The sequence below is a fragment of the Pseudomonas sp. N-137 genome (assembly GCF_034555295.1).
Classification (GTDB): Bacteria; Pseudomonadota; Gammaproteobacteria; order Pseudomonadales; family Pseudomonadaceae; genus Aquipseudomonas; species Aquipseudomonas rhizophila.
On sequence record NZ_JAXUDQ010000030.1, the window covers coordinates 1 to 55609 of the forward strand.

The window sequence follows — 55609 nt, forward strand, 5'->3', positions numbered from 1 at the left end:
TCGCGATGACGGCGGCACATTCAGCATCACCGGTTCAGACAGACCGCTATCGCGAGCAAGCTCGCTCCCACAGTTTTGATTGGTGGTGTTCACGGATTTTGTGTCCGGCATAAATCTCCTGTGGGAGCGAGCTTGCTCGCGATGACGGCGGCCCATCCAACATCACCGTTTCAGACAGACCGCTATCGCGAGCAAGCTCGCTCCCACAGTTTTTTGGTGGTGTTCACGGATTTTGTGTCCGCCATACATCCCCTGTGGGAGCGAGCCTGCTCGCGATGACGGCGGCCCATCCAACATCACCGGCCCAGACAGACCATGAAACTCAGGGCTCCAGCGCGGGCCCCTTCAGCTCAATCTGATTGCCATCCGGATCGAAGCAATAGATCGACCAACCTTTCCCCTCCGCGCCATAGCGCATCTGCGCTTTCTCAACGCTCAGGCCGGCTGAGGCCAAATGAGCGATGAGGGCTTGTTCATCAAACGGTTCGATGCGCAGGCAGAGGTGGTCGACGTTGTGCCCTTGCTTGCCAGCCGCCGGCCCACCCGCGCGACCCAACGGCCCGTCGACAGCAACCAGATCAATCATCGAAACACCGGTGCTGAGGTGAATCATTCCAAGATCGTCCCGGCGCTTCTTCAGCTCGCAACCAAGCACCGACGTATAGAAAGCGAGGCTGCGCTCGATGTCTTTTACGCGCAGGACGATGTGGTCGATGTGTTGGATCGTGAAGTTCCTCATACGGGCCTCCTGTTCAGTGCTAGCCGCTAACGGGTTACTTCACCTTAGCTACCCATGCAGGAATGTCGTCGTAAAAGTCAGCTCTGCTGTGCCTGATTAACATCCTCTTGCGCACCGGATGATGCCTGGGGCCCATGACTTAAAAAAATTTTGTTTGCCCTTTGGGACCAACTCAGGAAAACCTCCTCGATACGATTGCACTCCGGCTCATCCAGATACATATGAAAAATCCCATGGGCCAGATACTCGGTGACGCCAATGAGTTTTTCAGTTTCTGTGTAGGTGGCGTTTTTTACGCAAGGAGGGTACTTGATCGTCGATTTTGCGCCGGAGCCGGGCGCCGTTCGTTGACTTTCGATATTCCAGCCTGTCTTCAAATCAGCCAATAACACTTTGATCGAGGCGCAGAATTCGGATGTCAGCAGGGCGAGAACTGCATCCCTATGCTCAAAGGGGGAAATTTTTTCCAGTTGCTCTACAAATGCTTCCAGTTGCCGAAGCTGTACGCGAATGTCGGCAGCCTTGAAACCCAGTGACCGCCATTGTTTGCCGCCTGTTATTTTCAGGTCGGGCTCGCCCTTGCGCGGGCCGATATCCTTGGCTGACAGACTCTTGTCATAGGCATTCTCACGCACGTAGCTGAAGCTCATGAACGCGCGAAGCACGATCTGGTAGATCGCCCTGGTGGTTTCTATCTTCTCTTGGTTGACTCTTTGGGCTTCACGTCTGTGATCTTCTGCTCGTTCCCGTCTGCTTCTTTCCTGGGCATTTCGGCCTTCATGCCGGGATACGAGTATTGCCACGATGATTGCGTAGATGCTGCCGATGCCTTGAAGCCACGCGGGAAGATCCTTGCTGCCCCAAATCAGTACCGCAGACATGACTATGATGAAGGACGTGGCAATGGTGCCGTACATGAACAACTGAGAGTCTTGATTCGATTTTTGATGGGCTTTGCTCAAGGTCTTCGTGATGCCCAGGACAAGCAAGCAGGATAAAACGATGATGAAAAACGTAGCACGTTGCCCGATGGCGTCGGCGGTGAGGAGGGTCATGAGCTGATCTTCGTTGTGACGCTCAGAGGGGCGGGCGTTCCAGGCATTTTCGGGCTTCCTTGAGGATTGATGGCTCAATGCTATCCTCTGGGTCTTCATTCGGACAAGGCTCGCGAAGACGCCAACCCATCCACCACGAATATCCGGACACACCGCCTCATGATGAAATGGTTCAAGACCCTCACCCGCACAGATGGAATTGCGACGCTCGCCTTACTCGTCTCCATTGCATCCGCTTTCTTCAGTTACCAGCAATATCAGGACAGTGTCGCCAGCCGCAGGACTCCGATCATCATCCGGGTCGGCGCCGAACACAGCAAGGTGTCGTTCTACAAGGCCTATAAAGATGATCAGGACGTACTCTTCAAACAGCGCTACAAAATCATCCTCACCAACAACAGCTTCAACCCGGAAAGCGTCATCGATTGGCGAATATGGGAGCGCAGGGAAGAAGGCGGTGGGGAATACGCTGGTATGAAATACAAGCTGCTGGATTCGACGGGCACACCCATGACCTTGCCTTTCCTGATCGCCGCGAAAGAAAGCAAGGTGGTCTTCCTGGATGTCGGCCAGAAGGTCACGCCAGAGGCATGGGCAATGGTGGAGCAACGTGTGAGCCTTGATAAGGAGATGGACTGGTTCGAAGCTGACAGGATTTTTGCCGACGCGGGCTATCCGCTGTTCGGGCAACTCACGCCCGGGGAAAGCTCCAGGTATCAAGGTCTGCAAGTTAACCGTTGGCTGGCCGGTCCTGCTTATCAGGAGTTTCAGTTGAACTTCAGCAAGGCTGATGGTTATGAGGTGGCTGCGAAGTTGTCGTTGAATGTCAGTGATATTTATCCACAGGGGGAGGCGGAGCGTTAGGTTGGGGCATCGAACGTTAAATCCCAGTTTGGGATGTGCACAAATCGAAGGAGCATCTACTTTCAATCACCAGAGGCGTGTCGTGCTCTGACTTAGATGTTCGTCTCCAACCGTTCGAGCCTTTGGTGACAATAAGTTCGGGATGACGCTCGAGGACATGCCCTACGTCGTAACAACTTTCTCGCACGCTATCAATACATCTGATAGCGTGCAAAAAACATGATTCAAGTGAGGCGGAAGGCTTCTTCAATCGTCTTGATCAAACGGTGGCCATCTACACCTTTGTAGGCTTGGGGATTTGACGCCAGCTCAGCAGGCACTTGGTCAAGAAAGCTCTTCAAATCGCGCGCCAGCCGTTCCGGTAGCTGGGCCATTCCTTCGGTGAGACCGACGGTCAGTACGATCACATCCCTAAAGTGTTTTTTGATATCGCGACTGTCTACTGGAATACCTTGCTCAAGCTGCGCCTTCTTGTTAAGCCACGCATGGGCTTTGAGGGGAACGAGCCGGTCGGCACCAATGTGGCTGATATCCTGGGTGTGATCGACGCCGTCCAGAAGAAAGGCGTAGTACTCGTCATCAAGAATGATCGCAGATAGGCTGGCGGCTTGCTCCTCCACGGGGACTTTGGTCATTCTGGCCGCTTCTTCGTGCTCGAGGCCATCCGGGAGACGGGAAAACAGCTCGACCTGAACGGGAAAGGATTTGTCCTCCGGATTTTGAAAACGATAAAAAACCGGGGAGTCTCCATCGCTGTCGCCATTCTGGCGAATGGCATAGCCGCCGTCCTTGATGAACTTCCAGAACTGCCCGACGAACGCACGATCAAGCGCCTCGACGACCAGGACGATATCCAGATCCTTGGTCAGTCGAAATTCCTCACCCAGTTCCTCCATGGCAATCGAAGCAGCCACCCCGCCAATCAGAACGTAGCTGCCCTGGAAATCCCTGAAATACTCTCGAAACCGGTCGACACCCACTACCATTTCACGTTCTCCATCATTTCATCCAGACACATTTGCACGCGTTCATCATGGTCATCCTTGAGGCTCAGATAGAGAGAAAAGGGGTCCACCGTTCCAGTGGCGATGTTGCTGCGCGGCGGCTCATAACTCCAAAACTGAATGCAACACGCGGCATGGTTTTGCGGCACTTCAAGGTAGGGCGCCGTGGTCTCGAGTTTCGACTTGGCCGTTTTCGAAGTTGAGCCCCAAGCGCCGAATTCCTCCCCGTAGGCCGCATTCTTTTCAGTTTGAGCATGCTCCCGAATATGCTCGAACTGCGCTGCCGTCATCGCATAGCAAGGGACTTTTGGGCCGGCGAGAAGACTCATTTCAGCCAGGGCCGTTTCTCCGGCCAGCAACATTGGGGTGTCGTCAAAAACCTGGGGAATTGCATTGAGCCAAAGTGCTTTTTTGACCGGCGTACGCATGGACTCCTTGGCCATCTCCCAAGTCTCCCTGGGGGACAAGTGAAACAGGATCGCGGCCTCACCCATTTCCTTTCCAGGCTTAACAATGTCCAAGTCGGTCAGTTCCTTGATCGCTCTGCTGACGGTCATTTTCGCGTAGGTAAAGGACTTCTCGAAGGTTGCGCGAGTGGTCAGGAGCTGGTGGTGCCATCCCTTGATCAGAAATTGAATCAGCATGGCTTGGGTGGCGGGGCTCAGGACCTGAGGTTTTTCCAGGCGCTGGCGGTAATACTCACGCAAATCCATACCAAAGGCCGGAAGAAAAAGCTGATTGCCCGGCACGATGAACTGGACGCCTTTCTCCACCAGTCGCTTGCGGTCATAGCTCGGAAGCGTGTCGGTGACGAAAATCATCAGGTCGCCGGTATCGGGCAACTTGTTGGATGCCTGCAAGTTGTGGATGGCCTGGATATGCTTGGCGACATCCGCAACGCTGGCTTCACGCTGTGGACGTTCCTTGAGAATGAGGCAGCCGGCCCCGAAGATTTCTGTGACAAAAAATTCGTAGCGGTCACGCAATGCATACGGAAGGATCTTGACGTGCTCCCACGGTTTCAAGCGCAGCTTCAGGCCTAGCACGTTCTCTACGTAGACTTTGAGCTCGATCAGATCACGCCTTTCGGAGAGCTCATGGTCTTGGCGGATAGCAGTCATGGTCATTCTTCCGTATCACGATTCCAGCACGGTATCAGAGGTTGTGATAGCGTGCAAAATTCTTGATATTTTATGGTGGATATTGACGCGTAGGGTGATGGAGAGGACGTTCCAATCCATTCTGCCGAACCCCAACCTTGTGGCGAGGGAGTTGCTCTCACCAGGCGGCAATGGCCTTTTCCATCAACCGCAAACGCAGCTCCGGCTTGTCTTGCCTGGCCCCGATATCAATCCAACCATGGTGCCTGTAAAACCGTGCCGCCCTGTGGTTCGTGTCGCTCACAGACAATCTCATCCGCTCGCACCCCAACCCTGCAAGAAAGTCGGTCGCGTAGGCCAGCAGCAACTTCCCTGCACCACGTGATCGCCACTCAGGGGTTAGGTAGAAAAAATGGATGTAGCCCACTGCGGGCTCAGCCTTCAGCCGCGACATTTCTATCTGGCCCACGATCTGCGTTTCATCCCAGGCATGGACAATGCTGCCAGGAAGCTCGGCTGCTTTTTCTTGGAGAGATTGAAGGTAACGCTGTGTGCCATCCGGGTCGTGCAGTTTTTGTGTGGAACCAAACGCGCAGAGCAGCATGTCTTCAAAGAAACGTACGCAAACGCCGCTGTCCTGGTCGAGGTTGACTGGACGCAAGTGCAGGAGAAAAACGGGTTGAGCGTCGCTGCGCATCATGGTTCGTGACCTCATGCTTCAATGGGTTGCTACGCTGGTACTGCCAGAATTTGGAACCGACCAGCAACGGACCCAAAACCATGAAAAGACAAGACCTTCTCCAGACCCTGAAAACCCGCTTCGACCAGAACCCACATCGCCACCCGGACATCCTCTGGGCCGACGTCCAGGCCAAGCTGGAAAGCAACCCTAACGCCCTGAAGTCGCTCCAGGCAATGGAGGCCACCGGCGGCGAACCCGACGTGATCGGCCACGACCAGCAAGCCGGCCTCGTCACCTTTTGCGATTGCGCCAAAGAAAGCCCAACCGGTCGCCGAAGCCTCTGCTACGACCGCGCCGCCCTGGACGCACGCAAGGAAAACAAACCCAAAGGCAGTGCCATGGAAATGGCCGAAGAAATGGGCATCGCCTTGCTGACTGAAGACCAGTACCGAGCCTTGCAGCAGCTTGGCGAGTTTGATGCCAAAACGTCCAGTTGGCTGGCAACACCCCCTGAACTTCGCGCCCTCGGCGGTGCGCTATTCGGTGACTATCGTTATGAACGGGTGTTCGTTTATCACAATGGTGTGCAGTCGTATTACGCGGCGCGAGGGTTTCGGGGCTGGCTTTGTGTTTGAGCAGGGTAAGCCCCTATGCCTCACCAAGCCGAGAAGCCACACCGATGATGTATGTCACCCGGCGACAAAGTACTTGGGCGACAGGCATTCAGCGCGCAATTCAATCGTAAGGTCTTTCTGCCTGAGGTCTCGAATGGTACGCCCTCAGGAAGTTGTAGTACTCGCGGTAGTACTCATCTGGGATGCCCGCATTTATGGAATCGTCGATAACGGCGCGTAGGCTTGGCCGGTACACCGTCTTGATCTCTCTCATCCTCGACACTCGAATTTGATCGAAGACATCAGGACCGTCATAGGAGCTATAGAGGTATCGCTCGCCAACTGAAAAACCCCGTTTTGCAAGCATCGCGTCGACGATGGATTCCGCCTGTTCAGGATGGATTCGGAACCATTCTGACGAGCGTCCGGTGGCGAGGTGCCCGATCGGTGTACCGAACACAGCTCGGCGATGAATGTAGCGTTCGATATCAGCCAGCTCTTTGGCTGACGTACCCCAAGTACACCGCGCGAGATCGTAGGTGGTGAACAGCACGAGAAAGGGGTTGTAGGTTCTTCCTTCTGCGATCCGCATCTCGGGAGTTCGCTTGGTCGTTAACCCGATTTTGGCGATTCCCATATCCCTGACATCCACTGCAATGTAAAGCCACGCATGGGGAGAAGGCGGACAAGCCGCGTAGTACTCACTCCTTTCTGCCGGCTCATCATCGGAATCGAACCCCATACCACTCCCTCTGTTTTTTCAGTCGAAACTCAGAACATCACTACCTTTGGTTTCAAGTATCTCAGCAAACCCCGGCAACCGCGCCACAAACTCCGCCTCAAACGCCAGATACCGATCCTGCGCCGCCAGGTAACGAATCTCCGGCTTGACCCGCGCAATATCCTTGGACGACAGCTTCATCACCTCACTGCTGCACTGATTCCAAAACCACGCCAAGGTCTGCGTGCCAAACGTATTCGTCCGGTAATTCCACACCCACCAATCCCCATGCCCCCGGGCAACATGCAGTTGCCCATGAAACGTGCGCAACGTGATGACCTGCTTGGGCTGTGTAACAAGCAGGCGGGTGTCCTGGCGCAGCTCACTACCAAAGCCATCCAACAGCGCTTTCGTCGTAGCGCCGGTCACGAAGTTGAAGCGCCACGCCAGCAGCACCGTCTCCTGATAGCCCGAGTGCTCAAGGTTCTGCCGCTCGCCCTCGCTGAACAGCAGGACCTCGTCACCGCCCAGGTACGCGGTCGCCGCCCGCAGTTTATAGGCGTCAGCCGGCATCGGCTTGGCGGCAGTGGCCGGGTGCGGCGGGTCTTGATTCCAGACCCAACACCGCGGGCCGTTGTGCTGCATGAACAGCAAACGGCGCGGGCCGATGGGCAGGATCGTCAGTTCATCCGCGTACTCGAAAATGACCTCGCTGGAGTCAGCCGTGATCCGCCAGATTCGCGTCAAATGCTCGGGTTCGTAAATACGCTGACGTTCGAATATCTCTGAATCGACCACGACACATGGATCTTCAAACTCCGACCATTGCATCCCGGCAGGTCCGAAACTTTGGATGTCATCGCCCTGGCGAATCTCATATTGGTAGCGGTCATCCGAGCTGTAAGCGCCGCTTTTCACCCGGCGCTTCCACAGGCTGCGTTGGGCATTGGCATCGATGAGCTGCAAGTCTGCGCCGTCCACCCCATCGGTGCGGTGTTCGAGCATGTCCTGCTCAGCGGGCGGCCATGGGTTGTAATCGATCAGAAAACACAGCCACTGGTCTTCGTCCTGCTCGGTGATGGCGGCCCAGCCGTTGCGGTAGTTGTAGTCATGCACGTAAGTGGGGCCGGGATAGTCGTGGACGTCCTGTAGCCAGTTCAGCTTGCTGCGCTTGGGCTTGCTGGATTTACGGTCGGGGGCGGCAGGCTTTTGCGGTTCGATCAGCCTTGGCGTGAACCTCGGTTCTGCGCTTTGGCCTTGCCAGTGTTGTGCAAAGGCCCCGCGTTGATCGGCCGGGACAATCACCGGTCGGTAATCATCACCGCCGGCGTCCAGGTTCCACAGGTCAAAGCCGTGACGCGCCAGCACAGGTGCCAACGCCTCGAAACAGACCTCGGCCATTTCGTTGGAAAGCTCATCCAACAGCGTCTCGAATTCCGGCCCGGAAAACACACCGATGTCGGGATAGTAATGCTGCAGCAGCCCAAGCAACTCAGCGCCGGGTGTTTTCCAATCGATATGAACCAAGGGATCAAAACGGGATTGCATCACGCCAGCCTTCCTTGTGAACTCGCCTGCGCGCCATCTTAGCCGTACACCGCCTGAAAAGAATAACTACCACCGTGGCGAGGGAGCTTGCTCCCGCTGGGCTGCGCAGCGGCCCCAAAACCATCCTGCCGCCCATCAGAACTCCCCACCCAAATAACAAACCGGCGAACTCCCCTCCGCCCGCTTCTCCACCTCATCCTCCAACCATTCAGCCAACACCACGGCATTGTTCTCGACCGTGGACTTGGCGGCATATACCAGAGTGAGATTGCCGCCCCGCGCAACATCCACCAACCGCCACCAACCCTCCGGCCGCGCAGCCAACTCCTTGCGATAGGCCAACTTGAACTGCTCGAACGAAACCGCCCCCGCTTTGAACGCCTTGCGCAGCTCATGAGAAGGCGCCACCTCCGGCAACCACTGCGCGATGGGGAGTTCGTCCTTGCGACAATTACGCGGCCATAGACGGTCCACCAGAACCCGTACGCCGTCCTCGGTGCTGGCTGCTTCGTAGGCTCGTTTGCAGTGGATCATGGGGCCTGCCTGTGGGAGAGGGGACAGCGTCAGAATAGGCCGAGGTCAGTGATCGGGTTGAGTCTCCCCTCGCAACCTGCTGAGATAATCCTAATATCAATGCTCGACTGGGGTCCTGGGAAGTGCTGATCCACAGCATGGCGGCCGCAAAGGTGTGGGGCTTGACAGGTCTGGGATACTGAAAGCAGTACCGCGGTTACGCGATGCGTCTATCACGACACAAGGTGCCCTATGCGCAGTGAAGACCTCAAGATATTGTTCGACCAGCAAGCTGTCAGCTACGACAAGCAATGGGAAAGGATGGCGCCGATTCGCGCCGCCCTCTATTTGCTGCTCGAATCTCAGTTCGCCGGCCTGCCGGAAAATGCCCGGATACTCTGCGTCGGCGTTGGCACGGGGGCGGAACTTGCCCATCTGGCGGAGCGCTTCCCCGGCTGGCATTTCACTGCTGTCGACCCTTCGGGCCCTATGCTCGATGTCTGTCGTCAGAGGGCCGTTCAGCATGGCTTTCTATCGCGCTGCCATTTTCACGAAGGCTACCTGGATACGCTCGTCGCCGAGGCCAGCTACGACGCGGCTACCTGCTTGCTGGTCTCCCAATTCTTGTTGGAAGAAGATGCCCGCACCAGGTTCTTTCGCGAAATAGCCCAGCGCCTTAAACCCCACGGAATATTGGTGAACGCCGACCTCGCCTCTGATACCGAATCGCCTGCCTATGAGGTGCTGTTACGCAGTTGGATGACATTGATGTCCTCCCATGGTCTTCAGCCAGAAGTGCTGGAGCGAGCGCGTATTGCTTACGCCAGAGATGTTGCGATCCTGCCTGCGCAACAGGTCGCGAGCCTTATCAAGGCCGCCGGGTTTGACGCTCCTGTGCAGTTCTTTCAGGCGGGATTGATGCACGGATGGGTCTGTACGCGGCAGGCAGATGTGGAGTGAGTTAGAAGTGTTGGGCGAAGCCGCCAGAGTACTCCTTGGCTTTATTCAAGACAGACGATTTGAATGATGCGGTTGTCGCCATGAATTGTTGTGTGAGTCCACTCTTCTATGGTTTTTATCTGCTGTGGCGACAGGTCGTAGACGAAGCAAAAATCTTCAGGTTTTGTCCAGTCCATAAGCGCGGCCAACTGGTCCATATATGCGCTTGGGACTTCTACGGTCTGAATTAACTCTTCAGTGGTCATGTCGAAAATTTCAACCATGGGCTTCATTTTTCTACTTTCCTTGTCGGATCGGCAGGTTTGGTTTGTTCGCCGGTTATCGGATCGAATTCGCCAAGGTGTTGACCTTGTTTTGTGTACAGCTCTACAGCGCCATGCTGTGAGTCCCATTCATAAATTTTGCCTTTACGATCCTTCCATCTTCGACGCTTTACGCCGCCGCCACGTACAAACGTTTTGGATGGAGCAATCGTAGCTTCTGGAAACGCTGGAAGCAGCGACGGGGGCTTGTAGTACTTATGATCCCCCGGAACACTCAAAACCACATAAACCGGCCGAACCCCCGAATCAGCCGGAAATACCAGAATGAAATCCCTGTACTCCGGCGGATAAATCGGGTCGACGATGACGCCGTCGGCCATCGGCGTCGGCGGGTAGATCCAAATAGGTGGCGCCTGAGGCGCAGCTTCCAGAGCGGGAATGCCAAGGGTGTCAGCCGGATTGGTAGCCGGCGTCCAGATCAGTTCGATGCCATTCCCCAGGTCGGCGATGAACTGATCGGCTCGCGGGGTGAACTGAACAACGTCGACCATTTCCCAATCGCGGTTCTGGCCGGTGTAAAAGCCGTAGCCCTTGAGGCTGCCATCGGCCTGCTGCTCGATGCTCAAGCGCACGCGGCTGCGGGCCTGTTTGAGGTTGCGTAACTGGTCTTCGCTGTAGAGCGCGCTGTCACCCAGATTGGACGGCCAGAGCAGGGCGACGATGCCGGTCAGCAGGGCTGCGCCGACGGTGCCGCTGGCAGCCGCAGCCGTGGAAGTTGCCGAACCGCCCAGCGCGAGCCTGCCCAAGGTAACGGGCACCGTGCCTGCGCCGATCCGCTTGAGGGGGATGGTGCCGGATGGGTCGGCGCTCCGGCCGCCGAGCCACATGAGATCGCCGTACTGCTTGACCAGATCTGCCGGCACGTAGCCGCTGGGGTTGCTGTAATCGATGATGCCGTTGGGGAGCTTGCAGCTCTTGGCAAACACGCATCCGGTAGCGGTGGACAACGGCTTGTTATCCACCGCGGCCCAGCGCGCTTGTTCATAGCCTGCTTGCCGGGCAAGCATGGCTTCGTAAGCCTGCTGCCGGGTTTCGCGCTCGGCCAGTTCGCTGGCGGTCATGTCCCGATAAGTGACGTGATGCCCATCGCCGCTGGGCGGGTTTCGGACCTGGGGGATGTCGTTTTTGCGTGCCGCCACGTAGTGAGTCTCGTCCGGAAAAAATGCAGGACAGACGCTAACGCGGGAAGAGAGGGAAGTGATGTAGGAGGTTTCTTGAAGTCGTTGTTCTGGTTTCCTTAATACAGGTAGGGCCGGCCATTTGAGGTTCGGAACAATCTGCAGCGTCAGATCGGGCTGTCAGACATTGGGCGCCCGCAACCCGCCAACCGACCTCGCCTTGCGCCTTTGCCTACAACTACGCCAGAATCCGCCGGCTTGTTCGCCTTGGGTTGCGTCGGTAGTTTGGGACCTGTCACTGCTCATCAGTGATCGGGTTTAGCAGCTCGCGGTGAAACAGGTTGTGCAAGGCGTCATCCAGTCAGGAACCTCCATCCTGCACTTGATGGTGGCTGTGCGCAGGGCGTCCTCGGACGCGCCGGTTTCTTGTTTCCCCGGTCTGCTAACCTGCGTACAGCTGCCTCCCATCGTTTAGCAGCGAGCGGGTGATGGCTCCAACTACAGGAAGCAAGACGATGGCAAAAGTTACACCGAATCCCCCAGCGGCAGATGAACCCACCTCCCGCGCCCAGTCCGCCCGCAACAAGAAAATCGACGACGCTGCCACGCGAGCGTTGGATTTTTATCTGAAGCCCAAGCCCGAGAAAGAAACGTCTGACAAGTCCGACTCCATTTTACGGATTGATCCGGGGGTGGATTCTGAGTGTTTGCTTGCGAATCTGAGTGAGAACCTGGCTTCGGCGAATGCCATGATCAGTGATTTGGCGTTTGATCTGGATGGGTCGCGGCGGCGGGTTGCGTTGGGGATTTTGCAGGTGATTGAGGTGAGTGAATTGTTGGCGAATCGGGCTTTGGATATTGTTGAGGTGAGGTAGTGGCGGCGCTACGTGCTGCCTGGATTGGAAAAAGGTCTTGCTTAGCAAGACCTTTTTTGTGCCGAGGGAGACTCGAGCAGTCCATGAAATACATGGTCTGTAGCCTGCTTTTGGACCTTGGGATACAAGCAGGGATACAAGGTAAAGGTTGCTGGTTTCTACAATGCCACATTTCGTAGGCTCTGAGAGCGACTGATCAAGGTGTTTCTCCCCTAGCCAATCTTGGGGTAGGTGGAGTCACAGGACTATGGCCAGCGTTTCTTGCGCAATACATATGGGCGATTCACCCAGATGAAGTTAAAAAAATCTGCTAGGTCTGGGACACGGTCCCCTGAAGGAGCCTTTGAGGCTGCGATGGTGTCTACCGCGTGCCCTGACTCCACAACAGCGTCCCGTAGCGGGCCGAGTAGCGTTACTACCTCCCAAACGAGATATTTAGATGCTACATCTAGCAATGATGGCTCTGAGTGAGCTGAGCTCAGCGTAAGTGGCTTGCCCGAGAGATTGCTCGCGAACACGATCGCATCGTCCTTCAAAAGCGCGGCTATGGAATTGGACATCGCAGATATGCGGCGGTGTGCCGATCTTCCAATTTTGGTAGCTATGACTTCTTGCAGAATGTCGTTCCATTCGCTGAGCGGATCTCGCTGAGGCCTACCGGTAGATAAGGCGTCGAGATTCGCGTACCGCATTCCCTCTGCGAACTCTGACAGAAATGCGATCACTCTCGCGCATAAGGGCCCGGTCGGGAATGGGGATAGCGACGGATTACCAGATGCCGATGCGCTGGCGGACACCTTTGTCACGAGAGTTTGCAAATCATGCCCGTACCCTTTCACGGTCGACTTGCCCGGAGCTCGAAGATTGTTACGGGCCATGTGATCAAGTATTAGAGCCAGCTTTGCGAGACGTTCAATACCAATGGCAAGTTGAAAGAAGGCAGAGTAATAGCGCCCTTTTTCATTGAGGTTTGCGTTGCGGAGCTCTGTCAGACCAGTAGCTAAGCATGAGCGGATTACGAAAGATTCCTGTTCGAGCGTTTTGTATAAATCACCGTACATATGGGGCTCCGTCTGATCGTCAGCTCGACCGCTTGCCCTCTGCTGATAGCGAAATGAGGGCCATATTGATGAAGCCTGCATTATTATCTAGAGTGGCAAGCGCTCCCATAACGCTTTCTGATACGTCGGTAGAGCCGCGTTCACCTACCCATTTTGAGAGCTCTTCCACGGCCGCGCCTAACGCGATTTGGTTCTCATTGATCCGGGTCAACAACGATGCAAGCAACTTTAGATCTTCCATGATGTTCTCCTAAGTGATCTAACTAGCGTAGCTGGGAATGGAAGGTGAGCACCTTATCCCATCCCGGAAAACTGGCGGGGACCCTGGCAGATCCTCGTAGGTACGGGGTAGGAAACCCGCGGGATCTTGGTAGCGACAGAGGTTGCACCTTACTGAAATTCCAACGTTGAAATTGAAAGGATCCTGACGAAAAGAGGGCATCGTTACCGCAACGGTAAAGGTGAGCCATTGTGTTGCTGATAGCGAACGGTTGAACCCGGTCAACCTTGGGGGGGTTGTCAACCACGTCAACCTGTCAACCGACGTAGAAAACTCAGTCGCTAACAAGATGCTGCGGGTTCTTTGCCCCGTACCCATTCGGAATGCCCAGGGTCCCCGGCGAGCTACCAAGCGATAGGGCAAATGCACAGGTGAATCACCAGTTCACCAGGTTCACCTGTTCACTAAGCTGGGTACTTTTTCGCTAACACGATCACGCGGGTTTCCGACCCTGTGTCTCCTCAATATCGTCAGGGACCCTAGCAATTTCTGTCTTGTTCAGATGCGATGATCAATCACCTACTCCAAAGAGTTACGAAGATGTTCGCTCGCTGACGGCATTCCCATGCTAGGGGGGTGGGGGAACCGTTAAAGCAGTGTTACAGAGGTTACAAATGTAACGAATTTCCATAACTATATGATTTTATGCAGATTTTTATCCGTTACATCACGCTGATTGCGAATCTGTTTCGAGTGTTACGCAAATTTTATGTGTTACGCCTTAATAGACATGTTTCGATTGCTAGCTGTCGGCCAGAAGCGGTCCTGCGTGGACTACGAGGGGCGTTTGAAAGCTCATTTGCTCCACTCAAAATAATCCACGGAATCCCGACAGACCGAGATCCGTGATCGGCTTGTTTGCGCTCAATTAATAGTGGAGGGTATGGTCAATTTCCTTGGTGTTGAAATCTTCCAAAACACCTCTGACCAAATCCATGGCGTCAACGCCAAAATTTATGATTTTGCTCGAGTGCACATACTGAACATGAAGGCTAAGGATTTTGAGTCGTTGCCCTGACGGCAGAATGATGTAGGTGTTGGGGGGGGTCAATGTGATGGTTAATGGCCTGTCAATTTGCGATTCATCGAAGGGCACGTTCCGATCCAACCATGTGACTGTACCTACCGGAGAATCAGTGCCGTCTTGAACCTGAGCTTCTAGAAGGTTTACGGATATATGACGATCAGCACCCAAGGTGCGGATCGATTCATCATCCTTCCCATCGATCTTGAATGAGAAATCAAGGTAGTCAGTCTTGTGAAATCTGCCTTCGATTTCGACCTTCTGAATGAATCCATCCCAGTCTGAGCCTTGTGGATTGCGCAGTCGCTTCAGACTTATCCCGTAGAAATTGCATAGATTCACTACGCCTTTCTGAAAGCCCACTGTGGTGAGCAATACGCCTTGGCTATTGGGAATGTCAGTAAGCAGTCCAAGGAGGTTGCGAGCGTGGATGAGGTCGATTGTCGAGCGGTAGTATTTACACTCCACCAGAACCTGATGCTCTGTGCCGTCTTTGAGGTAACGCCAGTAAACGTCGATCTGGTGCGCTACGCCTGAACGCCCGGTGATCTGGACATTGTGAAGCACTTCAATCGTCTGAACGTCATCTGTAGCAAGGATTGCTTCGTAGACCTGCTGAGCAACCTTCTCGTATTCGGTACTGTTCTTTACGTCGAGCATCAAAATATCCCGTGTTGGAATGCGCGTCTTTCCGGAGGGGCTGACCGGCTGTATTGGGTTGATAAAAGCCACTCGCCCTTGACTGCAATTGGCCGGTCTCTGCCTATCACCAAGGGCCTCAACCGGTTGAACCCTCGGTCGAACGCGGCCTTCACCATCAGCAGTTGGCATTACCAGATGATGCGGCCGTCGGACTCAACCCCCTGAGCATTTCGGAGCACGTCAAAATCGTACATTCCAAACTTGTATTTTTTGATGATTTTGATGACGAAGCTCGCCGATATCTGCAAAGTTCTCTCAGCCGCCATCGGCTTGATCGCATAGTTCCTTGATGCTTCAGAGGCGACACCGCTGTAGGCAATTGCATCAATGCCAGGATTACGCTCGAAGAGAAGGCTGGCAAGCGTTCTTGAGTGAAGATACTGCGTGTGCCGGGCTGATCTGTCCTTGAGGATTGAGGAAAGAAATGCGTCAGTGAACACGAAGCTCTTTCCGAAATCATGGGGCATCTGATTCAGCTGCTTGTTAATCAATTGCCCAACCATCTCTGAGGTCAGGCCTGAGCCCCAGCGATGAACATGGGTGATTTCGCCGATCATTGCACATCTCAGCAATTCGTTAGGCAGTTGCTCAAACGCTGCCACATGCAAGAAGTCACCCTGCGAAGCACCTATTTCTTCAAAGGTAGACATCAGGTTGGCTGACAAATAGAGGACGGGGGCATTTGCCTCATTCAACCGGCCAGCGACAGTGTGTTTCGAAGGCGGATGGTTCAGTTCACCGACGCGCTCAAAGCCTGTGTCGTTCGGGCATCTTCGTGCCCGCCAAAATGCCCGGTCATATTTCATCTCGTAATTGATGACCTGGTAATAATCGAGTAGAAAACTCAACTTCTCTCTTACAAATGTGATGTTCGTGCTCGCCAAGATGACCGTGGAAAGCTCGTCGAGATAGGACAGCGGAAGCGCTTTGAATTCCACGACTAGTCTCCTGGTGGACCGTACAGCATGTTGAGCCTAGCGACCGCTTAGTCGATCCTGCCTGTCGCGACAGGCTCCAATCGACCCGGTGCGGACATTTGGAAGCCCAATCTCGACTGCGGAAAGCGGTCGTTTAATCGTAGTGAGAAATAGCATGAGCCGACTCGCGGGAGCATTCAAAGCTTATTCAGGGCGATGACGCTCGTCGTCCTCAGGCACTAGAGTCTTGCGAGGCTTGGGCCGAAGAATGGATCACATCTTTCCCATTTGGGGCTTCATCTTTGCGTTTGCCATTCGAGCGCAATATTCATCGGCCAAGTCCTCTTGGGTCATCTCCTTCAATCGTTCAATGTCAGGCGCATGGCCCATGAACTCGATCAGTTGCTCTTTTGTGCTGTTCGAGTATGTTTCCCAGAAGAAGTCGAACCAGTCCAAGCCAGTCTTCGGACATGAGCGGCCTGCATTCCGATCAATAACGCCGAAGAAGGTTTTAGGGTGCTGGGCGTGGGCCTTTAGTTCATCATCCGACAACGGAATCTTGACTATGAAGCGTTGTTGATCGTCGCTGCAAACGACACACACTGCCTCCCCCCACTTGTGCATGACAACGCAATTCTCTAGCGTTGCCTCGATCTGCGCTCCGTCAGGTCCTGGCACTTCCATCCGCAGACCAACCTGTAGCCGTGCCTTGGGAGTTCCACCTGAGAACGCCTCAGCCTCTCCATCGAACGTGGTGGGAATGCGCCGGTGCTTCTGCATGGAGTCCAGTAGCGCAAAAATTGGCGCATGCCGGCGCCTAATTTTGACCTGTTGAAGCAGGTTTTTCGGCCTTGGGTGAAAATCTTCTAGGTGGAAGCCCCATAGCAGCACTCCGGAAGGCAGGTCAGTGGCATCAAGGTGATGCTCCTCTGGATCGTAGGTGACTATGACATATGCCTGCGGAAGCTTTTGTCCAGTTGGATCTCGCTCATATAGCTTTAAGAGGTTTTCAGCCTCCACAAGCGCTACAGGTTTAGTCTGGTCCCTGCCCAGTTCCAGGCGTCCGTCATTTGTATCAATGAAAACAACGCGAGGATGATCCGAATTTTTGCTCAAAGCGCGATTCATTTGCCTGTTGATTTTCATCCGCGTGCCTTCTCGTCGCTTGGCCTCAACGGCGTAGATCGCACCGGACTTAGTGTCTGTAGCGATGAACTCAACGTGTGTAGTACGTCTATCAGTTTCATCTTGGTGCTGCAGGCTGAAGCCTGCCCGAAGCAGGGCGGCGGCGACCCGCACCTCATACAACGCGCCGGGGAAGTTCTCTGGGCACTTTATTCGGTCGATAAGCAGCTTCTGGACCTCGATAGCATGCTTCAAGCTGTAAAGGTCATATGCGAAGTGCATATAGGCACCAATGGCCCCCGTCATCGGCTGAGCAACACCTGGCCCCATCTGTTCCAAATGAGCCTTCGAGTGCTCATGGCTGCGGACCGCCCAAGTGAGAATACGATGTCGATCTTTTGGAGGCTTGCTTCCCTCTGACGTCCACCATTCTCTGCCCAAGACGATCTTCGGGTAGTCGTTCAGGAAGTCGTGAAATGTTTTCCACTTCTGTGAGAAATGCATCGTCTGACCGACGGCTATGACTCTGTGATCATGGAACTCCGTGGAAATGATCGGCCTACCGAGGCCCTGTTGCTCACGCCTCTGAAACTCTTGGGCTTCATGATGAGCGAGTGTCATCTGCATCTCTTGGTGCATGCGCGGTCCATTCAGCTTTCGCACTATGTCGAGACTGTCGATGGACCCATGACATTTTTTGAACTTGCGGCCGCTACCGCAAGGGCAAGGATCATTTCGGCCAAGCTTGTTGCATATCCGCATAAGCTTCCTGGAGGGTGAAATTGAGCGCCACGAAATGGCAGCTTGCAGCGAGTTGTCATCAGCAGGTGTCGAAGCTTGCACCTCTCGCCAGGACGACTGGGGCCATGTATGTACTGTTCCACAACGCCGGATAAAGACATCATAGCTGGTACTGAGGCGCCCCAAGGCAGTCGTTCAGGATTAACGCTCCTGGCCGAACGCGCCCAAAGCAGACGGTCAGCGCATATCTGTTTTCAGCCACAAGCAATCAGTCGAGTGCGGTTGGGACCTCAGAGGTTAATCACGGGGCGGGGCCGGTCTGAATTGAGGCCGTCTCACACTAGACCTTCAGCATTCGAAGGACTAATCTTGCACCAATAGAAATTTAAGACCTCGCTTGCTGCTGAATATCTCTAAAAATGCAGCCGTTTTCTTAAGAGCCAACCCAAGGAAATCATCTGTGATTAATCAGTTGCCTAGTAATTTTGATGACAGTGATCAAGTAGAAGGTCTTGACGAAGAGGTCACTGAGGGTGAAGTTCTTACGGTTAGGCCATGGGATCCTAAACATATAAGGATTACCACCAAGAACTTCACTGTGCGAGAGATTTTTACTCAGATAGTAGAGGGCGATTTAGATCTTGCCCCTGACTTTCAAAGGAGTTTTGTTTGGAAGATTAGGCAGCAGATTAGGTTAATTGAGTCAATTTTGCTCGGAATTCCTTTGCCCGCATTTTACTTTAATCAAGATGATGTTGGTGCGCATCAGGTAATTGATGGTGTGCAGAGGCTGACAACCATTCGACTTTTTATGTCAGATGAACTCAAGCTTGAAGAGGAACATATGGAGTATCTAAAGCCGTTGCAAGGGCTTTGTTACTCGACATTGGATCCAGCTACACGTAGACGTTTTTCAGGTACTCAAATTGTCGCTCACGTGATTGAGCCACAAACACCTGATGAAGTTAAGTATGATATTTTCAACCGTGTAAATACTGGCGGGACGCCTCTTAGTCCGCAAGAAATTCGTCACTGCATGAGCAAGGATCGATCGAGATCGTTACTGGCTATTCTAGTCGAAAATACTAATTTTGATGCTGCTACTGGTTATGCATTCTGGGCCCAGGGTCAAGATGGTTCGATACATCGGGATAGTCGCCGTATGTCTGATCGCGAGATGGCGCTTCGTTTTTGTGCGTTTCGTAATTTTTCTATCGAGAACTATGGCCAGGCAGCAAGTCTGGATTCTTATTTGTTAGAGTTTACTAGGCGGCTAGATAGTCATGCTGTAGCAGACGCGGAGTATGATGACTTGGTTAGTGATTTTGATCAGGCGATGATCAACTCTCATGAGATACTAGGCTCGCTTGCTTTTCGACGTTATCAGTACAATAGCTCAAGGCGAGGCCCAATAAATCGTGCGATATTCGAATCCCAGGCCCTTGCGCTGGCGGATTATTCTCTTGAGCAGCTAATGCCTTTTCGAGATCAAATCCTAATGAGTTTCTTAGAGTTATTTGATGATCCGGTTTATGATAATGCTGTTAAATCTGGTACTGGTGACGTATTGAAGATCCATCGCCGACTTGAAATGCCTCGGAAAGTCCTTGAAGGAATAGTTCGATGATTACCGATGTCCGTATCAAAGGCTTTAAACGATTTTCTGATCATGTTTTTGATATGCGTAGTCTTACAATATTGGCGGGTATCAATGGAGCAGGCAAAACATCTGTAATTCACTCACTCTTGCTTACAGCAGAGGCTTGGCGTCGAGATGACGGCGTTGTAGAGTTGAATGGCCCTTATGGATTAGAGCTTGGAGAGTTTAGTGACGTTTTGAATCATGAAACTACCAGCGATTTTAGTATTGTAATCGGTAGCGATCATGATGGTGGCCGGCTAGAAGATGCCTGGGTCTTTGGCGAGGGAGATACAGGGCTTTATGCAAAGGTTGATCTGCCGAGACCTCAGTCGGTGTTTAATGGGCAGCCTCGTTCATTTCAGTATTTACAAGCAGAGAGGCTGGGACCCCGCGTGACACAAGGCTCTGCTGCCCTTCCATCTACAATGCTCGAAGTTGGTTGTTCTGGGCAATTTACTGCTCAGGTTTTAGATACGCTGGGTGGAAAATTAAGTGTTGAGGAAGAAAGAAGATTCATTACTGACGATTCGATTCCTCCTCTACTTAAATCTCAGACAGAAGCATGGCTTTCGCTGATCACTAGGCCGGTCCAGATTGACACTGAGACATTTCCAGGAACGTCAGTTACAGCTATAAAATTTCGAACTTCTGATATTTGGTTAAAGCCTACAAATATGGGGTTTGGCGTCACCTATGCTCTACCTATTATATTGGCGGGGCTTACTGCGGTGAAAGGCGGAGTTTTAGTCGTCGAGAATCCAGAGGCTCACTTACATCCTGCTGGGCAGTCACATATGGGCGTTTTCCTGGCCATAATTGCTGCTTCAGGTGTGCAGGTTGTTGTGGAGACCCATTCCGATCATATTCTGAATGGAATTAGGCTTGCGATAGGAGCGCATAAGATTTTGAAACATACCCAGTCAATTGTTCATTATTTCGATGGGGATGAAAGTGCTCCTGATAGCTTAGAGTTTACCGAAGTTGGAGGGGTTTCCTCTTGGCCTGCAGGATTTTTTGACCAGTATCATTTGGACATTGCGGCTCTCACGCGGATTAGGCGGCCTAGATAAATGCGATATGTCATGGATGAAACTTGCCTGGACTTTAATGGGTGCACCAATGATGACTATATATCTGCGCTAGAATCTGTGCTTGATAGAATGGATGACGCAATTCTAGCTGGGTACGATTGTTTCTACTCTGATGAGCTTTTTTTTCGTCCGGTATACAACGGGTGCACAATCTGGGAGTTATTTAATCCGCAAGCTCCTATATCTATCTCTCCTGAAGTTCGTGTCAGATTGGCGGTCGTATTTTCAAAGTTGAGCACTATCCAGGAAGTCGATCTTGGAGATATGACGGTTTCTCCAGTTAAATTTGAAAAAGATGGGGTGGATTGTTCCTTTTCAATAGCTTGGGCATATTTGATTATGCTGGCTGGGATTGATGCTGTTGTTGCATGTATAACAAGCTCGCTTGCGACTGGTGACGCTTTTTTAAATATTACGAGCGATGGGGGCACTGTCGGCGTTTGGTTTGTGGCCAGTCAGAGAGGTGATGAAAACTTATTTCGGTGGGTTATTTGCGAGCTTACCTCGTCGCCTGCCGAGATGGAGATGTATGCATCTTCAGCGTTTAAAGAACTTGACTTCGTTGAAGGGGCATTTAATGGAATAAAGGGCATGAGTAAGCCCTACAATAATTTGGTCGGCCCATTAGTTACGCATCTATCAGCACTGTCTGATGAGGGTAGAAGGATTTTCTCTGGGCCCAGAGAAAATGTCGAGGCCGAATTTGGACCTTATGGAGTAGATCTTTCCGATGAAAACGGCGCCACTAAGCGAAACTCTCGAGCTAAGGCTGAAAGAACGGTTTCTTGGAAGAAGCAAGATAGAGTATTTTGGTGGCATACGAAGTTAGAGAGAAATCAAGATCGGATTCATTTTTGCCCGGCTGATTTGGTAAGTGGGGGGAATATTCTTGTCGGTATTTTCTGCTATCACCTAACTTAAATCGCACATACCTGATGATGGTTTACTATCAATCTCTGCAGTGTTTACGCGACCGTTAACATTGCCTATGAGTGAGGGCTTTTGGCCGAAAGCTGCCCTTTCAAGTCAATGCGAGGGTGGACCTGAACAGTTAAACCTGTCGGCCCCGCCAACTACCTATAGAGCAGGCAGCGGAAGCCGGCTAGGTCCTCCACCGCACCCTAACTTCGGTGCTTCAATTGCTGATCGATGAGCCTCAGTTCCGCTTTGATCGCATTGGCGGTGAGGCTTTGTATTGCTGTGTTTTTCCCCCAGCGAGAGCCCATGAGCTTGAGCAGGCCGCTCAGATGGGTTTTCCTCGCCTTCAGCGTTTCGGTACGACTGGGGCTGTTCTGCATGGCAGTGTTCATAGTGCTGATCCTTGGGCAGTGTTTAAACAGCCCACACACGTGGGCTGTTTCAGGTGAGAGGGTTCCTTACAAGGCAAGTACGTCCTGTACGGCGTACCGCGCTGAGCGCTCCGAAAGGTCACTCCAGGCCCAACTGCTAAAATTCTCGCCTTGCTCTGGAACGTTGAGCTTGAGCAGCGCAACAGGATCCCGGTCGATCATCCGACGCGCCGCGCAAAGTTGTCCGCCCACATCAAGCAAAGCCTGAGCCGCCTCATTCCACTTCTCTTCAAGCACCGCGTTTGCGAGGTGCAGCGCCTTGTTCTCAATTTTTTGATGTTCTTGCTGCGCCTCAGAGATGTGCTGGTCGATGGTAGCCAGCTCTTGCTCCAGAGCGCTGATGATCAACTGCTGACGACGGTTGTGCTCGGCTACCGTCGCGAGGTTTTTCGCGGCTTTTTGGGCGTCAGCATTAGCCGTCTTCTCGCCTTCGGTGTCGCCCCATGCAACAGCCTGAGCGTAGGCAGTGGCCGCTTCGGTCTCAGCCTGACGTGCCTTCGCCATTTCGTCTGCGGCTTGCTGACGGATTTCATTCAGGCGGGTGCTGACACTCTGCCGCTTTTCATTGAGCTCGTGCTCGTCGGCTTTCCAGGTCGCCATGGCATCGCGGTAGCCCGCCATCAGGGTTTCGTGATTGGCGATGTTTTCGCGTCGAAGAATTTTTTGACTCAACCGATCAATTTCAAAGTCCAGCGAATCACATTTTCTTTTCCGCTCAGCGTACTGATCCTGCACGTCCCGCTCCCGGCCTCGCTGGATAGACTCGGGGGCGGCTAGCGCGCTTTCATAGTGCAAGAGTTCGGCTCGCAGGCGTTCCACTTCGGAGGTCAGTTGTTCACGGCGGTCTTTCAGTTTTTGGATGTCGTTCATTGTTTCGTCTCTGTGTAATTCGATTGGGTTGGGTTGAGCGGCTGGCGAGGCCGGGAATGAGCCGGCGCTACCTCGATCAGTAGGGAGGCCGTCAGGCAGCCCGAGCCTCGCTCTCATCCGTTCCCGGTATCGTCTTCACGATGTAGCAGCGTTGCGGGCCTAGACCTGGCAACCGGACCAAGCTCGATGCCTTGCCATCGCTACCAGGTTCCAGCACACCCCGGTGCAGCAGCTCCTTGTTCACGGCGTTGATGTTCATGCCCCGAAAGATCTCGGATCGCCACGCCTCGGGCAGCACGTAGTAGGTGTGGGTGGTGTGCATGGTGTCGCCCATGCCGTGCTCCAGCGTTTTGCGAAAGCCCAGGCGATCAATGGTGCGGGGCCCGTGCTCATCGATCTTTGCGGCGGCGGTTTCCCAGCGGGTGAAGCGGCTTTCCCCAAAGCGCTCGATGATCTGGCGCAGACGGGCCAAAATCGCATCGCCTTCAAGGTTTCCGGCACCGCCACGCTCATTCAGCCACGCGCTCAGGCACACACGTGCCGCCGTGGTTGCGGTGCCGTCAGGCCAGCCAGTGATACCGAGCGCGGTGGCCAGCTCTCCGGCTGCTGCGGCCAGCCCAAAGCGTGCAGCGGCTCGGTGTGCTTGCCCACTGGCCGATGCGGGGAGGGCTTTGGCGACGAACGCTTCTAGAGTCCGGCGGAGGATGGTGGACCATCCGTGCATTTTCCCGGGCTCGCATAGGGCCGCCAGGAACGCGGTGAGTGGCGTGCCATAGTATTTGGCTACCCGAGCTTTGAGGGCGTCTGAGAGGGCCGCTGCGTCGTCGAAACCACTCAACACATCGAACATGCCCAGACCTTTGCTGGCGTCCGCTGGCACGGCGAGCATGCGCACTTCCATACCGGCTTTTAGCTCCTTGTTGGCTTCGGCCATGTGCTGCGCCAGCGTCTTCTCGCCCGTCGAGAGAAACAGCAAGCGCCACTCCTGTACCTGTCGGCCTGCTTGTCCTCGATCATTGGCGCGAGCCTTACCGGTGCCATTGCCCAGCATGTACACCGTTTCACCGATGATGCGCGGGTCGCACATGCCGATTTCATCCAGCACCAGGAGCCCGTCCGAATGCGCGGCGGCGATGGATTCCAGGGCGTTGTCTGTCGAGCGCCAGGAACGCACTACACGTGGCCCGCCATAGATCGAGGCGGCCACTTGCAGGTGGGTGGTCTTGCCACCGGAGCTGTCGCCGTAGAGGTGAAACCCGCCCGATTCGTGACCGAGCATATTCAACAGCGGTCCCGCAAAGGCCACGCTGACGACGAACGCTAGACGATGGTTACCAACGCACAGTGCGCCGATTTGCTCCTGCCATTGCTCCAGCGTGCCGGACTCGCTGATCGGTGGGAGTTGTGCCCCGGCTTCATAGAAGTGCAGGTGCTCGTCATGCGATCCGATCTGACGTTCGGGCAATAGGAAGGCATTCCCGTGCCAGCCCAGCCGAGTGACCAGACGAGCCCGTTGCGCGCTGTCAAAGCCCTGCAAATAGCTTTGCAGGTCGTTGCGTGCGTTGCGTCCTGAGCGGCTTCCAGCCAGACGTAGACCCATGTCCACCAGCGGGCCGAGTACGTCCTTGCCAAAGTCGCCGGTCATGGTGCGGGCTGGAATGTTCCAGCGTTTCTTCTGGCCGTCGGGGTCGTCGAACTCGACCAGCAAGCCCCAGTTATGCCCCTTGTCGTCACGGGTGCGTGCGAGGATCTCCAGGGGCGAACACACAGGCCGCGCTTCGCCGTCGTCGCCGGAATAAAACACGCCTTCTGGCGTCAGGCGAAAACCACCGGGCAACAGGTCATTTTTTGATTTGGCTGGCCGCTTGGTTTTGGGCTGCACCTTGGTTTCGACTTCTTCGGCCGGAGCGGGAGCGGGTGCCGAGCCAAACAGCTCGCCAGTGCGCTCCAGCTCTGCGAGGTGAGCCGAGGTCCAGTCCTCGGCGAGTGCGTCGGCTGCATCATCGCCATCGTTCCATTGACCCCCTTTGGCAAAGGTCGGTTTGCCATTCTTCAGCGTGGGCTTGCGGCTGAAGACGTCCAGGGCGATTGCTTGCACTGAGGCGGCGCCGATTTCACGCAGCTTTTCCGCGACGGCCTCCATGCAACTCTGACCGCTGGAGTCGTTGTCCGGCCACAATAAGACCGCCCGCCCTTTGAGCGGTGTCAGGTCGGCCTTGTGCCAAGAGTTAGAACCGTTCGGCCAGCAGGTTGCCACGTAGCCCGGCATCAGCTCGGCAGCGGCGTCGGCGGCTTTCTCGCCCTCGCACAGTACAACCGGCGCATCGAGCCGTTGCAACAGTTCGTCCAGGTGCAGAAGAGGGCGTGGATCTGGCAGACCTTGCCAACGCCATTGCGTGGTTTGGCCGTCGGCGCGTTGGCACCAGGTCAACGGTGCAAAGACCTTCCTTGGCTTGCCGTCTTCGTCGGGCCCCAAGTCAAAGCGATAAAGCGCCATGAGGGGCTGGCCTTGGGCATCGCGATAGATCCAGACCTTGGAGGGCACACCGTGTTGCCGGTGCTTGGCCGGGCACTTGTTCATAGCCTCGACCGGGATCGGCTGGATGGCGATCCATTCCGATACTTTGCCTTTGTTCGGTACAGGCTTCGATTGCGCGGCGCCTGCCGATACGTGCAGCAGATCCGCCAGCTTGTTGCAGGCTTCGACGTCTGTGCCGCCATCGAGGTAGCGCACCAGGTCGATCAGGTCGCCGCCCTTGTCACCGGTAGCGAAGTCCGCCCAGGTGCCTTTGCTCAAATTGACCTTGAGCGATCCGGCACGTTTGTCCGTGCGGGTCGGATTGGGGGCGGTGTATTCCTTGCCGCCATCGACCCGTTTGCCGTTGGGCAGCCAATGTGAAAGCACGCGATCAATGTCCTTGAGTGCGGCGCTTTTCACGTCGGCGAAGCTGGGGCGTTTGGTTGGCTGATTCATGCGCTGGGTCATGTATCGGCCCCCGGCATAAACATCGCGTCGTTCACGTCATCGATCAGGGCTTTTGCCATTTCGCCGAGGTACAGCGCGCACCAGCTGTAGCGCTCGCCCTTGTCACTCATGGCGGCATCGAGCGTGAGTTGATTGGCGTAGTGCTGGAGGAGCGAAACCGTTTCGAGTGCGTCCTCGATAGGAATGCCCGCATTCACCCGAAACACGCCCTGGCCGGAGGTTTTATTGAAAAACGACGCTCGGCCTAGTGTGGTGTGAGCGCTCATAGGGCACCGCCTTTCTGATCCATCGGAACAGACGTGGTGTCACCGTGCAGGGTTAGGGTTTTGATCAGTCCCAGGGTGCCCCGGACATCCCAAATAACGGCGGCCAGGACGTGATTAGCTAGTCGTGGCCTGTCGCTTTCGCTTTCAAAATGGTCCTCAAGCAACATCAGTACGGACTCTGCGCGGTTGATCGCACAGGTGATTGCATCAACCGGGACACCTTTCTCGATGTCTTTGCTGACGCAGAGCAGGTCCTCAGGCAAGGCGAAGCTGAGGGAGGAGTTCATTGGGCACCGCCTGCGGCTTCGAGAGCGCGAGCTTTGACCATATGGGCGTTGTAACGGGCAAGACGAGTAGCGAGGCTGGAGTTGGCGTGTAGAGCGGCGAGAGCCATTGCACGGTGTGCAGCGGCGCGAATTTTGGACGGATTGAGGGCGTGTTGCATTTGTGAAGGCTCCTTGTACTGAGGAACCGCCACCGTCTGCCGCCAAGCAGATTAGGGTGACGGATTGCGCAGGATTGGCGGACCGGCGTACAAGGAGACCGGCGCACCCGAGGGTGCTCCTACGCAACCCGCCATAACACGGGAATGCAGACACAAAAAAAGCGCCTGCAATCGTAATGGGGGCGCTGTTGCGCCTTGTACTGTTTGGGCCGCCAAGCCCATTCGCTGAATTTGCAGCGACGACCAGAGAGTACCGCTCGTTTTTCGAAAGTGCAACTACGCGGGTCGCTTGCGGATTTTTCAGGTGTGGCATAAATTGTTCGGGCATGTAGATTTACCTCAACGCCTCCGGATCGCCCCCGGAGGCGTTTTCGTTTCAGGCATGGAATTCAAAGCGCAGGGCAAGCAGGGGCAGGAAGCCGCCTTGGAGCATTGAGCGGGCGTCTTCGTAGGCTTCTGCTTGCTGGCCTTCGTCGACGATCACCGCCCCGGTCTTTTCGCAGTGAAGGGAAAGCGCGCACCAGGTGCCGTCGGCCCAGCTGAGTACGCTGACCACGCGACCTTGTTTGTCCTGCTGGCTGCGGTAGCGCTCTAGGCGCTGCATGAGGCGGGGCGAAAAGCCGATCTGGCGAAGAATGGAGAACGGGTGCATTAAGGCTTTGTTGGCGATCTTGCGGCTCATGCGGCCACCTGATCACGGGCAGCGATGCGTGCTCGTGTCCATGCTTGAACTTCTGCCAAAACCCATGCAACCGGAGCGCTTCGGGCGTTGCTGTTGCTGAGCTTCACCGGCATTGGGAATCCACTGTCCGGTTGGCGCATGAGCTTGTAGATGGTTGGGCGTGCGAGCCCTACGATGGAAATGACCTCGGGCATTCGAATGAGGGTCGATGCTGGGTCATGAGAAGCGATGGTTTTTGATGCGGTATTCATAGCGAGCCTAACCTGAGTGAAATGAGACAACAGGCCATACGCTACGTAGGGGAGGGGGAACGGACAGTGTCCGTTCCCCTTTTTTTCACTTGAGGGGTCTTAGACCCAGAATGGTCAGATGGTCTCTGATGGTTTTTTTGGTTCCATGAACGTTCTGGTCGAAAAGCAGATTGGTTAGCTCTGCATCGCTCAAACTGCGCTTTTCAATCAAGCGGCCATTAATGATTTTTTCGGCGGCTGCCTTGATATTTGCGCGCCTATACATCGTGTCCGATTGTATTTTTGATTCAGGGTCTCGATTTCCCTTACCGGCCTCATGGCCCCGCTTTGATGCCTTTGCCGAGAAAGCCTCATCGAGCATTCGGTGCATCAGGCTGGATGCGTTGAAGCCAGTCTTGAATACGTCGATGCTTTCCGCTTGCCTATGCAGTGCTGCCATCAGTAGGGTCTGTTTGGCTTCACCCAGCAATTCAGCGAATCGCTCTCGCGCTTTGATTTCGGTTCCACTGCGGCGGAATCGTTCTTTTTCGACCAGGGCTAGATACTGGCGGGGCGAGTCATTTCTCAACTGCTCTAGCAGTTCTGCATCGATGTCGTACGTCGCAAGCTCAAGTTCGAACAACCAGTTTCCGAGAACCTCTATAGCTTCGGTGCCAAGTACAAGGGCAAAGGTCGCTGCCAGTTGCGAGTCTGTAGCTTGATGATTGAAGCCAGGGAGATGTCGAATGACATTTGGCAATGAGGCTGCTCCCGCGACGCTGGCATGGTCATCAATGACGTCACGTAATTCAAAGGCCGTTGTTGTGACTGGCTCAGCACACAGCGCGTAGGAGCCATCCTCAAGCCAGAATGAAGTGGCGTCGTCGATAAGATCGAATGCTTGTCGGAAATGCTCGTTGAACTGGCGATAGAGCGCCAGCTCGCGAATGGCTCGTTCGACGTCGTCCATGTCCTGGATTAAGCACTTTACCTCGATCCCGGCAATTTCCAGTTCCTCTATGCCAGTGCTCCGTTCAATGGGCATGTTGGGTACCCCGTCGCCCCGGAGCTGGGAGGCAGTTGCAGCGATGCGCATATGAAAACGGCACCGCCCGCAGGGCTGAGCGAGGCGGATTTTCGTTACACGACTTGGTGTCGTTACACTCGGTGTATCGTTGAGGTGGTCGCGGTGTAACTCGAAAAAAACACAATAAATTCAGTTGGTTGTCGTTCTCCGTTACACATGTCACACGCGTTACACCGGTTTTATAGGTGGGCTGTGTATGCGTCCTCATACTGCCTTTCCGAATTGGCCTTGCACGACATTGCCTGCCTCCAAGGCATCAAGGTGATCTGCATACCACTGCATCATCTTTACGCGCTGCTCAAGGTATTGGGCCTTGTTATATACCCCTGAGATACCTTCCTCTTTGTGAGCCAGCTGCGCTTCGACGTGCTCTTTCGGCCATCCATGTTCACGCAGCAATGTGCTCGCGGTGTGGCGAGTACCGTGCCCTACTAAGCGGCCTTTGTAGCCGATGGTGGCGAAGACTTTGTTGATTGTGTTCTCACTGATAGTGGGGTTCTTGGCGCCGACGCCTGGAAAGAGCCAGCGACTACGACCTGTCAGACAGTGCAGCTCTTTCAGCGCGGCAACAGCCTGACAGGGAAGAGGGCATACAAAGTCCCTGCGCATTTTCATCTTGGCGGCAGGAGTGGTCCAAATGGCCTTCTCAAGGTCGAACTCCTTCCATTCTGCCAAGCGGACCATCCCCGGTCGTGATGCTGTCCAGACGCATAGCCATGCCGCAGTGCGGGCTGTCAGCCTACTTGGGGTGTTCTTGAGCGCCTGTAAAAACTCACCCAATTCAGGCTCCAGCAGATGTGGATGTTGTTGGGTTTTAGGGGCTTTGGCTGCGATATCGCGAAGGCGGCTTCCTGGATCGTTTTCAGTCAGGCCTAAGCCGATGGCGCGCCCGAAGATCTGATTTATCCAGGTACGGCACTTTTCCGCGACGTTGTGCGCATCCCTCGCTTCGATTGATGCTTGGAGCTCTGCACAATCAGTACGTGTGATTTCGTCTAGGGGCTTGTCCCCCAGGGCAGGAAGTATGTCTTTGTCGAGATAGGTGCGAATTTTGTTGAGGGTGGAGGGGGCGAGACCTTTTTCCTCCTTTGCCTTTAGCCAGTCATAAGCAGCCGCTCGAAAGGTTCGAGCTCTGGCCGCATCAATAGCAGCTTTCGCAAATCGTTTTTGCTCGAGGGGGTCAGCACCGCTGCTCACTACTTTGCGTAGATCGGCAGCTTTCTCTCGTGCTGATGCACCACTAACTTCTGGATAACCCCCTAGCCCCATCCATGCCCAATTGCCGGCCGGACGTTTGTAGCGGAGCTGCCAGGATTTACCGCCATCAGGTTTGACCCTGAAGTAGAGGCCATTTCCGTCCAGTTCCCGGTATTCCTTTGATTCCGGCTCCAGCCCCGCAAGTGTCGTGTCTGCGAGAGGGCGGCGCTTGATGTCTGCGCGCTTCATCCTTGTATCCCAAAGTTCGGTATTTTTCTCAGGATACAAGCAGGGATACAGGGATACAACGGATAAGGGGATACAGAGGTAGATAGCCAGATACAAAAAAACCGGCTCAAGTGGCCGGTTTCTCTGGGTCTGAGAGTCTGGTAGAGACTTTCAGATACTGCTATATGGTGCCCCGAGGGAGACTCGAACTCCCACTCCTTTCGAAAACGGATTTTGAATCCGCCGCGTCTACCAATTCCGCCATCAGGGCTCAATGGCGGCGAAGTATAGAGAGGTGCCTACCGTTGGTCAATCACGTTTCATGGTGAATTTTTGATAATTCCGCTAGACTTCCCGGCCCTGCTAGACGAACCCCATCATGCGTGTTGCTGACTTTACCTTCGAACTCCCTGATTCGCTGATCGCTCGCCACCCTCTGGCCGAGCGTCGCGCCAGTCGACTGTTGACCCTGGATGGGGTCAGCGGTGCCATGGCTCACCGTCAATTCACTGATTTGCTTGAGCATTTGCGCCCGGGCGATTTGATGGTGTTCAACAATACCCGGGTGATTCCGGCGCGTTTGTTTGGCCAGAAAGCCTCCGGCGGCAAGCTGGAGATTCTGGTGGAGCGGGTGCTGGACAGTCACCGTGTGCTGGCCCATGTGCGGTCGAGCAAGTCGCCCAAGCCCGGTTCGTCGATTTTGATCGACGGCGGCGGTGAGGCGGTGATGGTGGCGCGGCATGATGCGTTGTTCGAGCTGGAATTTGCCGAAGAGGTGTTGCCGCTGCTCGACCGTGTCGGCCACATGCCGTTGCCTCCTTATATAGACCGCCCGGACGAAGGTTCGGACCGCGAGCGTTATCAGACCGTGTACGCCGAGCGCTTGGGGGCGGTGGCGGCGCCGACGGCGGGGCTGCATTTTGATCAGCCGTTGCTGGAGGCGATTGCCGCCAAGGGCGTGGAGACGGCGTTTGTGACGCTGCACGTCGGTGCCGGCACGTTTCAGCCGGTGCGGGTCGAGCGTATCGAAGACCACCACATGCACAATGAATGGCTCGAAGTGAGCCAGGAAGTCGTCGATGCCGTGGCGGCCTGTCGCGCGCGCGGTGGGCGGGTGGTGGCGGTGGGGACCACCAGTGTGCGGTCGCTGGAAAGCGCTGCGCGCGATGGCGTGCTCAAGCCGTTCAGTGGCGACACCGATATCTTTATCTACCCGGGCCGGCCGTTTCATGTGGTTGATGCGCTGGTCACCAATTTTCATTTGCCCGAATCCACGCTGTTGATGCTGGTTTCGGCGTTCGCCGGTTATCCCGAAGCCATGGCCGCCTACAAGGCCGCTGTCGAGCATGGATACCGCTTTTTCAGCTACGGTGATGCGATGTTCATCACCCGTAACCCCGCGCCACGCGGACCCGAGGAAACAGTATGAGTCGCACCTGTCGCATGTCCTTCGAGTTGCTTGCTACCGATGGCAAGGCTCGTCGCGGTCGTCTGACCTTCCCCCGCGGTACGGTGGAAACCCCCGCGTTCATGCCGGTGGGCACGTACGGCACGGTCAAGGGCATGCTGCCACGGGACATCGTGGCCACGGGTGCGGAGATCATCCTCGGCAACACTTTCCACCTGTGGTTGCGCCCGGGTATGGAGGTGATCAAGGCCCACGGTGACTTGCACGATTTCATGCAGTGGAAAGGTCCGATTCTGACCGACTCCGGCGGTTTCCAGGTGTTCAGCCTGGGCGCGATGCGCAAGATCAAGGAGGAGGGCGTGACCTTCGCTTCTCCGGTGGATGGCGCCAAGGTGTTCATGGGGCCGGAAGAGTCGATGCAGGTCCAGCGTGACCTGGGCTCGGACATCGTGATGATCTTCGACGAATGCACGCCGTACCCGGCCGATGAAGACGTGGCGCGGGTGTCCATGGAGCTGTCGTTGCGTTGGGCCCAGCGCTCCAAGAACGCCCATGGCGAGAACACGGCGGCGCTGTTCGGCATCGTCCAGGGCGGCATGCACCAGGATTTGCGCATGCGCTCGCTCGAAGGCCTCGACAAGATCGGCTTCGACGGCCTGGCCATCGGCGGTCTGTCGGTGGGCGAACCCAAGCATGAAATGATCAAGGTGCTCGATTACCTGCCGGGCCAGATGCCGGCTGACAAACCTCGTTACCTTATGGGCGTTGGCAAACCGGAAGATCTGGTTGAGGGTGTGCGCCGCGGTGTGGACATGTTCGATTGCGTGATGCCAACCCGTAATGCCCGCAATGGGCATCTGTTCATTGATACAGGCGTGCTGAAGATCCGTAACGCGTTCCATCGCCATGATGAATCGCCGCTGGATCCGACCTGCGATTGCTACACCTGCCAGAACTTCTCCCGTGCTTATCTGCACCATTTGGACAAGTGCGGCGAAATGCTGGGTAGCATGTTGAATACCATCCACAATTTGCGCCATTACCAGGTGCTTATGGCTGGTTTGCGCGAGGCTATTCAACAGGGTACATTGGCCGCCTTTGTCGATGCCTTCTATGCCAAGCGCGGGTTGCCTGTTCCGCCCTTGGACTGAGTTTTCCGATCCTAAGATTCAATACTTGCAACTGGAGTGCTAAATGAGCTTTTTTATCTCTAATGCCATGGCTGATGCCGCTGCCCCTGCAGCAGCGCCAATGGGTGGCGGTTTCGAGTGGATTTTCCTGGTTGGCTTTCTGGTCATCTTCTACCTGATGATCTGGCGTCCACAGGCCAAGCGCGCTAAAGAGCAGAAGAACCTGCTCAGCAGCCTGCAAAAGGGCGATGAAGTGGTCACCACCGGCGGCATCGCTGGCAAGATCACCAAAGTGGCCGATGACTTCGTGGTACTGGAAGTGTCCGACACCGTTGAAATGAAATTCCAGAAGGGCGCCATCGCGGCCACGCTGCCAAAAGGCACGCTGAAAGCGATCTAAGTAACAACTTCTATTCAATCGACGGGGCGCGCAAGGCGCCCCGCGTCATAAGCGGGCGGCGTGATGCTGAACAAATACCCTCTGTGGAAATATTTACTGATCCTGGCGGTGCTGGCGGTCGGTCTGATTTATTCCGCTCCCAATCTTTATCCTGATGACCCGGCTATTCAGGTCAGTGGCGCAAGCACTGCCTTGCAGGTCACTCAGGCCGATCTGGACCGTGCGAGCACAGCGCTCAAGGCGTCCGGTATCGACGTGAAGGCCGCGACCATTGCCGAAGGCGGCAAGGGCGGTTTGTTGCGTCTGCTCAAGGCTGAAGACCAGCTGCCGGCCAAGGACGTGGTGCGCAAGGCCCTCGGTGACGACTATGTCGTGGCCCTGAACCTAGCCCAGACCACCCCGCAATGGCTGCGCAACCTCGGCGCGCATCCGATGAAGCTGGGTCTGGACTTGTCCGGTGGTGTGCACTTCCTGCTGGAAGTGGACATGGACAAAGCGCTGGATGCACGCTTGAAAGTCTACGAAGGCGACGTCAAGAGCCTGTTGCGTAAAGAGCGCCTGCGCTATCGCAGCCTGCCGCAGCTCGACGGTGCCATTCAGCTGGGTTTCACTGACGAAGATGTACGCGAGAAGGCCCGTGCGCTGATCCGCAAGAACTTCAACGATTTCGACATTGTGCCAGCCGACCTCAATGGTCAGCCGGTGCTGCGTCTGGCGATGACCCCGGCCAAGCTGGCGGAAATCCGCGAATACTCCATCAAGCAGAACTTGACCACGGTGCGTAACCGGGTCAACGAGCTGGGTGTGGCCGAGCCGATCGTGCAGCGCCAGGGCGCCAACCGCATCGTGGTTGAGCTGCCGGGCGTGCAGGACACCGCCGAAGCCAAGCGTATCCTCGGCAAGACCGCCAACCTGGAATTCCGTCTCGCGGCTGAACCGGGTGCTTCCCGCGCTACCACCGAGAGCTTCGAGTTCCGTGAAGGCGGTCGTCCGGCGGCGCAGATCGAGCGCGGCCTGATCATCACTGGTGACCAGGTGACCGACGCCCAGGCGGGCTTCGACGAGCAGGGTCGCCCACAGGTGAACATTCGCCTGGACGGCCACGGCGGCGAACTGATGAGCCGCGCCACGCGCAGCAACGTCGGTCGCAGCATGGCGGTGATCTTCATCGAGCAGAAGCCGACCACTACTTACACCAAGCAAGTGGTCAACGGCGTCGAGAAAGACGTACCGGTCCAGACGTTCAAGGAAGAGAAAAAGATCATCAGCCTGGCGACCATCCAGTCGCCACTGGGCAGTCAGTTCCGCATCACCGGCCTCAACGGCCAGGGTGAATCCTCGGAACTGGCCCTGCTGCTGCGTGCCGGGGGGCTGGCTGCGCCGATGTACTTCGCTGAAGAGCGCACCATTGGCCCGAGCCTGGGTGCCGACAACATTGCCAAGGGTGTCGATGCGTCGCTGTGGGGCATGCTGTTTGTCTCGCTGTTCATCATCGCCATCTACCGCTTCTTCGGCCTGATCGCCACGGTTGCGCTGGCGGTGAACATGGTGCTGCTGCTGGCGCTGATGTCGCTGCTGGGGGCTACGCTGACCCTGCCGGGTATTGCCGGTATCGTGTTGACCATGGGTATGGCGGTGGACGCCAACGTGCTGATTTTCTCGCGGATTCGTGAAGAGATCGCCGCGGGCATGTCGGTTCAGCGGGCAATCAACGAAGGCTTCGGCCGGGCATTTACTGCGATTATCGATGCCAACCTGACCACCTTGCTGGTGGGCGGGATTCTCTTCGCCATGGGCACCGGCCCGGTGAAGGGCTTCGCAGTGACCATGTCCCTCGGGATCTTTACCTCGATGTTCACAGCCATTCTGGTGACCCGTGCAATGGTCAACCTGATTTATGGTGGCCGTGACTTCAAGAAGTTGTGGATTTAAGGGGCTGCCATGTTACGTACAATCAACTTCATGGGCGTTCGCAACGTTGCGTTCGGCGTCACTGTATTGCTGACCTTGCTGGCGTTGTTCAGCTGGTTCAGCAAGGGCTTGAACTACGGCCTGGATTTCACCGGCGGTACGCTGATCGAGCTGACCTACGAGCGTCCGGCCGATGTCACCAAGGTGCGCGAGCAACTGATGACCTCGGGTTACACCGACGCTGTGGTGCAGAGCTTTGGCGCGACCACCGACCTGCTGGTGCGGATGCCGGGTGAAGACCCGCAGCTGGGTCAGCAAGTGGCCGAGGCCTTGCAGAAGGCCGGTGGCGACAACCCGGCGCAGGTCAAGCGTGTCGAGTATGTCGGCCCGCAAGTGGGTGAAGAGCTGCGCGACCAGGGCGGCCTCGGCATGCTGATGGCGCTGGGCGGGATCCTGCTGTACCTGGCTTTCCGCTTTCAGTGGAAGTTCGCGGTGGGCGCGATTGTCTCGCTGATCCACGACGTGATCGTGACTGTGGGCATCCTGTCGTTCTTCCAGATCACCTTCGATTTGACGGTGTTGGCGGCGGTGCTGGCGATCATCGGTTACTCGCTCAACGACACCATCGTGGTGTTCGACCGGGTGCGTGAAAACTTCCGTGTGCTGCGCAAGGCGACGCTGATCGAGAACATCAACATCTCGACCACCCAGACCCTGCTGCGGACCATGGCGACGTCGATCTCCACGTTGCTGGCGATCGGCGCGCTGCTGATTTTCGGTGGCGACAACCTGTTCGGCTTCTCCATTGCGCTGTTCATTGGTGTATTGGCGGGTACTTACTCGTCGATCTACATCGCCAACGTGGTGCTGATCTGGCTGAACCTGAGCACCGAGGATCTGATTCCTCCGGTGGCCACTGACACGGAAGTGGACGACCGACCGTAAGGTTTGGTCTCCGCCCGTCACGGCCTGAAAGGCGCGAGTTGAACTCGCGCCTTTTTTTGTGCTCCAAGGCTGGGAGAAGCGCGGATAAATCCGCATGTGATGGTCAGGAGGTTCAAGTGAACAAATCGATGCTGGTTGGTGCGGTATTGGGTGCTGTCGGTGTGACTGCCGGTGGTGCGGTAGCCACCTACAGCTTGGTCAAAAGCGGCCCTGAGTATGCGCAAGTATTGGCCGTGGACCCGGTTAAAACACAAATCAAGACCCCCCGTGAAGTGTGCAAGGACGTCACCGTGACCCGGCAGAAGCCGGTCCAGGATCAACACCAGATCGCCGGTACTGTATTGGGCGCAGTGGCCGGTGGCCTGTTGGGTAACCAGATCGGCGGCGGCACCGGCAAGAAAATCGCCACCGTGGCGGGTGCGGCCGGCGGCGGTTATGCCGGTAACAAGATTCAGGAAGGCATGCAGGAGCGCGACACCTACACCACCACCCAAACTCGCTGCAACACGGTCAACGACATCAGCGATAAGGTTGTAGGTTATGACGTTCGCTACATGCTCGATGGCAAGGAAGGCAAAGTCCGCATGGACCGCGACCCGGGCAACCAGATCCCGGTGAACAAGGAAGGCCAACTGATCCTGGGTCAGAACGAACCGGCTCAGTAATCCAGCGGTTATGAAGAAGCACCCTTCGGGGTGCTTTTTTTACGCCCGGATTTTATGGCCCACCACCCATCCCCTGTGGGTGCGAGCCTGCTCGCGATAGCGGTGTGAATGTTGATCGTTCCCACGCTCTGCGTGGGAATGCCGCCAGGGACGCTCCGCGTTCCGCTTCTAGAGGTGACGCAGAGCGTCACCGGATGCATTCCCACGCAGAGCGTGGGAACGATCAGTGAGCGGTGTGAGACAGGCATAAAAAAAGCACCCCGAAAGGTGCTTTTTCTGTAGCCGAGCTGCTTAGCGCTTCAACGAAGCCGGCAGGTGTGGCTGGATGGCCGTCAGCACAGCCTTGAAGCATTTGGTGTTGCCGGCAACGATGTGGCCTTTTTCAAGGAAGTCGTGGCCGCCGGTGAAGTCGCTCACCAAACCACCGGCTTCCTGGATCAGCAGGGCGCCTGCTGCCATGTCCCACTCGGACAGGCCCGACTCCCAGAATGCATCGAAACGACCGGCGGCGACATATGCCAGGTCCAGGCTCGCGGCGCCAGCGCGGCGGATGCCGGCGGTCTGGCCGACCAGGGCGCGGAACATGCCCAGGTAGTTGTCCAGGTTGTCCATCTGGTCATCGCGGAACGGGAAGCCGGTACCCAGCAGGGCGCCGTCCAGGCTGGTGCGACCGCTGACGCGCAGGCGACGACCGTTCAACTGGGCGCCACGGCCACGGCTGGCGGTGAATTCTTCCTGGCGAACCGGGTCCAGCACAACGGCGTGTTCCAGGCGACCACGGTATTTGCAGGCGATGCTGACAGCGAAATGAGGGATGCCGCGCAGGAAGTTGGTGGTGCCGTCCAGCGGATCGATGATCCACAGGTACTCTTCGCCTTCGATGCCGGTGCCGGCGTGCATGCCGGTCTCTTCACCCAGGATCGAGTGGTTCGGGTAAGCCTTGCGCAGTGCGTCGACGATTTTCTGTTCGGCGGCGCGATCAACCTCGGACACGTAGTCCTTGGCGTCTTTTTCATCGACCTTGATGGTATCCAGGCGCTCGATGGAGCGGAAGATCAGTTCACTGGCGCTGCGGGCGGCGCGCAGCGCGATATTCAGCATAGGCTGCATGGATGTGTCACCTAAGGTTGTTAAAGAAAGCCGCGCATTCTATCAGAAAGTTTTCCCAGGAGAAGGTTGGTGTTCGCTTTCATAGCTTAACGGTAGGTGCTTAGGTAAGATTTGCTCCCTTTATCGTGTTCGAGAGCGCCTCCCTTGTTGCAGAACATTCGTGTCGTCCTGGTCAATACCAGCCATCCGGGAAATATCGGCGGGGCTGCGCGGGCCATGAAGAACATGGGCCTGTCGCGGCTGGTGCTGGTCGAGCCACGCTCGTTTCCCCATCACGAAGCCGACGCCCGGGCTTCCGGTGCCGGTGATATCCTGGCAGCCGCCCAAGTGGTCGCCACCCTGGAAGACGCCCTGGTGGGCTGCAACCTGGTGCTCGGCACCAGCGCCCGCGACCGCCGTATCCCCTGGCCGCTGCTCGACCCCCGCGAATGCGGAACCAAAGTGGTCGAGGAAGCCGGGCAGGGCGCTGAGATCGCCCTCGTGTTTGGTCGTGAAGACTCCGGCCTGACCAACGAAGAGCTGCAGCGATGTCACTTTCACGTGCATATCCCTTCCGACCCACAGTTCAGTTCCCTGAACCTCGGGGCGGCGGTGCAGGTGTTGAGTTATGAAGTGCGCATGGCCTGGCTGGCAGCCGAAGGCAAGCCCAGCAAGGTGGAAAAATTCGAGGCCACGTCGCCGCGCAGTGAGACACTGGCGACCATGGACGAGCTGGAGCGGTTCTATGAACACCTGGAGCAGACCCTGGTGGACATCGAGTTTCTTGACCCGGACAAACCCCGGCACTTGATGGCGCGCCTGCGTCGGTTGTACGGACGAAGCTCGGTCAGCCGGGCGGAGATGAATATATTGCGCGGCATCCTCACGGAAACCCAGAAAGCGGCCCGTGGCGAGCTGATTAAGCGGAAGGAATAAAGATGTTCGATCGTTTGCGTGAAGATATCCAAAGCGTTTTCCATCGTGACCCGGCGGCGCGCAATGCCTTTGAAGTGCTGACCTGCTACCCGGGCATGCACGCCATCTGGATCCATCGCCTGTCGAGTGCCTTGTGGGGCATGGGCTGGAAGTGGTTGGCTCGAGTTGTCTCCAACTTCGGACGCTGGCTGACCGGAATCGAGATTCATCCGGGCGCCAAGGTCGGTCGGCGGTTCTTCATCGACCACGGCATGGGCATTGTCATTGGTGAAACCGCCGAGATCGGCGATGACGTGACGCTCTACCAGGGCGTGACCCTCGGCGGCACCAGCTGGAACAAAGGCAAGCGCCACCCGACGCTGGAAGACGGCGTGGTGGTTGGCGCCGGCGCCAAGGTGCTCGGGCCGTTCACGGTGGGAGCGGGGGCGAAAGTCGGCTCCAATGCGGTGGTGACCAAGGCTGTGCCGGCCGGTGCAACCGTAGTGGGCATTCCGGGGCGGATCATCGTCAAGACCGATGACGAGCAGGACGCCCGCCGCAAGGCCATGGCCGAGAAGATCGGCTTCGATGCCTACGGTGTTGGCGAAGACATGCCCGACCCGGTCGCCCGTGCCATCAATCAACTGCTCGATCACCTGCAGGCCGTCGATGGACGCCTGGAGGGCATGTGCGGCGCCCTGAAGGACCTGGGCAGTAATTACTGCGCCAAGGACCTGCCTGAACTGCGCGAGGAAGATTTTGCGTGTGTGAAGGATAAGGATCAGAGTCAGGCGGGCTGAAATCCTGTAGGCCCCTTCGCGAGCAGGCTCGCTCCCACATTGGATCTGTGGTGTACACAAATCGTGCAGCCACCCAAGACCTCCTGTGGGAGCGAGCCTGCTCGCGATGAACGTTAACGCGGTATCACTGGTCGCCACTGGCCAGCCTTTGCTATGATGCGCGCGCTCTTTTGCGGGTAAACCTGAGTAAAGCACTAGGTCTTATACTTGACTTAAATACTCGGGAATTGCATACTCGCCCCATTCCGAACTCCGTGGTAATTGTCCATGCGACTGACTACAAAAGGCCGATACGCCGTGACCGCGATGCTGGATTTGGCATTGCATGCGCAGCACGGGCCGGTGTCCCTGGCCGATATCTCCGAGCGCCAGGGCATTTCCCTGTCTTACCTTGAACAGCTGTTCGCCAAGCTGCGCCGCAGTAACCTGGTTTCCAGTGTGCGCGGCCCCGGCGGCGGTTATCAGCTGTCACGCGACATGCAGGGCATCCAGGTTGCCCAGGTGATCGACGCGGTGAACGAATCGGTCGATGCGACCAAATGCCAGGGCCTTGGCGACTGCCATGGCGGCGATACTTGCCTGACCCACCACTTGTGGTGCGACCTGAGCCTGCAGATCCACGAATTTCTTAGCGGTATCAGCTTGGCTGACCTTGTAACTCGTCGTGAGGTGCAGGAAGTAGCCCAGCGTCAGGACCAGCGTCGTTGCAATGGCAAGACGCCGCACCTGGACAAGATTGAAGCGTCCGCCGTCGAATGACCGCCGCAGAGCAAGCGGAACGCCAGCCAGCCTGATTTAGGAGAAAGTCCATGAAATTGCCGATTTACCTTGATTACTCTGCGACCACCCCGGTTGATCCGCGTGTCGCGCAAAAGATGAGTGAATGCCTGCTGGTCGACGGAAACTTCGGTAACCCGGCGTCCCGCTCCCACGTGTTCGGCTGGAAAGCTGAAGAGTCGGTCGAAAACGCCCGCCGCCAGGTCGCTGACCTGGTCAATGCCGACCCGCGTGAAATCGTCTGGACCTCTGGTGCTACTGAGTCCGACAACCTGGCAATCAAGGGTGTCGCGCACTTCTATCACACCAAGGGCAAGCACCTGATCACCTCCAAGATCGAGCACAAGGCTGTCCTGGACACCATGCGCCAACTGGAGCGTGAAGGCTTCGAAGTCACCTACATCGAGCCAGGTGAAGACGGCATCATCACCCCGGCCATGGTGGAAGCCGCACTGCGCGACGACACCATCCTGGTTTCGATCATGCATGTGAACAACGAAATCGGCACCGTCAACGACATCGAAGCCATCGGCGAGCTGACCCGCTCCAAGGGCGTCCTGTTCCACGTCGACGCGGCTCAGTCCACCGGCAAGGTCGACATCGACCTGTCGAAGCTCAAAGTCGACCTGATGTCGTTCTCTGCCCACAAGACCTACGGCCCTAAAGGCATCGGCGCGCTGTACGTGAGCCGCAAGCCGCGTGTTCGCCTTGAAGCGACCATGCACGGCGGCGGTCACGAGCGTGGCATGCGTTCCGGCACCCTGGCGACCCACCAGATCGTCGGCATGGGCGAAGCCTTCCGTGTGGCCAAGGAAGACATGGCCGCCGAGAACGTACGCATCAAGGCCCTGAGCGACCGCTTCTTCAAGCAGGTCGAGCACCTCGAGGAGCTTTACGTCAACGGCAGCATGATCGCCCGCGTACCGCACAACCTGAACCTGAGCTTCAACTACGTTGAAGGCGAGTCGCTGATCATGGCGCTCAAGGATCTGGCCGTGTCGTCCGGTTCGGCATGCACCTCGGCGTCCCTCGAGCCTTCGTACGTACTGCGCGCCCTGGGCCGCAACGACGAACTGGCTCACAGCTCGATCCGCTTCACCTTCGGCCGCTTCACCACCGAAGAAGAAATCGATTACGCCGCGCAGAAAGTCTGCGAGGCCGTTACCAAGCTGCGCGCTCTGTCGCCGCTGTGGGACATGTACAAAGACGGCGTCGACATCTCGAAAATCGAGTGGGCGGCGCACTGAAGAAGTCGCCACCAGAGCGGCTCACTGATGAGGATTGAAGCAAATGGCATATAGCGAAAAGGTCATCGACCACTACGAAAACCCGCGCAACGTCGGCAAGATGGACGCGCAGGATCCTGATGTTGGCACCGGCATGGTCGGCGCCCCAGCGTGCGGCGACGTCATGCGTCTGCAGATCAAGGTCAACGAGCAAGGCATCATCGAAGACGCCAAGTTCAAGACCTACGGCTGCGGTTCGGCCATTGCGTCCAGCTCCCTGGCCACCGAGTGGATGAAGGGCAAGACCCTTGATGAGGCTGAAACCATCAAGAACACTCAGCTGGCCGAAGAACTGGCCCTGCCGCCAGTGAAGATCCACTGCTCGGTACTCGCCGAGGACGCCATCAAGGCTGCCGTTCGCGATTACAAGCAGAAGAAAGGCTTGATCTGATCCGCGCACAGGTAAGGAGTTTTCATGGCTATCCAGATGACAGAAGCGGCAGCTAAGCATGTGCAGCGCTCTCTTGAGGGGCGCGGCAAGGGCGAGGGTATCCGCCTGGGTGTTCGCACCACGGGCTGCTCTGGTCTTGCCTACGTGCTCGAATTCGTCGACGAAGTGGGCGAAGACGATCAGGTGTTCGAGAGTCATGGTCAGAAAGTGATCATCGACCCGAAAAGCCTGACGTACCTGGACGGCACTGAGCTGGATTTCGTCAAGGAAGGGTTGAACGAAGGCTTCAAGTTCAACAACCCCAACGTGCGCGGTGAATGTGGCTGCGGCGAAAGCTTCAACATCTGAGGCGGCTTGTGGGTACTCCTTGTCATTTTGCTTTGTTCCAGTTGCAGCCGGGCTTTTCCCTGGATCTCGAGCAGTTGTCCGCTCGTTATCTGGAACTGGCCCGCGGTGTCCATCCCGACCGCTTCGCTGATGCCTCGGAGGCAGAGCAGCGGCGCGCGCTGGAACAGTCGGCGAACCTCAACGACGCTTACCAGACGCTCAAGAACCCGGCCAAGCGCGCGCGTTATCTGCTTGCCATCAGTGGTCATGAGTTGCCTCTGGAAGTCACCGTGCATGATCCCGAGTTTCTGTTGCAGCAGATGCAGTGGCGCGAAGAGCTCGAAGATCTGCAGGACAGCGCCGATCTGGCCGGTGTCGCGGTGTTCAAGCGCCGCTTGAAGGACGCCCAGCACACCTTGAATGAAAGCTTCGCAGCCTGTTGGGACGATGCCGCGCAACGCGAACAGGCCGAACGCCTGATGCGGCGCATGCAGTTCCTCGACAAGCTCACCTACGAAGTGCGCCAGCTCGAAGAGCGCCTCGACGATTAACCCAGTGCCGCTCCGGTCGCACGCCTGATTACAGATAAGTCCTGATTACGATGGCCCTACTGCAGATCGCCGAACCCGGCCAAAGTCCACAACCGCACCAGCGTCGCCTGGCTGTGGGAATTGACTTGGGTACTACCAATTCCCTGGTCGCTGCGTTGCGCAGCGGTCTTTCCGAACCGCTGGCCGATGAGCAGGGGCAAGTGATCCTGCCGTCCGCCGTGCGCTATCACGCCGATCATGTGGAAGTGGGCGAGTCAGCCAAGCTGGCCGCCGCGACCGATCCGTTCAATACCATTGTGTCGGTCAAGCGCCTGATGGGGCGTGGTCTGTCCGACGTCAAGCAATTGGGTGATCAGCTGCCGTACCGTTTCGTCGACGGCGAATCCCACATGCCGTTCATTGAAACGGTGCAGGGCCCGAAAAGCCCGGTGGAAGTTTCCGCTGACATTCTCAAGGTGCTGCGCCAGCGCGCCGAAGCGGCATTGGGCGGCGAATTGGTCGGTGCGGTCATCACTGTCCCGGCCTATTTCGACGACGCCCAGCGTCAAGCCACCAAGGACGCGGCCAAGCTGGCCGGTCTGAACGTGCTGCGCCTGCTCAACGAGCCGACCGCCGCTGCGGTGGCCTACGGTCTGGACCAGCACGCCGAAGGCCTGGTCGCGATCTATGACTTGGGCGGCGGCACCTTTGATATCTCCATTCTGCGCCTGACCGGCGGTGTATTCGAAGTCCTGGCCACTGGCGGCGACAGCGCCCTGGGCGGCGATGACTTCGATCACGCCATCGCCGGCTGGATCATCGAGCAAGCGGGCCTGTCCGCCGACCTTGATCCGGGCGCGCAACGTCACCTGCTGCAAACGGCCTGCGCCGCCAAGGAAGCCCTGACCGACGCTGCAAGTGTCGAAGTGGCGTACGGCGACTGGAAGGCTGCACTGAGCCGTGAGGCCTTTGATGCGCTGATCGAGCCCATGGTCGCCCGCAGCCTCAAGGCTTGCCGCCGCGCCGTGCGTGATTCCGGCGTGGAGCTCGAAGACGTCAAGGCCGTGGTCATGGTTGGTGGTTCGACCCGTGTGCCTCGGGTTCGCGAAGCCGTTGCCGAGGCCTTTGGCCGCCAGCCGCTGACTGAAATCGACCCGGACCAGGTGGTTGCCATCGGCGCCGCGATCCAGGCCGATACACTGGCCGGCAACAAGCGCGACGGCGGCGAGCTGCTGTTGCTCGACGTGATTCCATTGTCCCTGGGGCTGGAAACCATGGGCGGCCTGATGGAGAAGGTGATTCCGCGCAACACCACCATCCCCGTTGCCCGCGCCCAGGACTTCACCACTTATAAAGACGGCCAGTCGGCCATGATGATTCATGTGCTGCAAGGCGAGCGTGAACTGATCAGCGACTGCCGTTCCCTGGCTCGCTTCGAATTGCGCGGCATCCCGGCGATGGTGGCCGGTGCGGCGAAGATTCGCGTGACCTTCCAGGTCGACGCCGACGGTTTGCTCAATGTTTCCGCCCGCGAGCTGGGTTCGGGCGTCGAGGCGAGCATCCAGGTCAAGCCGTCCTACGGTCTGACCGACGGCGAAATCGCCAAAATGCTCAAGGATTCGTTCCAGCATGCCAGCGACGACAAGGTCGCCCGGGTATTGCGCGAGCAGCAGGTCGACGGCCAGCGTCTGGTCGAAGCCGTGCAGGCCGCTCTTGAGGCCGATGGTGACCGTCTGCTGGACGCCGAGGAACGCATGGTGATCGAGCTGCAAATGCAGGAATTGTCTGAATTGATCAAAGGCACCGATGGTTATGCCATCGAGCAGCAGACCAAGCGTCTGTCGCAAGTCACCGATGCCTTTGCTGCCCGCCGCCTGGACTCGACGGTCAAAGCCGCCCTGGCGGGGCGCAACCTGAATGAAATTGAGGAATAACTGATGCCGCAGGTGATTTTTCTGCCCCACGAGAAGTTCTGTCCCGAGGGCATGGTCGTGGAGTGTGAGCCCGGAATTTCCATTCTCGAGCTGGCCCATGAGCACCATATCGAGATGGAAAGTGCCTGTGGCGGCGTCTGTGCCTGCACGACTTGCCATTGCATTATTCGCGAGGGCTTCGATTCGCTGGAAGAGGCGGACGAGTTGGAAGAAGATTTCCTCGATAAGGCCTGGGGCCTGGAAGCCCAATCGCGTCTGGGCTGCCAAGCCATTGTCGGCACCGAAGACCTGACCGTCGAAATTCCGAAATATTCGCTTAACCATGCGGCCGAAGCGCCGCACTGATGGTGACACTGTCATGAGCTATGGTTGGAATGATGTACAACGCATCGCAGAAGAACTGGCCGAAGCCAAGCCGGACGTGAATCCGTTGACTGTGAATTTTGTCGATCTGCAGCGCTGGATCATGGAGCTTCCCGATTTTGACAATACCTCTGGCCGTTGTGGCGAGAAGGTGTTGGAGGCCGTCCAACAGCTCTGGATCGATGAAATCGACTGATCCACCTGGCAGGTTAGGCAATACCCCTGAACCCGCGTATAATTCGCGGGTTTAATTTTTCGCAAATTACCGTTTCTGGAGTTACACCATGGCTGTTCAACGTACTTTCTCCATCATCAAGCCTGACGCCGTTGCTAAAAACGTGATCGGCAAGATCGTTACCCGCTTCGAAGACGCTGGCCTGCGCGTTGTAGCTTCGAAAATGAAGCAACTGTCCAAGGCCGAAGCCGAAGGCTTCTACGCTGAGCACAGCGAGCGCGGCTTCTTCGGTGAGCTGGTTGCCTTCATGACTTCCGGTCCGGTTGTCGTTCAGGTGCTGGAAGGCGAAAACGCCATTGCTCGCAACCGTGAGCTGATGGGCGCCACCAACCCTAAAGAAGCTGCTGCCGGCACCATCCGTGCTGACTTCGCTGAGTCGATCGACGCCAACGCCGTTCACGGTTCGGACTCCGAAGCCGCTGCTGCTCGCGAAATCGCTTACTTTTTCTCCGCTACTGAAGTAACCACTCGCTAAGCCCAGGCTTTTGAGTGAAGGTGAATCCATGACTACATCGAACGGCAAAACCAACCTGTTGGGCCTGACCCAGCCGGAAATGGAGAAATTCTTCGACTCGATCGGGGAGAAGCGTTTCCGTGCCGGCCAGGTGATGAAATGGATTCACCACTTTGGCGTCGACGACTTCGACGCCATGACGAATGTCAGCAAGGCCCTGCGCGAAAAGCTCAAGGCCGTTGCTGAAATTCGCGGTCCGGAAGTGGTCAGCGAGGACATCTCCAGCGACGGCACCCGTAAGTGGGTGGTGCGCGTGGCGTCCGGCAGCTGCGTCGAGACCGTCTACATTCCCCAGGGCAAACGCGGCACCTTGTGCGTTTCGTCCCAGGCAGGCTGTGCCCTGGATTGCAGTTTCTGCTCCACCGGCAAGCAAGGCTTCAATAGCAACCTCACCGCCGCCGAAGTGATCGGCCAGGTGTGGATTGCCAACAAATCCTTTGGCAGCGTCCCGGCGACCGTCGACCGTGCCATCACCAACGTGGTGATGATGGGCATGGGTGAGCCGCTGCTGAACTTCGACAACGTCATCGCTGCCATGCACCTGATGATGGATGATCTGGGTTATGGCATCTCCAAGCGCCGAGTGACCCTGTCCACCTCCGGCGTGGTGCCGATGATCGATGAGCTGGCCAAGCACATCGACGTCTCCCTGGCGTTGTCGCTGCACGCACCCAATGACGCATTGCGTAACCAATTGGTGCCGATCAACAAGAAATATCCGCTTAAGATGCTGCTGGAATCGTGTCAGCGCTACATGTCGTCCCTGGGCGAAAAACGCGTGCTGACCATCGAGTACACGCTGCTCAAGGACGTGAACGACAAGGTTGAACACGCGGTCGAGATGATCGAGCTGCTCAAGAACATCCCTTGCAAGATCAACCTGATCCCGTTCAACCCGTTCCCGCATTCCGGTTACGAGCGTCCGAGCAACAACGCGATTCGTCGCTTCCAGGACCAGCTTCATCACGCGGGCTTCAACGTCACCGTGCGTACCACCCGCGGCGAAGACATCGATGCCGCGTGTGGCCAATTGGTAGGACAGGTGCTGGATCGCACCCGTCGCAGTGAACGCTACATTGCCGTGCGTGAGTTGAACGCCGCCGACGATGTTGCGCAAAACGCTGCGAACAGTCACTAAGAGAGGAACTCTATGTCCCTGCGCTTCGCGCTGCTGTTGCTGTTGGCCGGTCTTTGCACCGGTTGTGTTCTGTCGGGTGACTACAACCCCATGAAAACCAGCAAGGGGCGCGACGAGGCGCGTGAAGCCTATGTGCAATTGGGCATAGGCTATCTGCAACAGGGCATGACCGAGCGGGCCAAGGTGCCGCTCAAGAAAGCCCTGGAGCTGGACGATTCGGATGCTGATGCCAACGCGGCCCTGGCGTTGGTATTCCAGGCCGAGATGGAACCTGAACTGGCCGACGCGCATTTTCGCAAGGCGCTCTCCGCCGTGCCGCAGGATGCGCGGATCCTGAACAACTACGGCAGCTTCCTTTTCGAGCAGAAGCGTTACAAAGAGGCCTACGAGCGCTTCGAGCAGGCGACCGCCGATACCCTTTACCCCGAGCGTTCGCGGGTGTTTGAAAACCTGGGCATGACGGCCTCGAAACTCGGCCAGCGTGATCTGGCTCGCCAGCAGCTTGAAAAAGCGCTGCGGCTCAACCGCCAGCAGCCACGGGCATTGCTGGAAATGGCTGAGTTGTCTTACGAAGACAGGCATTATGTGCCCGCGCGCGATTATTACGAACGTTTTAGCCTGCTGAGCGAGCAAAATGCACGTAGTCTATTGCTCGGTGTTCGGCTGGCCCACGTGTTCGAAGATCGTGACAAGGCCGCCAGTTTTGGCCTGCAACTAAAAAGACTCTATCCCGGTACGCCGGAATATCAGCAATACCTGTCGGAGCAATGATGAAAGCGGCGCATCCTGAAGTTGTAGCAGCGACTCGCGTAAATCCCGGTGAGACCCTGCGCCAAGCTCGCGAAAGCAATGGTTGGTCGCTGGCAGAGGTGGCCCTCAAGCTCAATCTCACCGTGGCTTCCCTGGGCAACCTGGAAGCCGGCGCGTTCGATAAATTGCCTGGGCATACTTTCGCTCGGGGCTACATCCGTGCCTACGCCAAATTGCTCGGCATGGACCAGACCGAACTGGTCCAGCAATTCGATCAATACACCGGTTCCGACGCCCAGGGCAGCAGTGTGCACAGCCTGGGCCGCATCGAAGAGCCGGTTCGCGTTTCCCACACCATTTTGCGAATCGTCAGTTTGTTGCTGTTGATCGCGGTGATTGGTGGCGGTTTCCTCTGGTGGCAGGACCAGGCCGCCTTGCGCGCCAAGGATCCCATCGCCATGAACCCTGAGCATGTCGAGGTCGAAGGCGCCGACGGCACCACCCGCATACATCCGCTGGATGAGCCGGAAGATCAGGCTGTGGTGGAAGGCCAGAGCGCAGGGGAGACCAACCTGGTGTTGCCTCAGGGGCAGGATGGCGCAGATCCGGCCGTCGGTGCTGAACCGAGTGTGCCGGCCGCTCCGGCAGACGCGCCTGCTGCACCCGCCACGCCAGCCCCGACCGCCAATGCGCCGGCTACTCAAGCGCCAGCTGTACCGAGCACACCCGCCCCTGTCGTCGAGACTCCGGCTGCGCCAGCCGCAGCGCCAGCAACTCCGACAGCCTCCACCACTGCGGTAGCGCCCGTCGCTCCCGCAGCCGGTCAAGGCCAGGTACAGATTCAATTTACCGCCGACTGCTGGACGCAGATCACCGATGGCACCGGCAAGGTGCTGTTCAGTGGCCTCAAGCGTAAGGGCGACAGCACTTCCGTCAACGGCACGCCGCCGTTTGCCGTGCGCCTGGGTTATGCCCGTGGCGCGCAGGTCAGCTACAATGGCCAACCGGTCGACGTGGCTCCGTTCACCAGTGGCGAGACCGCTCGCCTGAAGTTGGGTCAATAAGTCATGCACGGCGAATCTCCAATCAAACGTCGCGAATCGCGAAAGATCTGGGTCGGCAACGTTCCTGTTGGCGGCGATGCGCCCATCGCTGTGCAAAGCATGACCAACAGCGACACCAACGACGTGGCCGCCACCGTTGCGCAGATCAACCGACTGGAAGCCGCCGGTGTCGACATCGTGCGGGTTTCCGTGCCGGACATGGACGCCGCCGAGGCGTTCGGCAAAATCAAGCAGTTGGTCAAAGTGCCGCTGGTGGCCGACATTCACTTCGACTACCGCATCGCCCTGCGCGTGGCCGAGCTGGGTGTGGACTGCCTGCGCATCAACCCGGGCAACATCGGTCGCGAAGACCGCGTGCGTGCGGTGGTGGATGCCGCCCGCGACCGTGGTATTCCGATCCGCATCGGCGTCAACGCCGGTTCCCTGGAAAAAGACCTGCAAAAGAAATACGGCGAACCGACCCCGGCTGCACTGGTGGAGTCGGCCCTGCGCCATGTCGAGCACCTGGAGCGCCTGAACTTCCAGGACTTCAAGGTCAGCGTGAAGGCTTCCGACGTGTTCATGGCCGTCGAAGCCTATCGCTTGCTGGCCAAGGAAATCGTCCAGCCGCTGCACCTGGGCATCACCGAGGCCGGTGGGTTGCGTTCGGGCACGGTGAAATCCGCCGTCGGCCTCGGTATGCTGCTCGCCGAAGGAATTGGCGATACCATCCGCATCTCGTTGGCGGCCGATCCGGTGGAGGAAGTGAAAGTCGGCTACGACATTCTCAAGTCCCTGCACCTGCGTTCCCGTGGCATCAACTTCATCGCCTGCCCAAGCTGCTCGCGGCAGAACTTCGATGTGGTCAAGACCATGAACGAGCTGGAAGGGCGCCTGGAAGACCTGCTGGTGCCGCTGGATGTCGCGGTGATTGGTTGCGTGGTCAACGGGCCGGGTGAAGCCAAGGAGGCCCATATCGGCCTCACCGGCGGTACACCGAACCTGATTTACATCGACGGCAAGCCGTCGCAGAAACTGACGAATGACAATCTGGTGGATGAACTGGAACGGCTGATCCGCCAGAAAGCGGCCGAAAAGGTCGAGGCCGACGCTGCTGTAATCGCGCGTGGTTGAGTCGAACGAATTTAAGGATTACCTGTGAGCAAGTCCCTGCAAGCCATTCGTGGCATGAACGACATCCTGCCCGAGCAGACGCCCCTGTGGCGCTATTTCGAGGGCACCGTGGCGCGTTTGCTGGATAACTACGGTTACCGGCAGATCCGCATGCCGATCGTCGAGTTTACCGAACTGTTCAAGCGTTCCATCGGCGAAGTGACTGACATCGTCGAAAAAGAGATGTACACCTTCGAAGACCGCAACGGCGATTCGCTGACCTTGCGCCCCGAAGGCACGGCGGCGTGCGTGCGTGCGGTGCTCGAGCACGGCATTACCGGTGGTGGCCAGGTGCAGAAACTCTGGTACATCGGCCCGATGTTTCGCCACGAGCGTCCACAGAAAGGTCGTTATCGCCAGTTCCACCAGATAGGCCTGGAGGTATTCAACCTCGACGGTCCGGACATCGACGCCGAGCTGATCGTATTGACCTGGCGCCTGTGGGGCGAGCTGGGCATTCGTGATGCGGTCAAGCTCGAACTCAACAGCCTGGGCACCAGCGAGTCCCGTGGGCGCTACCGCGAAGCGCTGGTGGAGTTCCTGTCCGCTCACCTGGACAAGCTGGACGAAGACAGTCAGCGCCGCCTCAAGACCAATCCGCTGCGGGTGTTGGATACCAAGAACGCCGACACGCAGGCGATCCTGGTCGATGCGCCGAAAATGGCTGATTACCTCGACGATGAATCCCGTGCGCACTTCGAGGGGCTGAAGGCGCGTCTGGATGCCGTCGGTATTCCCTATGTCATCAACCCGAAGCTGGTCCGCGGGCTGGATTACTACAGCAAGACCGTCTTTGAATGGGTCACCGACAAGTTGGGCGCCCAGGGAACTGTGTGTGCCGGCGGCCGTTACGACGGGCTGGTGGAACAGATGGGCGGAAAGCCGACCTCGGGCGTGGGTTTTGCCATGGGCATCGAACGTCTGGTGTTGATGCTTGAGACGCTGGACAAGATCCCGCAGGAAATCGCCCGTCAGGTCGACGTTTACCTGTGCGCCTTCGGCGAAGCAGCCGAACTGGCGGCCCTGGCGCTGAGCGAGCGGGTCCGCGACCAGCTGCCCAACCTGCGCCTGCAGATCAACGCCGGCGGCGGCAGCTTCAAGAGCCAGTTCAAGAAGGCCGACAAGAGTGGTGCGCTGTATGCACTGATTCTCGGTGACGACGAATTGGCCCAGCAAGTGGTAGGTTTCAAACCCCTGCGTGGCCAGGGCGAACAACAAAGCATTGCCTGGGATGCGCTTGCCGCACACCTGGCCACCTGCGTCGTGCAGGGTTGAAGCTGTCAAACAGCCGATTTAGCGATTAAGGAGTATTGGGGTGTCGAGTACCGAAGATGAACAGCTGGCGGATTTGAAGGACTGGTGGACGCGCAACGGCAAGCCGCTGGTCACTGGCGGCCTGTTGGCGCTGGTCATCGTGTTCGGCTGGCAGGCCTGGCAGAAATACCAGAGCAACCAGGCGCAAGGCGCTTCGATGCTCTATCAGCAGTTGCTGGAAACCACCCTGACCCCGGACGGCAAGCCTGACGCTGCCCGCGTGGCGGAGTTGGCCGGCAAGCTCGACAACGAATTCGGCGGCACGGCCTACGCGCAATATGGCCGTCTGTTCGTGGCCAAGGTCGCGGTAGACACCGGCAAGCTGGACGACGCCGCCACCGAGCTGAAGGCCATTGTCGACAAGCCGGTCAACCCGACCCTGGGCGAAGTGGCGCGTCAGCGCCTGGCGCAGGTGCTGGCGGCGCAGAACAAGGCCGAAGATGCGTTGAAGCTGCTCGACGGTGATGCCGACAAGGCGTTCCTGGCGACCCGCGAAGAACTCAAGGGCGACCTGCTGGTACAGCTTGGTCGTGCTGATGAGGCCCATGCGGCCTACCAAAAAGCCAAGGCTGCGCTGTCGGATGAAGCCGCGGTCGGTGGCCTGCAAATCAAGCTGGACGACCTGGCCAAAGGGGATGCGTGACGTGATCCGTTGGAAACATGCAGCATTGCTGGCTCTGGCCATTCTGGCCGCGGGTTGCAGCAGCAACAGCAAGAAAGAACTGCCACCGGCCGAACTGACCGACTTCAAAGAAGAAGTCGTGCTGCAGAAGCAATGGAGTCGCTCCATCGGTGACGGCCAGGGTGAAACCTACAACATGCTGGTGCCAGCCATCGATGGCGACACTATCTATGCCTCCGACGTCACTGGCGTGGTGATGGCGATGGATCGCACCAATGGCGACGTCAAGTGGGAGCAGGATCTCGAACTGCCCGTTTCCGGCGCCGTTGGCGTGGGTTACGGGTTGGTTATGATCGGCACGCTCAAGGGCGAAATCGTGGCCCTGGACGCCAGCAGCGGTGAAGAGAAATGGCGCGCTCGCGTGACCAGTGAGGTCCTCGCACCGCCGGCCACCAACGGTGACGTGGTCGTGGTACAGACCCAGGATGACAGCCTGATCGGTCTGGATGCCGCCACTGGCGAGCAGCGCTGGTTGTACGACAGCACCCCGGCGGTACTGACCCTGCGCGGCACCAGTGCGCCGATCGTCACCAACCGCCTCGCGGTGGCCGGGTTGTCGACCGGTAAAGTGGTGGCCCTGGATATTTCCAACGGCGTGCCGGTCTGGGAACAGCGCGTGGCCATCCCACAGGGCCGTTCGGAACTGGAGCGCGTGGTCGACATCGACGGCGGCCTGCTGTTGTCTGGCAGTACGCTGTACGTTGCCAGCTACCAGGGACGCGTTGCGGCGCTGGACCTGGAAAGCGGTCGCCCGCTGTGGCAGCGCGATGCGTCCAGCTACGCCGGCGTCGCCGAGGGTTTGGGCAGCGTCTACGTGAGCCTGTCCTCGGGCACGGTTGAAGGCGTCGACGAGCGTTCCACCACCGCATTGTGGAGCAACGACTCCCTGGCCCGTCGTCAACTGTCGGCCCCGGAAGTGTTCTCCAGCTACGTTGCAGTCGGTGACCTGGAAGGTTACCTGCACCTGCTCAGCCAGGTGGACGGTCGTTTCGTCGGCCGTGAGCGCATCGACAGCGACGGCCTGCGTGCCCGTCCGCTGGTGGTGGGCAACATGATTTATGTGTATGGCAACAGCGGCAAACTGGAAGCCCTGACCATCAAGTAAGACTATGCTTGGGTTAATCCCAAGCGGCTTCATTTTTGTGGGAGCGAGCCTGCTCGCGAATGCGGTGGTCCAGTGGCATGGATGTCGACTGATCCAACGCTTTCGCGAGCAGGCTCGCTCCCACAGGATGGCCCCCGAGCACCAGCCGCTGCCTCGCAGCGGCTTTTGTATTTTCTGAAATAACGAAGTGGAGAGCCGCATGGTTCCCGTAATCGCCCTGGTGGGCCGACCGAACGTCGGCAAGTCCACCTTGTTCAACCGCCTGACCAGGACTCGCGACGCCATTGTCGGCGACTTGTCCGGTCTGACCCGTGATCGCCAATACGGTGAGGCCAAGTGGCAAGGGCGTACCTATATTCTGGTCGACACCGGTGGCATCTCCGGTGATGAACACGGCATGGACGAAAAAATGGCCGAGCAGTCGCTGCTCGCCATCGAAGAAGCGGATGTGGTGCTGTTCCTGGTAGACGCCAAGGCCGGTTTTACCGCCGCCGACCAGATGATCGCCGAGCATCTGCGCAAACGTAACAAGCGTTCCTATGTGGTGGCCAACAAGGTCGACAACATCGACCCGGACATGGCCCGCGCCGAATTCGCGCCGTTGGGCATGGGCCAGGCGATCCCGATCGCCGGCGCCCACGGTCGTGGCATCACCCAGATGCTGGAAATCGCCCTGGCTGATTTCCCCAAAGACGACGAAGACGAACCGGAAGACGGTGAAGAAGAAATCGTTGCCGAAGGCGAGGAAGCCAAGCGCATTCCTGGCCCTAGCGAAAAAGACGGGATCAAGATCGCCATCATCGGCCGCCCGAACGTCGGCAAGTCGACATTGGTCAACCGCATGCTCGGCGAAGACCGGGTCATCGTGTACGACCAGCCCGGCACCACCCGCGACAGTATCTACATCCCGTTCGAGCGTAACGAAGAGAAGTACACGCTGATCGACACGGCCGGTGTGCGCAAGCGCGGCAAGATCCACGAAGAAGTCGAAAAGTTCTCCGTGGTCAAAACCCTGCAGGCGATCAAAGACGCCAACGTGGTGATCTTCGTGATGGACGCCCGCGAAGGCGTGGTCGATCACGACCTGAACCTGCTGGGCTTCGCCCTGGAAGCCGGCCGTGCGTTGGTCATCGCGATCAACAAGTGGGACGGCATGACGCCTAGCGAACGGGATTTCGTCAAGGTTGAACTGCAGCGTCGCTTGTTCTTCGTGGACTTTGCCGACATCCACTTCATCTCGGCCTTGCACGGCACGGGCGTGGGCAACCTCTACGCGTCGGTGCAGAACTCGTTCAAGTCGGCGGTCACCCGCTGGCCGACCAATCGTCTGACCCAGATCCTGGAAGACGCCGTCGGCGAGCACGCGCCACCGATGGTCAACAACCGCCGGATCAAGCTGCGTTACGCTCACCTGGGTGGCGCCAACCCGCCGATCATCGTGATTCACGGTAACCAGATCGAGAAGGTGCCCAAGTCGTACGTCCGGTATCTGGAAAACACTTATCGCCGCGTCCTGAAGCTGGTCGGCACGCCGATCCGCATCGAGTTCAAGGGCGGCGAGAACCCGTACGAAGGCAACAAGAACACGCTCACCGACCGTCAGGTCAACAAGAAGCGCCGCTTGATGTCGCACCATAAGAAGGCTGACAAGAAGCGTCGTGATAAACGCTGATCGATAGTCACCGCAGTTCCACTGTGGGAGCGAGTTGTGTCAGCGTAAGAAGGGTGCCCTTGGTGGCACCCTTTTTCATGCCCGGCGATTGGGCTATCCTCGACCTCTCCCGCGCCGCGCCAGAGCCGGGTGTAGACGCAGGGAACCCCCAATGATCACCAGCAAGTTGCCGAATGTCGGCATCACTATCTTCACCCAGATGTCCCAGCTCGCCGCGCAGACCGGCGCGCTCAATCTGTCCCAGGGGTTTCCCGATTTCGATGGTCCGCAGGCCCTGCGCGATGCAGTCGGCCGGCATGTCGCCCAAGGGCATAACCAATACTCGCCCATGACCGGTTTGCCGGCGCTGCGCCAGCAGATCGCGGCGAAGATCGCCCGCAGCTATGGCGTCACCGTCGATGCCGACCAGGAAGTGACCGTGACCCCCGGTGCGACCCAGGCGATTTTCTGCGCCATTGCGGCAGTGGTTCACAGCGGCGACGAAGTGATCGTGTTCGACCCTTGCTACGACAGCTATGAGCCCGCCGTCGAGTTGGCCGGTGGCCGTTGCGTGCATGTGCAATTGGGCCTGGATGATTTCGCCATCGATTTCCAGAAGCTCGGTGAAGCCCTGAGCCCGCGTACGCGCATGATCATTCTCAATACACCGCACAATCCCAGTGGCGCTCTGATCAGCCGCGCCGAACTCGACCAGTTGGCGGCGCTGATTCGTGACCGCGATATTTACCTGATCAGTGACGAAGTCTACGAACACCTGGTGTTCGACGGCGTCGCCCACGCCAGTGTCCTGGCCCATGAAGAACTGTACCGGCGGGCCTTTGTGGTCAGTTCGTTTGGCAAGACCTACCACGTCACCGGCTGGAAAACCGGCTATGTGGTGGCGCCACCGGCCCTGACGGCGGAACTGCGCAAGGTGCATCAGTACGTCAGCTTCTGCGGCGTGACGCCGTTGCAGTACGCCCTGGCCGACTACATGGCCGATCACCCGGAGCACGTCGAAGAACTGCCGGACTTCTACCAGGCCAAGCGTGACCTGTTCTGCGATTTGCTGGCCCCCTCGCGCTTCAGTTTCA

At 57.2% G+C, this 55609-nt stretch carries 58 protein-coding genes and 1 tRNA gene (1 of these 59 cut by a window edge); 33 read left to right on the forward strand and 26 right to left on the reverse strand.

Annotation, left to right across the window (positions count from 1 at the left end; translation table 11 throughout):
* Positions 1 to 322: 322 nt before the first annotated feature.
* Together T3A99_RS20990 and T3A99_RS20995 are read right to left on the reverse strand one after the other, a co-directional pair.
* Positions 323 to 739 (reverse strand): VOC family protein, encoded by a 417-nt coding sequence (locus T3A99_RS20990; protein WP_047227439.1) that lies wholly within the window; start codon positions 737 to 739, stop codon positions 323 to 325.
* A 77-nt stretch (positions 740 to 816) separates the two neighbouring features.
* On the reverse strand, positions 817 to 1794 hold the full coding sequence (locus tag T3A99_RS20995; protein WP_173407374.1) for a hypothetical protein: 978 nt from the start codon (positions 1792 to 1794) through the stop codon (positions 817 to 819).
* A 159-nt stretch (positions 1795 to 1953) separates the two neighbouring features.
* Between T3A99_RS20995 and T3A99_RS21000 the strand changes: the two genes are divergently transcribed.
* Positions 1954 to 2658 (forward strand): hypothetical protein, encoded by a 705-nt coding sequence (locus T3A99_RS21000; RefSeq protein ID WP_047227441.1) that lies wholly within the window; start codon positions 1954 to 1956, stop codon positions 2656 to 2658.
* A gap of 224 nt (positions 2659 to 2882) precedes the next feature.
* On the opposite strand, the gene T3A99_RS21005 is transcribed toward T3A99_RS21000, so the two are convergent.
* The 3 genes from T3A99_RS21005 to T3A99_RS21015 all read right to left on the reverse strand — a co-directional run bounded on the left by T3A99_RS21005 (position 2883) and on the right by T3A99_RS21015 (position 5462).
* On the reverse strand, positions 2883 to 3644 hold the full coding sequence (locus tag T3A99_RS21005) for a hypothetical protein (RefSeq protein WP_322834772.1): 762 nt from the start codon (positions 3642 to 3644) through the stop codon (positions 2883 to 2885).
* Complete coding sequence (locus T3A99_RS21010; protein WP_047227443.1) at positions 3638 to 4783, reverse strand: hypothetical protein; 1146 nt, start codon at positions 4781 to 4783, stop codon at positions 3638 to 3640. The genes T3A99_RS21005 and T3A99_RS21010 overlap by 7 nt, the downstream gene beginning before the upstream one ends.
* 157 nt (positions 4784 to 4940) lie before the next feature.
* Positions 4941 to 5462, reverse strand: coding sequence for a GNAT family N-acetyltransferase (locus T3A99_RS21015; protein ID WP_172833805.1), 522 nt, complete (start codon positions 5460 to 5462; stop codon positions 4941 to 4943).
* An 80-nt stretch (positions 5463 to 5542) separates the two neighbouring features.
* Between T3A99_RS21015 and T3A99_RS21020 the strand changes: the two genes are divergently transcribed.
* Entirely contained in the window at positions 5543 to 6079 is a 537-nt protein-coding gene (locus T3A99_RS21020) for a DUF4256 domain-containing protein (protein WP_047227444.1), read from the forward strand.
* A gap of 100 nt (positions 6080 to 6179) precedes the next feature.
* On the opposite strand, the gene T3A99_RS21025 is transcribed toward T3A99_RS21020, so the two are convergent.
* From T3A99_RS21025 to T3A99_RS21035, 3 genes are all read right to left on the reverse strand, one after another.
* Entirely contained in the window at positions 6180 to 6800 is a 621-nt protein-coding gene (locus T3A99_RS21025) for a GIY-YIG nuclease family protein (RefSeq protein WP_047227445.1), read from the reverse strand.
* 18 nt (positions 6801 to 6818) lie between these two features.
* On the reverse strand, positions 6819 to 8327 hold the full coding sequence (locus T3A99_RS21030; RefSeq protein WP_322834931.1) for a hypothetical protein: 1509 nt from the start codon (positions 8325 to 8327) through the stop codon (positions 6819 to 6821).
* A gap of 135 nt (positions 8328 to 8462) precedes the next feature.
* Positions 8463 to 8861, reverse strand: coding sequence for a DUF488 domain-containing protein (locus tag T3A99_RS21035; RefSeq protein WP_076386252.1), 399 nt, complete (start codon positions 8859 to 8861; stop codon positions 8463 to 8465).
* A gap of 231 nt (positions 8862 to 9092) precedes the next feature.
* On the opposite strand from T3A99_RS21035, the gene T3A99_RS21040 reads away from it, so the two are divergent.
* Positions 9093 to 9800, forward strand: coding sequence for a class I SAM-dependent methyltransferase (locus tag T3A99_RS21040; RefSeq protein ID WP_322834773.1), 708 nt, complete (start codon positions 9093 to 9095; stop codon positions 9798 to 9800).
* A 41-nt stretch (positions 9801 to 9841) separates the two neighbouring features.
* On the opposite strand, the gene T3A99_RS21045 is transcribed toward T3A99_RS21040, so the two are convergent.
* Positions 9842 to 10072 carry a hypothetical protein gene (locus tag T3A99_RS21045; protein ID WP_160891576.1) on the reverse strand — a complete coding sequence of 77 codons (231 nt, stop codon included), beginning with the start codon at positions 10070 to 10072 and terminating at the stop codon, positions 9842 to 9844.
* On the reverse strand, positions 10069 to 11262 hold the full coding sequence (locus T3A99_RS21050) for a colicin E3/pyocin S6 family cytotoxin (protein WP_322834774.1): 1194 nt from the start codon (positions 11260 to 11262) through the stop codon (positions 10069 to 10071). Before T3A99_RS21050 ends, T3A99_RS21045 begins: the two co-directional genes overlap by 4 nt.
* Positions 11263 to 11756: 494 nt before the next feature.
* Between T3A99_RS21050 and T3A99_RS21055 the strand changes: the two genes are divergently transcribed.
* Positions 11757 to 12116, forward strand: coding sequence for a DUF6124 family protein (locus T3A99_RS21055; protein WP_288914270.1), 360 nt, complete (start codon positions 11757 to 11759; stop codon positions 12114 to 12116).
* A 245-nt stretch (positions 12117 to 12361) separates the two neighbouring features.
* Here the strand turns inward: T3A99_RS21055 and T3A99_RS21060 are convergent, their stop codons facing one another.
* The 5 genes from T3A99_RS21060 to T3A99_RS21080 form a co-directional block, all read right to left on the reverse strand.
* Positions 12362 to 13177 carry a hypothetical protein gene (locus T3A99_RS21060; protein ID WP_322834775.1) on the reverse strand — a complete coding sequence of 272 codons (816 nt, stop codon included), beginning with the start codon at positions 13175 to 13177 and terminating at the stop codon, positions 12362 to 12364.
* A 19-nt stretch (positions 13178 to 13196) separates the two neighbouring features.
* A complete protein-coding gene (locus tag T3A99_RS21065; RefSeq protein WP_322834776.1) occupies positions 13197 to 13418 on the reverse strand; it encodes a hypothetical protein in 222 nt (73 codons plus the stop codon).
* A 907-nt stretch (positions 13419 to 14325) separates the two neighbouring features.
* Positions 14326 to 15141: a restriction endonuclease gene (locus tag T3A99_RS21070; RefSeq protein WP_322834777.1), complete on the reverse strand. Its 816-nt coding sequence runs from the start codon at positions 15139 to 15141 to the stop codon at positions 14326 to 14328.
* Between the two features lie 170 nt (positions 15142 to 15311).
* Entirely contained in the window at positions 15312 to 16121 is an 810-nt protein-coding gene (locus T3A99_RS21075) for an RES domain-containing protein (RefSeq protein ID WP_322834778.1), read from the reverse strand.
* A 252-nt stretch (positions 16122 to 16373) separates the two neighbouring features.
* On the reverse strand, positions 16374 to 17987 hold the full coding sequence (locus T3A99_RS21080; protein ID WP_322834779.1) for a YecA family protein: 1614 nt from the start codon (positions 17985 to 17987) through the stop codon (positions 16374 to 16376).
* A 376-nt stretch (positions 17988 to 18363) separates the two neighbouring features.
* On the opposite strand from T3A99_RS21080, the gene T3A99_RS21085 reads away from it, so the two are divergent.
* From T3A99_RS21085 to T3A99_RS21095, 3 genes are read left to right on the forward strand one after another with little or no spacing between them, the layout of a single operon-like run.
* Positions 18364 to 19593 carry a DUF262 domain-containing protein gene (locus T3A99_RS21085; protein ID WP_322834780.1) on the forward strand — a complete coding sequence of 410 codons (1230 nt, stop codon included), beginning with the start codon at positions 18364 to 18366 and terminating at the stop codon, positions 19591 to 19593.
* Complete coding sequence (locus tag T3A99_RS21090) at positions 19590 to 20678, forward strand: AAA family ATPase (RefSeq protein ID WP_322834781.1); 1089 nt, start codon at positions 19590 to 19592, stop codon at positions 20676 to 20678. Before T3A99_RS21085 ends, T3A99_RS21090 begins: the two co-directional genes overlap by 4 nt.
* Before the next feature lie 12 nt (positions 20679 to 20690).
* Positions 20691 to 21620, forward strand: coding sequence for a hypothetical protein (locus T3A99_RS21095; protein ID WP_322834782.1), 930 nt, complete (start codon positions 20691 to 20693; stop codon positions 21618 to 21620).
* Positions 21621 to 21820: 200 nt separating this feature from the next.
* Here T3A99_RS21095 and T3A99_RS21100 read toward each other — a convergent pair whose 3' ends face one another.
* The 10 genes from T3A99_RS21100 to T3A99_RS21145 all read right to left on the reverse strand — a co-directional run bounded on the left by T3A99_RS21100 (position 21821) and on the right by T3A99_RS21145 (position 30310).
* The gene (locus T3A99_RS21100) at positions 21821 to 22009 is read right to left on the reverse strand and encodes a hypothetical protein (protein ID WP_322834783.1); all 189 of its coding nucleotides are present in this window, start codon (positions 22007 to 22009) and stop codon (positions 21821 to 21823) included.
* A gap of 66 nt (positions 22010 to 22075) precedes the next feature.
* The gene (locus tag T3A99_RS21105) at positions 22076 to 22918 is read right to left on the reverse strand and encodes a chromosome segregation protein SMC (protein WP_322834784.1); all 843 of its coding nucleotides are present in this window, start codon (positions 22916 to 22918) and stop codon (positions 22076 to 22078) included.
* Between the two features lie 91 nt (positions 22919 to 23009).
* Positions 23010 to 25904, reverse strand: coding sequence for a DUF927 domain-containing protein (locus tag T3A99_RS21110; RefSeq protein WP_322834785.1), 2895 nt, complete (start codon positions 25902 to 25904; stop codon positions 23010 to 23012).
* Positions 25901 to 26170: a DUF3077 domain-containing protein gene (locus tag T3A99_RS21115; RefSeq protein WP_053191857.1), complete on the reverse strand. Its 270-nt coding sequence runs from the start codon at positions 26168 to 26170 to the stop codon at positions 25901 to 25903. Before T3A99_RS21115 ends, T3A99_RS21110 begins: the two co-directional genes overlap by 4 nt.
* Positions 26167 to 26457, reverse strand: a complete 291-nt coding sequence (locus T3A99_RS21120) for a hypothetical protein (protein WP_180922717.1) — start codon at positions 26455 to 26457, stop codon at positions 26167 to 26169. Before T3A99_RS21120 ends, T3A99_RS21115 begins: the two co-directional genes overlap by 4 nt.
* Positions 26458 to 26991: 534 nt before the next feature.
* Positions 26992 to 27297 carry a hypothetical protein gene (locus tag T3A99_RS21125; RefSeq protein WP_322834786.1) on the reverse strand — a complete coding sequence of 102 codons (306 nt, stop codon included), beginning with the start codon at positions 27295 to 27297 and terminating at the stop codon, positions 26992 to 26994.
* Positions 27294 to 27548, reverse strand: a complete 255-nt coding sequence (locus T3A99_RS21130; protein ID WP_082097993.1) for a helix-turn-helix transcriptional regulator — start codon at positions 27546 to 27548, stop codon at positions 27294 to 27296. The genes T3A99_RS21125 and T3A99_RS21130 overlap by 4 nt, the downstream gene beginning before the upstream one ends.
* 85 nt (positions 27549 to 27633) lie before the next feature.
* A complete protein-coding gene (locus tag T3A99_RS21135; RefSeq protein ID WP_322834787.1) occupies positions 27634 to 28572 on the reverse strand; it encodes a hypothetical protein in 939 nt (312 codons plus the stop codon).
* 246 nt (positions 28573 to 28818) lie between these two features.
* Entirely contained in the window at positions 28819 to 30060 is a 1242-nt protein-coding gene (locus tag T3A99_RS21140) for a tyrosine-type recombinase/integrase (protein ID WP_322834788.1), read from the reverse strand.
* Between the two features lie 165 nt (positions 30061 to 30225).
* Positions 30226 to 30310 (reverse strand) — tRNA-Leu (locus T3A99_RS21145).
* 108 nt (positions 30311 to 30418) lie between these two features.
* Between T3A99_RS21145 and queA the strand changes: the two genes are divergently transcribed.
* From queA to T3A99_RS21175, 6 genes are all read left to right on the forward strand, one after another.
* Positions 30419 to 31468 carry a tRNA preQ1(34) S-adenosylmethionine ribosyltransferase-isomerase QueA gene (gene queA, locus T3A99_RS21150; protein WP_025211994.1) on the forward strand — a complete coding sequence of 350 codons (1050 nt, stop codon included), beginning with the start codon at positions 30419 to 30421 and terminating at the stop codon, positions 31466 to 31468.
* 14 nt (positions 31469 to 31482) lie between these two features.
* The gene (gene tgt, locus T3A99_RS21155; protein WP_160891620.1) at positions 31483 to 32598 is read left to right on the forward strand and encodes a tRNA guanosine(34) transglycosylase Tgt; all 1116 of its coding nucleotides are present in this window, start codon (positions 31483 to 31485) and stop codon (positions 32596 to 32598) included.
* Between the two features lie 43 nt (positions 32599 to 32641).
* Positions 32642 to 32977, forward strand: coding sequence for a preprotein translocase subunit YajC (yajC, locus tag T3A99_RS21160; protein WP_007956696.1), 336 nt, complete (start codon positions 32642 to 32644; stop codon positions 32975 to 32977).
* A gap of 63 nt (positions 32978 to 33040) precedes the next feature.
* Positions 33041 to 34909: a protein translocase subunit SecD gene (gene secD, locus T3A99_RS21165; RefSeq protein WP_107321535.1), complete on the forward strand. Its 1869-nt coding sequence runs from the start codon at positions 33041 to 33043 to the stop codon at positions 34907 to 34909.
* 9 nt (positions 34910 to 34918) lie between these two features.
* Positions 34919 to 35833 (forward strand): protein translocase subunit SecF, encoded by a 915-nt coding sequence (gene secF, locus T3A99_RS21170; protein ID WP_188251294.1) that lies wholly within the window; start codon positions 34919 to 34921, stop codon positions 35831 to 35833.
* 116 nt (positions 35834 to 35949) lie between these two features.
* Positions 35950 to 36498, forward strand: a complete 549-nt coding sequence (locus T3A99_RS21175) for a glycine zipper 2TM domain-containing protein (RefSeq protein WP_047227466.1) — start codon at positions 35950 to 35952, stop codon at positions 36496 to 36498.
* Between the two features lie 291 nt (positions 36499 to 36789).
* Here T3A99_RS21175 and suhB read toward each other — a convergent pair whose 3' ends face one another.
* Positions 36790 to 37608, reverse strand: coding sequence for an inositol-phosphate phosphatase (suhB, locus tag T3A99_RS21180; protein ID WP_003185165.1), 819 nt, complete (start codon positions 37606 to 37608; stop codon positions 36790 to 36792).
* A gap of 144 nt (positions 37609 to 37752) precedes the next feature.
* On the opposite strand from suhB, the gene trmJ reads away from it, so the two are divergent.
* The 20 genes from trmJ to T3A99_RS21280 form a co-directional block, all read left to right on the forward strand.
* Positions 37753 to 38523 (forward strand): tRNA (cytosine(32)/uridine(32)-2'-O)-methyltransferase TrmJ, encoded by a 771-nt coding sequence (gene trmJ / locus T3A99_RS21185; protein ID WP_322834789.1) that lies wholly within the window; start codon positions 37753 to 37755, stop codon positions 38521 to 38523.
* A gap of 2 nt (positions 38524 to 38525) precedes the next feature.
* On the forward strand, positions 38526 to 39302 hold the full coding sequence (cysE, locus tag T3A99_RS21190; protein WP_047227468.1) for a serine O-acetyltransferase: 777 nt from the start codon (positions 38526 to 38528) through the stop codon (positions 39300 to 39302).
* A 267-nt stretch (positions 39303 to 39569) separates the two neighbouring features.
* Positions 39570 to 40061 (forward strand): Fe-S cluster assembly transcriptional regulator IscR, encoded by a 492-nt coding sequence (gene iscR / locus T3A99_RS21195; RefSeq protein WP_047227469.1) that lies wholly within the window; start codon positions 39570 to 39572, stop codon positions 40059 to 40061.
* Positions 40062 to 40111: 50 nt separating this feature from the next.
* Positions 40112 to 41326, forward strand: a complete 1215-nt coding sequence (locus T3A99_RS21200) for an IscS subfamily cysteine desulfurase (protein ID WP_047227470.1) — start codon at positions 40112 to 40114, stop codon at positions 41324 to 41326.
* A gap of 43 nt (positions 41327 to 41369) precedes the next feature.
* Entirely contained in the window at positions 41370 to 41756 is a 387-nt protein-coding gene (iscU, locus tag T3A99_RS21205) for a Fe-S cluster assembly scaffold IscU (protein WP_003185157.1), read from the forward strand.
* Positions 41757 to 41780: 24 nt separating this feature from the next.
* Complete coding sequence (iscA, locus tag T3A99_RS21210) at positions 41781 to 42104, forward strand: iron-sulfur cluster assembly protein IscA (protein WP_047227471.1); 324 nt, start codon at positions 41781 to 41783, stop codon at positions 42102 to 42104.
* An 8-nt stretch (positions 42105 to 42112) separates the two neighbouring features.
* Positions 42113 to 42634 carry a co-chaperone HscB gene (hscB, locus tag T3A99_RS21215; protein ID WP_047227472.1) on the forward strand — a complete coding sequence of 174 codons (522 nt, stop codon included), beginning with the start codon at positions 42113 to 42115 and terminating at the stop codon, positions 42632 to 42634.
* 50 nt (positions 42635 to 42684) lie between these two features.
* Positions 42685 to 44547: a Fe-S protein assembly chaperone HscA gene (gene hscA, locus T3A99_RS21220; RefSeq protein ID WP_047227473.1), complete on the forward strand. Its 1863-nt coding sequence runs from the start codon at positions 42685 to 42687 to the stop codon at positions 44545 to 44547.
* A 3-nt stretch (positions 44548 to 44550) separates the two neighbouring features.
* Positions 44551 to 44892, forward strand: coding sequence for an ISC system 2Fe-2S type ferredoxin (fdx, locus tag T3A99_RS21225; RefSeq protein ID WP_046063912.1), 342 nt, complete (start codon positions 44551 to 44553; stop codon positions 44890 to 44892).
* Positions 44893 to 44905: 13 nt separating this feature from the next.
* Entirely contained in the window at positions 44906 to 45106 is a 201-nt protein-coding gene (gene iscX / locus T3A99_RS21230) for a Fe-S cluster assembly protein IscX (protein WP_274090881.1), read from the forward strand.
* A gap of 88 nt (positions 45107 to 45194) precedes the next feature.
* Positions 45195 to 45620: a nucleoside-diphosphate kinase gene (ndk, locus tag T3A99_RS21235; protein ID WP_042727994.1), complete on the forward strand. Its 426-nt coding sequence runs from the start codon at positions 45195 to 45197 to the stop codon at positions 45618 to 45620.
* A gap of 28 nt (positions 45621 to 45648) precedes the next feature.
* Positions 45649 to 46797: a 23S rRNA (adenine(2503)-C(2))-methyltransferase RlmN gene (rlmN, locus tag T3A99_RS21240; RefSeq protein WP_047227475.1), complete on the forward strand. Its 1149-nt coding sequence runs from the start codon at positions 45649 to 45651 to the stop codon at positions 46795 to 46797.
* A 12-nt stretch (positions 46798 to 46809) separates the two neighbouring features.
* A complete protein-coding gene (gene pilW, locus T3A99_RS21245; protein WP_047227476.1) occupies positions 46810 to 47568 on the forward strand; it encodes a type IV pilus biogenesis/stability protein PilW in 759 nt (252 codons plus the stop codon).
* Positions 47568 to 48611 (forward strand): RodZ domain-containing protein, encoded by a 1044-nt coding sequence (locus tag T3A99_RS21250; protein WP_047227477.1) that lies wholly within the window; start codon positions 47568 to 47570, stop codon positions 48609 to 48611. The genes pilW and T3A99_RS21250 overlap by 1 nt, the downstream gene beginning before the upstream one ends.
* A gap of 3 nt (positions 48612 to 48614) precedes the next feature.
* Entirely contained in the window at positions 48615 to 49724 is a 1110-nt protein-coding gene (gene ispG, locus T3A99_RS21255) for a flavodoxin-dependent (E)-4-hydroxy-3-methylbut-2-enyl-diphosphate synthase (RefSeq protein WP_003185136.1), read from the forward strand.
* Between the two features lie 24 nt (positions 49725 to 49748).
* Positions 49749 to 51038, forward strand: coding sequence for a histidine--tRNA ligase (hisS, locus tag T3A99_RS21260; protein ID WP_047227478.1), 1290 nt, complete (start codon positions 49749 to 49751; stop codon positions 51036 to 51038).
* A 40-nt stretch (positions 51039 to 51078) separates the two neighbouring features.
* On the forward strand, positions 51079 to 51720 hold the full coding sequence (locus tag T3A99_RS21265; RefSeq protein ID WP_047227479.1) for a YfgM family protein: 642 nt from the start codon (positions 51079 to 51081) through the stop codon (positions 51718 to 51720).
* Complete coding sequence (gene bamB, locus T3A99_RS21270; RefSeq protein WP_047227480.1) at positions 51713 to 52864, forward strand: outer membrane protein assembly factor BamB; 1152 nt, start codon at positions 51713 to 51715, stop codon at positions 52862 to 52864. Before T3A99_RS21265 ends, bamB begins: the two co-directional genes overlap by 8 nt.
* A gap of 199 nt (positions 52865 to 53063) precedes the next feature.
* Complete coding sequence (der, locus tag T3A99_RS21275) at positions 53064 to 54536, forward strand: ribosome biogenesis GTPase Der (RefSeq protein ID WP_076386232.1); 1473 nt, start codon at positions 53064 to 53066, stop codon at positions 54534 to 54536.
* A 151-nt stretch (positions 54537 to 54687) separates the two neighbouring features.
* Positions 54688 to 55609 carry the 5' portion of a pyridoxal phosphate-dependent aminotransferase gene (locus T3A99_RS21280; RefSeq protein WP_107321540.1) on the forward strand. 227 nt of this gene lie beyond the right edge of the window, so 922 of the gene's 1149 nt are visible here — the first part of the coding sequence; it begins with the start codon at positions 54688 to 54690; its stop codon lies beyond the right edge, outside the window.

What these genes read in the sequence shown, in the direction of transcription:
- T3A99_RS20990 (WP_047227439.1), bottom strand. Translation starts at nt 739, where the DNA reads ATGAGGAACTTCACGATCCAACACATCGACCACATCGTCCTGCGCGTA.
- T3A99_RS20995 (WP_173407374.1), bottom strand. Translation starts at nt 1,794, where the DNA reads ATGACCCTCCTCACCGCCGACGCCATCGGGCAACGTGCTACGTTTTTC.
- T3A99_RS21000 (WP_047227441.1), top strand. Translation starts at nt 1,954, where the DNA reads ATGATGAAATGGTTCAAGACCCTCACCCGCACAGATGGAATTGCGACG.
- T3A99_RS21005 (WP_322834772.1), bottom strand. Translation starts at nt 3,644, where the DNA reads ATGGTAGTGGGTGTCGACCGGTTTCGAGAGTATTTCAGGGATTTCCAG.
- T3A99_RS21010 (WP_047227443.1), bottom strand. Translation starts at nt 4,783, where the DNA reads ATGACTGCTATCCGCCAAGACCATGAGCTCTCCGAAAGGCGTGATCTG.
- T3A99_RS21015 (WP_172833805.1), bottom strand. Translation starts at nt 5,462, where the DNA reads ATGATGCGCAGCGACGCTCAACCCGTTTTTCTCCTGCACTTGCGTCCA.
- T3A99_RS21020 (WP_047227444.1), top strand. Translation starts at nt 5,543, where the DNA reads ATGAAAAGACAAGACCTTCTCCAGACCCTGAAAACCCGCTTCGACCAG.
- T3A99_RS21025 (WP_047227445.1), bottom strand. Translation starts at nt 6,800, where the DNA reads ATGGGGTTCGATTCCGATGATGAGCCGGCAGAAAGGAGTGAGTACTAC.
- T3A99_RS21030 (WP_322834931.1), bottom strand. Translation starts at nt 8,327, where the DNA reads ATGCAATCCCGTTTTGATCCCTTGGTTCATATCGATTGGAAAACACCC.
- T3A99_RS21035 (WP_076386252.1), bottom strand. Translation starts at nt 8,861, where the DNA reads ATGATCCACTGCAAACGAGCCTACGAAGCAGCCAGCACCGAGGACGGC.
- T3A99_RS21040 (WP_322834773.1), top strand. Translation starts at nt 9,093, where the DNA reads ATGCGCAGTGAAGACCTCAAGATATTGTTCGACCAGCAAGCTGTCAGC.
- T3A99_RS21045 (WP_160891576.1), bottom strand. Translation starts at nt 10,072, where the DNA reads ATGAAGCCCATGGTTGAAATTTTCGACATGACCACTGAAGAGTTAATT.
- T3A99_RS21055 (WP_288914270.1), top strand. Translation starts at nt 11,757, where the DNA reads ATGGCAAAAGTTACACCGAATCCCCCAGCGGCAGATGAACCCACCTCC.
- T3A99_RS21060 (WP_322834775.1), bottom strand. Translation starts at nt 13,177, where the DNA reads ATGTACGGTGATTTATACAAAACGCTCGAACAGGAATCTTTCGTAATC.
- T3A99_RS21065 (WP_322834776.1), bottom strand. Translation starts at nt 13,418, where the DNA reads ATGGAAGATCTAAAGTTGCTTGCATCGTTGTTGACCCGGATCAATGAG.
- T3A99_RS21070 (WP_322834777.1), bottom strand. Translation starts at nt 15,141, where the DNA reads ATGCTCGACGTAAAGAACAGTACCGAATACGAGAAGGTTGCTCAGCAG.
- T3A99_RS21080 (WP_322834779.1), bottom strand. Translation starts at nt 17,987, where the DNA reads ATGCGGATATGCAACAAGCTTGGCCGAAATGATCCTTGCCCTTGCGGT.
- T3A99_RS21090 (WP_322834781.1), top strand. Translation starts at nt 19,590, where the DNA reads ATGATTACCGATGTCCGTATCAAAGGCTTTAAACGATTTTCTGATCAT.
- T3A99_RS21095 (WP_322834782.1), top strand. Translation starts at nt 20,691, where the DNA reads ATGGATGAAACTTGCCTGGACTTTAATGGGTGCACCAATGATGACTAT.
- T3A99_RS21100 (WP_322834783.1), bottom strand. Translation starts at nt 22,009, where the DNA reads ATGAACACTGCCATGCAGAACAGCCCCAGTCGTACCGAAACGCTGAAG.
- T3A99_RS21105 (WP_322834784.1), bottom strand. Translation starts at nt 22,918, where the DNA reads ATGAACGACATCCAAAAACTGAAAGACCGCCGTGAACAACTGACCTCC.
- T3A99_RS21110 (WP_322834785.1), bottom strand. Translation starts at nt 25,904, where the DNA reads ATGACCCAGCGCATGAATCAGCCAACCAAACGCCCCAGCTTCGCCGAC.
- T3A99_RS21115 (WP_053191857.1), bottom strand. Translation starts at nt 26,170, where the DNA reads ATGAGCGCTCACACCACACTAGGCCGAGCGTCGTTTTTCAATAAAACC.
- T3A99_RS21120 (WP_180922717.1), bottom strand. Translation starts at nt 26,457, where the DNA reads ATGAACTCCTCCCTCAGCTTCGCCTTGCCTGAGGACCTGCTCTGCGTC.
- T3A99_RS21125 (WP_322834786.1), bottom strand. Translation starts at nt 27,297, where the DNA reads ATGAGCCGCAAGATCGCCAACAAAGCCTTAATGCACCCGTTCTCCATT.
- T3A99_RS21130 (WP_082097993.1), bottom strand. Translation starts at nt 27,548, where the DNA reads ATGAATACCGCATCAAAAACCATCGCTTCTCATGACCCAGCATCGACC.
- T3A99_RS21135 (WP_322834787.1), bottom strand. Translation starts at nt 28,572, where the DNA reads ATGCCCATTGAACGGAGCACTGGCATAGAGGAACTGGAAATTGCCGGG.
- T3A99_RS21140 (WP_322834788.1), bottom strand. Translation starts at nt 30,060, where the DNA reads ATGAAGCGCGCAGACATCAAGCGCCGCCCTCTCGCAGACACGACACTT.
- queA (WP_025211994.1), top strand. Translation starts at nt 30,419, where the DNA reads ATGCGTGTTGCTGACTTTACCTTCGAACTCCCTGATTCGCTGATCGCT.
- tgt (WP_160891620.1), top strand. Translation starts at nt 31,483, where the DNA reads ATGTCCTTCGAGTTGCTTGCTACCGATGGCAAGGCTCGTCGCGGTCGT.
- yajC (WP_007956696.1), top strand. Translation starts at nt 32,642, where the DNA reads ATGAGCTTTTTTATCTCTAATGCCATGGCTGATGCCGCTGCCCCTGCA.
- secD (WP_107321535.1), top strand. Translation starts at nt 33,041, where the DNA reads ATGCTGAACAAATACCCTCTGTGGAAATATTTACTGATCCTGGCGGTG.
- secF (WP_188251294.1), top strand. Translation starts at nt 34,919, where the DNA reads ATGTTACGTACAATCAACTTCATGGGCGTTCGCAACGTTGCGTTCGGC.
- suhB (WP_003185165.1), bottom strand. Translation starts at nt 37,608, where the DNA reads ATGCAGCCTATGCTGAATATCGCGCTGCGCGCCGCCCGCAGCGCCAGT.
- cysE (WP_047227468.1), top strand. Translation starts at nt 38,526, where the DNA reads ATGTTCGATCGTTTGCGTGAAGATATCCAAAGCGTTTTCCATCGTGAC.
- iscR (WP_047227469.1), top strand. Translation starts at nt 39,570, where the DNA reads ATGCGACTGACTACAAAAGGCCGATACGCCGTGACCGCGATGCTGGAT.
- T3A99_RS21200 (WP_047227470.1), top strand. Translation starts at nt 40,112, where the DNA reads ATGAAATTGCCGATTTACCTTGATTACTCTGCGACCACCCCGGTTGAT.
- iscU (WP_003185157.1), top strand. Translation starts at nt 41,370, where the DNA reads ATGGCATATAGCGAAAAGGTCATCGACCACTACGAAAACCCGCGCAAC.
- iscA (WP_047227471.1), top strand. Translation starts at nt 41,781, where the DNA reads ATGGCTATCCAGATGACAGAAGCGGCAGCTAAGCATGTGCAGCGCTCT.
- hscA (WP_047227473.1), top strand. Translation starts at nt 42,685, where the DNA reads ATGGCCCTACTGCAGATCGCCGAACCCGGCCAAAGTCCACAACCGCAC.
- fdx (WP_046063912.1), top strand. Translation starts at nt 44,551, where the DNA reads ATGCCGCAGGTGATTTTTCTGCCCCACGAGAAGTTCTGTCCCGAGGGC.
- iscX (WP_274090881.1), top strand. Translation starts at nt 44,906, where the DNA reads ATGAGCTATGGTTGGAATGATGTACAACGCATCGCAGAAGAACTGGCC.
- ndk (WP_042727994.1), top strand. Translation starts at nt 45,195, where the DNA reads ATGGCTGTTCAACGTACTTTCTCCATCATCAAGCCTGACGCCGTTGCT.
- rlmN (WP_047227475.1), top strand. Translation starts at nt 45,649, where the DNA reads ATGACTACATCGAACGGCAAAACCAACCTGTTGGGCCTGACCCAGCCG.
- pilW (WP_047227476.1), top strand. Translation starts at nt 46,810, where the DNA reads ATGTCCCTGCGCTTCGCGCTGCTGTTGCTGTTGGCCGGTCTTTGCACC.
- T3A99_RS21250 (WP_047227477.1), top strand. Translation starts at nt 47,568, where the DNA reads ATGAAAGCGGCGCATCCTGAAGTTGTAGCAGCGACTCGCGTAAATCCC.
- ispG (WP_003185136.1), top strand. Translation starts at nt 48,615, where the DNA reads ATGCACGGCGAATCTCCAATCAAACGTCGCGAATCGCGAAAGATCTGG.
- bamB (WP_047227480.1), top strand. Translation starts at nt 51,713, where the DNA reads ATGCGTGACGTGATCCGTTGGAAACATGCAGCATTGCTGGCTCTGGCC.
- der (WP_076386232.1), top strand. Translation starts at nt 53,064, where the DNA reads ATGGTTCCCGTAATCGCCCTGGTGGGCCGACCGAACGTCGGCAAGTCC.